Source organism: Shinella sp. GW821-FHT11G07 (genome assembly GCF_058808115.1).
In genome coordinates this window covers 682,796-740,466 of record NZ_JBXARJ010000001.1, presented here as the reverse complement: position 1 = coordinate 740,466, position 57,671 = coordinate 682,796, and the positions used below count along the sequence as shown (strand labels likewise).

Here is a 57,671-nt window from a genome sequence, read left to right as displayed (position 1 = left end):
CTTGTTCTGATGGCGGAAATCGGATCCGGATGGCTGCGGCGACGGATTTCCAGAATGCGATAGCGGCGGATGGGTGTTTGCTTCACGATCCGCCGCACAGACTCGCCTACCCGTCGCCACGAGCGTGTCCGGTAAAAGCCCCTCGTTGTCGGCCTCCGGTTCACCGGTATCGCCTCCAAGCGACCGCGGAGTGAAAGGCGGCGACGGGGACCATGATCCGACATCCAATCGGTATGGCCGAATTCCCGTCGCACACCCGGGGCGGAGTTAAAGTTACACCGCCCCGCTGTCTCCTATGCGGAATGCGTGGCCTGGGTTTCAACCGGCTGCGCGTCCTCGAACGTCGACTTCCCGTGCTGCACGAGCGGGCGGTTGCCGGCGAGCCGGCGTAGCAGCACGTAGAAGACCGGCGTCATGAAGATGCCGAAGAAGGTGACGCCGATCATGCCGGAGAACACGGCAAGACCCATGGCAGCGCGCATTTCGGCACCGGCACCCGTCGACAGAACCAGCGGCACGACGCCCATGATGAAGGCCATGGAGGTCATGAGGATCGGACGCAGGCGCAGACGGCTTGCCTCGATTGCCGCCTGGACCGGTGTCCGTCCCTCGAATTCGAGCTCGCGCGCGAATTCGACGATGAGGATGGCGTTCTTCGCCGATAGCCCCACCAGCACCACGAGGCCGATCTGGGTGAAGACGTTGTTGTCTCCGCCGGTGTACCAGACCCCGGCCAAGGCAGCGAGCACGCCCATCGGCACGATCATGATGATGGCGATCGGCAGTGTCAGGCTTTCATATTGGGCGGCCAGCACCAGATAGACCAGCAGCAGTGCGAGCGGGAAGACGAAGATGCTCGAATTGCCGGCAAGGATCTGCTGGTAGGTGAGGTCGGTCCACTCGAAGTCGATCCCGGCCGGCAGGGTTTCCGCAGCGATCTTTTCAACGGCCGCCTCCGCCTGCCCGGACGAGAAGCCCGGTGCCGGCCCGCCGTTGATGTCGGCGGCGAGGAAGCCGTTATAGCGCGTGGTGCGCTCCGGGCCCGTCGTCGCATCGACCTTCAGGAGGGCTGCAAGAGGGATCATCTCACCCGTCTGCGAGCGCACCTTGAGCTGACCGATGTCCTCCGGCTTGGCGCGGAAGGCGGAATCGGCCTGAACGCGCACGCTGTAAGTGCGGCCGAAGGCGTTGAAGTCGTTGACGTAGAGCGAACCGAGATAGATCTGCAACGTCTCGAAAACATCCGTCACACGCACGCCGAGCTGCTGGGCCTTGGAGCGGTCGAGGTCGGCATAGAGTTGCGGCACGTTGATCTGGAAGCTGGAGAACAGGCCCGCCAGTTCCGGCGTCTGGTATGCCTTCGCGAGGAACGCCTGGGTCGCCTCGTTGAGTGCGCCATAGCCGAGGCCGGCACGGTCTTCGATCTGCAGCTTGAAGCCGCCCGTCGTGCCGAGACCGTTGACCGGCGGCGGCGGGAACATGGCGATGAAGGCGTCCTGAATGCCGGCGAACTTCTGGTTCAGCTGCATGGCGATCGCCCCGCCGGAAAGCTCCGGTGTGGTGCGTTCCTCGAACGGGTCGAGTGCAGCGAAAACGATGCCCGAGTTGGAGCCGATCGTGAAACCGTTGATCGACAGGCCTGGGAAGGCGATGGCATGGGCAACGCCCGGCTGTTCGAGCGCAATCGCACTCATCTTCTTGATGACCTCTTCCGTGCGGTCGAGCGTGGCGCCGTCCGGAAGCTGGGCAAAGCCGATGAGATATTGCTTGTCCTGTGCCGGCACGAAACCGCCCGGTACGGCGTTGAACACCGCGTAGGTGGCACCGACGAGCGCGAGGTAGACGGCCATGACCAGCGACTTGCGCGAGACGAGACCGCCGACGCTGCGGCCGTAGCCATTGGATGCTGCACCGAAGAGCCGGTTGAAGCCGCGGAAGAACCAGCCGAACAGGCCGTCCATCACGCGTGTCAGCCAATCCTTGGGCGCATTGTGCTCCTTCAGCAGAAGGGCTGCCAGCGCCGGCGACAGGGTGAGCGAGTTGATGGCCGAGATGACGGTCGAAATGGCGATCGTCAGCGCGAACTGGCGGTAGAACTGGCCGGACAGGCCGCTGATGAAGGCGAGCGGCACGAAGACGGCGACAAGCACCAGCGCAATCGCGATGATCGGGCCGGACACTTCACGCATGGCCCGGTAGGTCGCTTCACGCGGGCTGAGGCCGTTCTCGATGTTGCGCTCGACGTTTTCGACGACGACGATCGCGTCGTCGACCACGATGCCGATCGCCAGCACGAGGCCGAAGAGAGTGAGCGCGTTGATCGAGAAGCCGAAGGCATACATCACCGCGAACGTGCCGATGATGGAGACCGGGACGGCGAGCAGCGGGATGATCGAGGCGCGCCAGGTCTGGAGGAAGATGATGACGACGAGAACGACGAGCGCGATGGCTTCAAGCAGCGTATCGACGACCTTCTCGATCGAGGCGCGCACGAATTCCGTCGTGTCGTAGACGATCTCGTACTTCACGCCCTCGGGCATGGCGATCTGGAGCTGGTCCATGGTCGCACGCACATTGTCGGCGATCTCGATGGCGTTCGAGCCGGGCGCCTGGAGCACGGCGACGGCAACGGCCGGTTCGCCGTCGAGCAGCGAGCGCAGCGAGTAGTCGGCCGCGCCCATTTCGATGCGTGCGACGTCCCGGAGGCGCGTGATCTCCCCTTCCGCACCGGCCTTGACGATGATGTTGCCGAATTCCTCCGGCGTGCGCAGGCGTCCCTGGGCGTTAACGTTGAGCTGGAGGTTCACATCGTTCGATACCGGCGAGGCGCCGATGATGCCAGCGGCGGCCTGGACGTTCTGCTCGCGGATCGCGTTGGAAATGTCGCTGGCGGCAAGGCCGTGTTCGGCCGCCTTCTGCGGGTCGATCCACACGCGCATCGCGTAGTCGCCGGCGCCGAAGACCTGTACCTGGCCGACACCTTCGATGCGGGCGAGGCGGTCCTTGATGTTCAGCGTCGCATAGTTGCGCAGATAGGTGATGTCATAGCGATCCGTCGTCGAGACGAGGTTCACCACCATGATGAAGTCCGGCGAACTCTTGACGGTGGTCACGCCGAGCGCGCGAACTTCCGCCGGCAGGCGGGGTTCGGCCTGCGACACGCGGTTCTGAACGAGCTGCTGTGCCTTGTCCGGGTCGGTGCCGAGCTTGAACGTCACGGTCAGCGTCAGCACGCCGTCGGATGTGGCCTGGCTGTTCATATAGAGCATGTCTTCCACACCGTTGATCTGCTCTTCGAGCGGTGTGGCGACGGTTTCGGAAATGACGACCGGGTTTGCACCTGGATAGGTGGCGCGCACGACGATCGACGGCGGCACGACCTCCGGATATTCGGAAATCGGCAGTGCGCGCATGCCGATCAAGCCTGCGACCACGATGAGGATCGATAGTACCCCGGCAAAGACCGGACGATCGATGAAGAAACGGGAGATGTTCATTTCGGTACCCTCTCCAAAGGGTGAAATACGGGACGAACGATCCTGTCCGGCGGGCTCAGGCACCGCCGGCAGATATCGAATTTCTGATGTTCGGGGCAGGGCGCGTCAGCGCCCTGCCAGCCCGCGCGTTACTTCGCGGAAGCGACGTTTTCCTGCGTCTGCGGGTCGACCACGACGCCCGGGCGGATGCGCTGCAGGCCGTTGACGACGATGCGATCGCCACCGGCAAGGCCGCTTTCGACGACGCGCTCGTTGCCGGACAGGCTGCCCAGAACGATCGGCCGGTAGGTGACCTTGTTGTCCTTGTCGACGACGAAGACGAACTTCTTGTCCTGGTCGGTGCCGATTGCCTTCTCGCTGACGAGAATCTTGCTTTCGGCCCGCGGCTCGCCCATGCGGATACGCACGAACTGGCCGGGGATCAGCTTGCCGCCCGGATTGTCGAAGACGGCGCGGACGGAAATCGTGCCGCTTGCCGCATCCACTTCGTTGCCGATGAGCTGCAGCTTGCCGTGTATCGGCGTGCCCTTATCGGCGAGCGTGCCGACCTCGACCGGGATCTGCTCGATCGGTGGAAGCGCGCCATCGGTAGCCGGCAGGGCAGCGAGTGCGGCGGCAACGATTTCTTCGGCCACGTTGAAGCCGGCATAGATCGGATCAACGGAGACGAGCGTGGTCAGCGCAGGCGAAGTCGAGCCGCCGGCGACGAGGTTGCCGGCAGTGATCTCCACCTTGCCGGCGCGGCCGGCGACCGGAGCGCGGACATTGGTGTAGCTCAGCTCGAGCTTTGCACCGTGCAGGGCGGCCTCGGCCGTCTTGAGCGCGGCGCGTGCTTCGGCAAGCGCGTTCTGGCGCGTGTCGACATCGCTTTGCGAGATGCTGTTGCTGCGGGCAAGCCGCTCGCCACGTTCAAGTTCGGTCGTGGCGAGCTTTACGCGGGCTTCCGCCGAGGCAAACTGGCCCTCGGCCTGTGTCACCGCGGTCTGGAAGGGCTCCGGATCGATGGTGAACAGCAGGTCGCCCGCCTTGACGAGCGCGCCTTCGCGGAAGTTTACCGAGAGGATGGCGCCGCTGACCCGCGAGCGGATCTGCACGCGGTCGATCGCCTCCAGCCGGCCGGAGAATTCCTGCCAGGTGACGACGTCACGGTTTTCGACGACCGCGACGGTGACCGGCACGGCAGGTACTTCGGCCGTCACAGTTGCTTCGGCCTGGGCGACATTGCCCGGCAGTTGAAAGATCAGGGCTGCGGCAGAAACAGACACAGCCAGTCCCAGGCCGGCGCCCGTCAGGGCCCAGCGTTTGCGCTTCGACATCATTTTCTCTTCTCCTTGTGGCCGTCTAGGCCACGCTCTATCCGCTTGTTCTCAATTTAAATCAGTGAATGCTTATGTCTTGAATGAAATCGGAAAACTGGCTTGAGAGGCTTTGTTTCCAGCTTCCGGTTACATCGGATTTCCCGCTGTAAATTGAAGACCAGCCTGTTCCGGCGGGAAGAACATGCTGTTGAACCTTGACACCCGCCGCCTTCAGGCGGTCGGCATAACCTTGCGCTTCGTCGAGCAGCGGATCGTCCGCAGCCGACAGCACGAGGGCAGGTGCGAGCCCCGAAAGGCGCGAACAGAGGCTCGGGGCGGCATAGGGGTGGCAGACGCCGCCGCTTAGGTAGTGGCTCCAGCCATCGGCCCAGCGCTCGCGCATGCCGATCGTTTCGGCATTGCGGAAGGACGCTGTGCCCATGAAGGGATCGAGCAGCGGCGAGATCAGCACCTGGCCGTCCAGCTCGTTTGCGAAGTGGTCACGGGCCTTGAGCGCTACGCCGGCTGCGATGTTGCCGCCGGCTTCCTCGCCGCCGATGAGCAGCGGCGATTTGCGGTCGCCAAGGCCGGCGCGCTTCTTGGCGAGATAGGAAAAGATCGAGAAGCCTACTTCCAGCGGTTTCGGGAAGACACCGCCGCCCGGCGCGTTGTAATCCGGCACGGCAACGATAGCGCCTGTAGCCGCCAGGGCTTCGGCGAGCGGGCAGGGGCTGAGACCCGTTTCAAGAAAAGCGCCGCCGTGGAAGTAGAGCAGGATCGGCGCGCCCTTGGCGAACTCCGCGCCCTGATAGACGCGCACCGACACGGGGCCGGTGGCCACCTTGTCGAACGTCATATCCTTGATTTCTACCGACATCGTTTTGTTCCTTGAGCCAACTGTATATAGGCTGGTCCCTCACCATTTATATCGTGAGTGGCCTCACTAAAATAAGTATGCCAAAACTGACTTCACTATCCGGATTTTCGAACAATAGCGCCTTCCAACGTGGGAATGTTCCATGGATCAGCTTTCCGCAATGCGTGCCTTCCTCCGCGTGGTGGAGACCGGCAATTTCACCCGGGCCTCTTCGGCGCTCGGCATGCCCAAGGCAACCGTGAGCAATCTCATCCAGAATCTCGAGACCCATCTCCAGACCAAGCTCCTGAACCGCACCACCCGCCGGGTGATGGTGACGACCGACGGTGCGCTCTATTACGAGCGGGCCATCCAGATCGTCACCGAGATCGACGAACTGGATGGCAGCCTGTCGCACTCGCGCACCAGCCCGAGCGGGCGCCTTCGCGTCGAGATGGCGGGCGCGTTTGCGGATCTGCTGGTGATTCCGGCGCTCGGCGATTTCCATGAAAAGTATCCCGACATCCATATCGACCTGGGCGTCGGCGACCGAACGGTGGATTATCTGGCCGAAAACGTCGACTGCGCCTTGCGTGGTGGGGCGCCGGGGGACCAGTCGCTGATCGCCCGCCGCGTCGCCGAGATTGATGTCGTCGCCTGCGCGGCACCCAGCTATATCGAGACGTTCGGCGTGCCGCAGCACCCGTCGGACCTCGAAACCAGCCATCACTGCGTGAACTATTTTCTCGCGCAGACCAACCGCACCATGCCCTTCGAATTCGAGAAGGACGGCGAAAAGATCGAAGTCAACAGCCGCTACCTCGTCTCGGTCAATGACGCGCGAAGCTATCTTGCCGCCGCCCTTTCCGGCCTCGGCGTGGCGCCGCTTCCCCATTTCATGGCAACGGAGGCGCTGGCCAGCGGCCAGCTTGTACCGGTGCTGCCCGGCTGGCGATCGGAGCCTATTCCGCTCTACATCGTCTACCCGCCGAACCGTCATCTCAGCAACAAGGTCCGCGTCTTCGTCGACTGGATCGTCCGCCTCCTGGCGCAGACGCGGCTCAGCGCGCCGTCTTAGGTGCGGAACATCCGACCGCGGTGAGGCGGCCGGATGCGCTTTGCTGAAGACGGTGCCTGACGATCAAATCAGCAGGAAGTCCGACGTCGAAAGCGAGGTCACCTTGTCGAGGGTGGTGACCAGGACGGCATCGCTTTCGTTGGCCGTGCCGTCGGCGTCATACCAGAGGCGGCCATTGTCCTTCTCGAAGAAGAACTGCGCCGCCGTCCCGGTCGCCTTCAGGTCATTGCCGGAATAGAGCACCAGCTTGGAGAAGCCGAAGACATAGTCGTCGATGACAAGCTTGTCCTGCCCGCGCGTGAAGTCGGTGATCCGGTCGCCGGAACCGACGGCCTCGTCGGAGGCATAGATGAACTGGTCCGCACCCGCGCCACCGGTCAGGAGGTCGCCGTGGCCGCCACCTTCGAGTTTGTCATTGCCGGCCCGTCCGTCGAGCCTGTCATCTCCCGAGCCGCCCTTGAGCACATTGCCCGCGCTGCTGCCGAAGATGGTATCGTCTTTGTAACTGCCGGTGACGTTTTCGATGCTCACCAGCGTCAGGCCGGATGCGACACCACCATTCTTGGCATTGTTCTCAAGGTCGACAATCACCGACTGGTCTGAAACGATGTTGAAGTTCAATGTATCCGTACCAGAACCACCATTGAAGTAATCCGTGCCAACTTCATCGAGATAGCGCGTGAAAATGTCGTTGCCCGCATCTCCGTAGAGCTTGTCATTGCCTCTTCCATCAACAAGGTAGTCGTCCGCGGCACCACCCTTCAATGTATCGTTCCCGGCTGCACCATCGAGATAGTCGATTTCGACCCCACCGGTAACGGCATCATTGCCAGAGCCGCCGAGAAAATCGATGGCTTCCATGCCGGTAAACGAGGTGTTCGCGTTCACCTTGACAAGGCTGTTGCTGAACACAAACGAAACGCCGAAGGTTTCCTCGGAAAAATCGACTACGACGCGATCAGCGCCGGAGCCACCGGAAGCGTAGTCGCTGACATTCATGGTGATGAGGTCGTCGCCGCCTTCCCCGTACAACTTGTCAGCATGGGTATCTTTGATACCGCCGCTTCCCCAGATCGTATCATCGCCCTCGCCGCCGAGGATCGTGTCTGCGCCGTACCAGCCGGTCAGCTTGTCATCGCCGCCGAGGCCCTTGAGCGTGTCGTTGCCGGCCATGCCGTTGAGGTCGTCGGCGAGGTTGCCGGCGGTGATCGTGTCGTTGCCCTGGCCGGCGGAGATGTGAACCCGCTCGAAATTCCTGGCCGTGACGTCTCCATTGACGAGGGTCGCATTGGCGGACAGTGTGAACGACAGGTTCTTCGTGCTGTCGTAGCGGTTGATCCAGAGCGTATCGATGCCGGAGCCGCCATCGGCGACGAAGCGCCCGGCCGTAGATCCAGTCGCATTGTTGATGGTGACGACATCGTCACCCACGCCTCCCGTCATGCTGGTCAGCGCCGTCCCGGTGCGTGTGTCGGCCGAGATGTAGTCGTTCCCGTTGCCGCCATCGAGGTTGTTCGTGCCGCCCCCGCCGTCGATGATCCGATCGTCGCCGTCGCCGCCTTTCACCGTATCGTTGCCCGTGGTGCTGTAGAACTGATCGCTCCCCTTGCCGCCGGTCATGGTGTTGTTGCCGCTGCCGGCGTCGAAATCGACATGCAGTGCGGTTCCGGCGGAAAGCACATCGTTGCCGCTGCCGGTTTCGATTGTGAAGCTTTCGCCATCCGTGATCACCGTGCCATCCGACAGCTTTGCGGTGACGCCTGAAACGCTGAAGGTCAGATTGGTCGTCAGATCGGCGCGGTCGACCCAAACGGAATCATAGCCTTTTCCGGCCTTGATCGTGTCCTTGCCGCCGCTGCCGACGATCAGCAGGTCATCGCCGTCACCGCCATCCAGGATATCGATGCCAAGGCCGCCATTGAGGTGGTCGTTGCCGCCGAGGCCGATGAGCGTGTCGTTGCCCGACATGCCGGAAAGCGTGTCGTTGCCGCTCCAGCCCGTGAACCGGTCGGCGTTTTCCGAGCCGCTGATGTCGTAGGTCTCGAAATTGACGATGGTCGTGCCGTTGGACAAGGTCTGCTTGATCGTGGATGTTTTGGCCGTGAACGTTCCCGAGACACCGCTCAGCGCGAGCGTATCTATGCCGGCGCCGCCATCCAGGATGTCCTTTCCGTCACCCGCCCAGCTTTCCATGCTGTGCGAGATATGATCATTGCCCTCGCCGCCGCGAACCGTATCATTGTCGCCGTCGCCCCTGAGGTAGTCGTCGCCGTAGCCGCCATCGATCACGTCCTGTCCGCGCCCGCCCTGAATCGTATCGTTGCCGGAGTCGCCGTTGATCGTGTCCTTGCCGTCGTGACCGTACATATAATCGCCGCCCGCACCGCCGAACAGCGTGTCGTTGCCATCGTCGGCGGAGAGCCAGTCGACGCCGTAGCCGCCACTCATGTAGTCGTCGCCGGCGCCGCCTAGGAGGGAATCGTTGCCGTTCCCGCCGTAAAGCTTGTCGTTGCCGTTCTCGCCCTCGAGCCAGTCCTTGCCGATGCCGCCATTCAGGGTGTCATTGCCGGCGCCGCCTTCGAACCAATCGTTCCAGCGCCCGCCTGTGAAGCTGTCGTTATAGGCGCTACCGGCCAGCCTGAAGCTCTCCACGCCGGTGATGGTGGCGCCGAAACGAACGCCTGACAGCACCGGGTCGAAGGCGGCGAAGGAAACCGCACTGGCGGAAGCGCTGAGATTGATTTCGAGTTCGTCGAAACCGAGGCCGCCATCGATCCGGTCGCCTGACAGTTCCGCGACGCTCATGGCACGGATCATGTCATCGCCGGTACCGGCATTGATCGTATCCGCGCCCAGGCCACCGGTGATCGTATCCACACCGGAACCGCCATTTAGGGCGTTCTTCCCGGCATCGCCATAAAGCGTCTGGTTGCCGACGCCCGGGATCGTGTAGCCGAGGGCCTCCAGACCGAGCGCATGCGTTAGCTGCAATGGCGTGATGAACTTCGAAGTATTGCTCATGCTTTCCTCGCAAACGGGTTTCCACGCCATCGGGCGTGTGCCGATTGCTAGTCGGCGCCGAAGCCGGGAGTTGTTCCCTTGGTAACAGGGGGAGGCGCAGCGGAAGAATAGTCATTTCCTGAAGATGGACGGGTGCGCGTACAGGAAGAAAACCAAGCACGCCGATCCGCAATCGACACGTCCGTGCAGCGACAGAGCCGTTAGCGAATGACGATCACCGGGCCAAGCCGGGTCACCTTGACGCCGAGGGCCTGTTTGATGAAGGCGAGGGCGGCGTCGGTATCGGCGACGGTGATGGTGCCGCTCACCCGACGGCGCGAAAGCGCATTGCCGGCAATGATGATCCGGCCGGAGAAGTGACGCCCCATCTCCTCGACGACATAGGACAGGGGCGCATTTTCTACCGCAATCTGCCCACGCTGCCAGGCGAGCGCCACGAGGCTGTCGACCGGTTTGATGGATGTCTTGCCGCTCTCCGGCTCATAGGTCGCCTGCTCTCCCTGCGTAACGCGCAGGAAGGACGGATTGGCGTCGTTCAGCTCGACGAGAACCGTATGTTCCGTAACGGTCACATCCGTGTCCGCCGCGCCGAAGCGCACGTCGAAGGCCGTGCCGAGTGCTGTGACGCGCGTCGTGCCGGCCTCGACCGTAAAGGGTCGTTCCGGGGCATGCGCCACCTGGAAGAAGGCCTGTCCGCGCAAAAGCCGGATGTTCCTTTGCTTTTCATCGAATTCGACAGCGATTGCCGAGGACGCGTTCAACTGTACGGTGGAACCATCTTCCAGCGTGAGAATCGGCATTTCGTCGGCGCCGGCAATGGCGTCGGCCTGCAGCCGCATCGGGCCGTCGAACAGGACAAAGGCAGTCGTCGCGCAGGCGAAGAGCAGAACGGACGCCGTGATCGGCTTGGCGTGGCTGCGGGGCTTCACCCGGATGTTGGCGAGGGCCGGATCGGACTGAATGGCTGTGCGCGCGTCCCCCATCAGCCGCTCGGCGGCGTTGTAGGTGCGACAGTTGTCCGGGTCGTTCAGCCAATCCTTGAAGCGCGCTTTTTCCTGTGCGGATTGCCCCGGATCGCCATTGCGCAGAAGCCAGTCTGCCGCTTCCCTGTTTCGTTTGCGCTGCGCATGCGTGGCTCGGTTGCCCGACATTTGCTTCTCCAGGAACATCCAGTCCTGATCAATAGACGATTGGCATCGCCAATTCAGGACTCTTACCTGATCTAAAGAAGTCGGTCGAGGCAGTGTGCAAGCGCGCGCCGCAGATGGCGATCGACCATGTTGCGGGATATATTGAGTTTTTCCGCGATTGCATCGGGTGAAAGATGGTGCAGCCGGTGCAGGATGAACACCACCCGACGGCGCTCCGGCAGGTCGGCGATCGCCGTGCGCAGGATCGTCACGCGCGCCTCGATTTCAAGCCCGCGATCGGGCGCCGGCCCGGAGCTCGCAATCGCCATGGCTTCCTGTTCGGTGCCGGAAAACAGCCGCGCTTCCATGTTTTCACGCCGCAGCCGGTCTATGCCCAGATTGATGGCGGAACGGCAGAGGAAGGCCTTGATCGAGCGTTTGTTGCGAAGAATGTCGGGCTGCGCGGCCAGCTTGACGTAGAGGTCATGCACGACATCCCTGGCGGTGGAGCGCGGATGCCCCCGACGCCGGACCGCCGAAGTGATATCGGCATAATGGGCTTCCATCGCCCGGTTCAGCAGGTCGTTGCTATCAAGGCCATCCCAGGTGAGCGGGGAGGAGGAGCTCGACATCAGCACATGGTTCCCGATCCAATTCAGTGGCTGCCAACGTCGGATGCGTCCGAGCGCGAAGGAGCCACCAATGCCTTTGCCCCGAACGTGATCTCCACGCAGGTGGCAACGTCAGAATGGCTACCCAATCTGCAAAATGCCTGCAAGCGCAATAGGTTAGAATGTTTCGAAGTTTGTGTCGGCCTGTGGGTTAAATCAAGACTAAAAAACTCATCTTTATATCTGATTTTGTTGCCCGAATCCCCCCGGCTGTCGCCCGGTCGTAAAATCCTGACCTCCGCCAAACGGGCACGAAAGGCTAGGCGTGTTGTATTTTCGCCACGTGCCAGTCGGCTAGGTCTGCAACTATAGGGGGATGCACAGGGGGGTTCCGGCAACCGGGTCGCGGATAATGACCGACCGCACACCGAACACGCTGGCGATGGCCTCCGCCGATATCACATCCTCCGGCCGGCCGGCGGCGGTGATCTTGCCGTCGTTCAGGATAACGATATGTTCGGCATAACGCGCCGCCTGATTGATGTCATGCAGCACCGCAACGACGGTCTTGCCGTGATCTCGCACCAGGATCGTGATCAGGTTCATCAGTTCGATCTGGTGGGCAAGGTCGAGATAGGTTGTCGGCTCATCGAGCAGCAGCACTTCGCCACGCTGCGCCAGTGTCATGGCAATCCAGGCGCGCTGCCGCTGACCGCCGGACAGACTGTCGAGCGGCGTGTCGGCGAGTGTCGTCGTGCCGGTCAGCATCAGCGCCTCTTCGCAGGCCGCCTGATCCTCATCCGACCAGCGCGCAAACAGCGAGCGATGCGGGTAGCGGCCCTGGCGGACGAGATCGCGCACTGTCAGCCCTTCGGGCGCCACCGGTCCCTGAAGAAGCACGCCGACGCGCTTTGCCATGTCTTTCGTGGAAAGCGTGTCGATGCTCCTGCCGTCCAGCAGAATGGTCCCGTTGGTGGGCGTCATGAGGCCGGCAAAGGTGCGCAGGATGGTGGATTTGCCGCTGCCGTTCGGTCCGATGAGGGCGGTGAACCGTCGCTCCGGCACGATGAGGTCGAGATCTTCGACGATGCGGTGCTCGCCGTAGGCGATGGACACATGCTGTCCGGCAAGCTTTTCCGGTGTGTTTCTGTCATCCGCGGACATGGCGGCGCCCCCATAGAAGATAGGCGAAGAAGGGTGCGCCGATCAGGCCCGTGACGATCCCGGCCGGAAGCTGGGTCGGCGCGATGATCACGCGGCCGACGAGATCGGCGGCTGCCACCAGGCTTGCCCCGACCAGGGCGGCGACCGGAAAGATCCTCGCGTGTGACGGGCCGACCAGGCGGCTGGCGATATGCGGTGCGACGAGGCCGACAAAACCGATCAGTCCGGCCGCCGCAACGGCTGCGCCGGAAATGAGCGTGCACAGCACGATCATCAGCGCGCGGACAAGGTCCACGGGCTGGCCGAGGCTGCGCGCCGAATTGTCGCCGAAACGGATGAGGTCCAATTCGCGGGCCGACATCCAGGCAAGCGCGAGCGGCAGGATCAGCCAGAAAAACAAAAGACGCACCTTCATGATGTTGGCGTCATAGACGCTTCCGGCCAGCCAGATCATCGCCCGCTGCACATCGCCGATCTCGCCGAAGGCCGAGAGGAAGGTCGTGGCCGCGCTGGCAAGCGAACTGAGGCCGATGCCGATGAGGATGATGCGCATCGACGACGTGCCGCCACGCCACGACAACAGGTAGACGGCCGCGGCCATCGCGGCGGCGCCGAAAAAACCGGCGGCGGGCAGCAGCAGGACCGGCGGCTCCTGAACAAGGACGATCACCGCCATCACCGCTGCGGCAGCACCGCTGTTGATGCCGAGAACGCCTGGCTCTGCGAGGGGGTTGCGCATGATGGCGAGCGTGATCGTGCCGGCCGTCGCCAGTGCGGCGCCGACGATGAGGGCGAGCAGAACACGCGGCAGGCGCAGGTCGAAGACGATCATGCTGTTCTGCGGGCTCGCCTCCGGAGACCCCATGATCGTGTCGAAAAGGTCGCGCCAGGACAGGGATATGTCCCCCAGCGCCAGACTGGCGGCGACCAGGCCGGCAAGAAGAACAACAAGAAGAATGAGAAGGCGCGTCATGTCGCGCCCCCCGCCCGTTTTCGCGCCAGCCAGAGGAAGAACGGCGCTCCGACCAGAGCGATCGTCACCCCGACGGGAAAGCTCTGACTGGCGAAGATCATGCGCCCGGCCGTATCGGCGACGACCACGAGCAGGGCGCCGCCGAGCGCGCTGAAGGGCAGGACCCAGCGATAGTCGACGCCGATCGTCAATCGCACGATATGCGGCACGACAAGACCCACGAATCCGATCGGACCAGCCAGCGAGACGGCGCTGCCGGCTAGCAGAATGATGATGGCGATGGCGATCGCCCGCCAGACCATAGGGTCCTGGCCGAGTGACCGTGCGGCATCGGCGCCCAGACTGAGCGTCACCAGATGCCGGCCGAGAAGAAGTGACGCCGCAAGCCCCGCGAGGATGTAGGGCGCTACGGCCGCCGCCTGCGCCATTGTGCGGCCGGATACCGATCCCGCGGTCCAGAGGCGAACGGCATCCAGCGTGCTTTGGTCGAAGATAAGCACGGAACTCGTCAGCGCCGTCAGAAAGGTCGCGACAATCGCACCGGCAAGAATGAGCCCGACGTTCGATTGTCCCGCCAGGCCGAAGGATCCGAGCGTGTAGACCAGGAGGGCTGCACCACCGGCGCCGGCAAAGGCGAACCACATATAGACGTCACCGGTGCTCGCGCCGAAAAGGGTCATGACCGATACGACGGCAAAGGAAGCGCCGGCATTGATGCCGAGCAATCCCGGCGAGGCGAGCGGATTGTTGGTCACCGCCTGCATGATCGCACCGGAGACCGCAAGCGCGCTGCCGGCCAGCAGGGCGGCAAGCACGCGCGGCAGGCGGATCGTCATCACCAGCAGATGCTCGCGCGACCCATCGAAGCCGACCAAGGCCTGCCATACCGATCGAAGCGGGATATGCGCGGTGCCGATCGTGACCGCCCACATCGAGATTGCAACGAGCAGACAGCAAACGAGGAGCAAGGCGAAAAGCCTGCTCCCGTCGCTCATGGCCGAGGGGCCGGGGGGCCGCGCAGCTGTCGCGTTGCCGTTGCTGCGGCTCATCGATCCGCCAGAACGTAGCGCTCGATATCGTCAAGAATCCGATTGGCGGAGGCGATGCCGTGGAAGCTTTGCCACGCCACCCGGTCGACGCGGTGGGCGCGCTTGTTCTGCACGGCGGGCAAGAGCTGCCAGAGCGGGTTTTCGGTGACCTCCTTCTCGAGCGCATCGTCCGGCCCGCTCTCGAAGCCGCTGGCGGAAACATAGAGGAGAATGTCACCGTCGAGATTGGCAAGCTCTTCCCAGTCCGGCCGCTTGACGATCGTGCCGTCCGTCACCGTCTCATAGGCCGTGCGCTTCACGCCGGCCTCGTGCAGCACTGCAAAAGGCGCATAGGCAGCAGGTCCATCGACGAAGACGACGAACCGGCCGGGCGCGAAGCGGACGGTCGAGACAGTCACGTCCTTGCCCTTCATGCGATCACGGATCGCGGCGACGCGCGTCTCGTAGGCGGCGAGCGCTTCGTTGGCCACGCCTTCGCTGCCGGTGACGACAGACAGCTGCTGGAGATATTTCTTCCAGTCCATGTGATTGAAAAAGACAGTCGGCGCGATCTTCGACGCCTGTTCGTAAATCGGTGCATGGCCTTCCGCACTGCCGATGATGAGATCCGGCTTCAGCGCCGCCACCCGCTCCAGGCTCGGTTCCCTCGGATTGCCGAGATCCACCATCTTCTCAGCCTTGACGACGTCGAGTATCCCGGTGTCCTGGATCGCCATATAGGGCGTTGCGACGACCGGCGCCTTGAGCTCGATCAGCAGGCCGAGCGTGATGAGCGGATCGAGCGTAACGATCCGCTTGACCCCCTTCGGCACGCAGAACGGCGCATTGTAGACGCCCTCGGTTATCTCTTTCCCCTCACAGGCGGCGTGCGCGACCGAGAGGGGGAAGAGGAGGAAGAGAAGGGCGATACAGAAGCGCAAGACGAATACCATTTCAGATTGATGCGTGGACGGTGACTTGCGGGGCCGAGGCCCCGCAAATCGTTTCTATTAAAACTTCGTGCGGACATTCAGGCCAAAAGTACGGCGTTTGCCGGCCTGGCCGAAGGGTAGATAGTAGTCTGAATCGACTACCGTGAAGTACTTCTCGTCAGTGAGGTTTTCCACGAAGGCCGTTACCTCCCAATTGTCCTTCTTAAAGCCAGTCTGGGTGTTTACGAGGAAGCGCGAGTCGATCTTGTACATGCCCTTAGAGCCGAAACGGGAATTGTAATCGGTGGTATACTTGGCGTCAGCACCAACAAAAACGCCGTTTTCAAACTCATAACGGCCACCAAAGCCGAACGTCCATTCCGGTGCTTCCGGGAAGGATTCTCCGGTAAAGTCGAGCGTATCTTCGCCATCGCCGAGATCGAAAGACAGGAATTTTGTGTTTAGATACCCGATGGAGGCGAATGCCGAGAACTGGTCGGTGACCTGGTAGGTAGGCTCGATTTCAAAACCCCATGCGCGCGAGGACGCCGCATTTTGAATGATGCGATAGCCTGGAATTGTTGAAACAGGTCGGAATTCGATCTGCTGATCGGTGTACTTCGTGTAGAAGAGATTTGCATTGAGGGTAAGCCGGTCTTCCAACAGGATTCCCTTGTAAGACAGCTCGTAGCTCTGAGAATATTCAGGATCATACGTTACGAGTGCAAGATTTGGATCCGTACGATTGACATAGGATCCACCGGAGCGAAAGCCTTGGGTATAGGTCAAGCCGACAGTGTGATTATCGCCGAATTCTTTTACAAGGCCGACTTTCGGAACAAAGTTCAACTCGCTGAGGGACGAAGGAGTGCCGTTGAGGACTGGTGTTGGGTTGATCCCGCCGAAGTAATTCTTCTGAAGGTCCTTGTCCTTGAGATAGTCCAGGCGGCCGCCCAGCGTTGCGAACCAAGTCGGGGCGAATTCATAGGTCGCTTCCCCGAATATGGCGATGTTCGAAGTCTTGCGGTCTTGGGAGTCGCTTTGCTGGTAAGCATCAAATGCGATGATATCGGTCGCGCCGTCCCAGACCTCATAGCTGCCATAGACGCCTGCAACCCACTTCCATTGATCGGCGTCGTAGTTCAGGCGGAACTCCTGGGTGAAGATCGAATTGTCATCCTCGCCGGTGATGCCGTTTTTGCCGGTGATGCCTCTTGGGATGTCGATTGTGCCTTCATCGATAGAGCGCCGATTGTTGATGCCGTACTGGAAGCCAGTTTGCGAGGTGAAACGGAGGGCATCCGAAAAATCGTGCGTGATCTCGAGCCCGAGATTATGAGCTTCTGTCCAACGATATTCCGTATAGGTGACAGGGTTGTTGTTGAAGTCGCCACGCCCACTTTCGAGGCCAACCAGGGCGTCGTTCGGGCGATCCTTCGAATAGGAATACGTCACAAGCGCGCGGGTATCCGGCATTTCCGATGGAGTGATGAGCAGCTTGGCGCGAATTGTCCCGCTGATGTCAGTCGTCAGATCATCGAAATTGTTGAAGTGCTTGAAGTCCGAGTAGCTAGGCTCCGCGTGAGACCGCTCGAAGGCGCCAGAAATGCGGAGCGCGATCTGATCCTCGACGAGCGGCGTGTTGACGACGAAGGCGCCCCCGACGAGATCATTGCTGCCGACGGTGCTGGAGAGTTCTACTTCCTTGTCGAAAGTCGGATCCTTCGACTTGATGTAGACTGCGCCCGTCATGGCGGAGCGGCCGGAGAGCGTCGATTGCGGGCCGCGGTAGACTTCGACCTGTTCGACATCCCAGAGGTTTCTCGCACCGAAACGCGCGTTATAGCGGGTCTGGAGAATGCCATCGACGTAGAGCGAGCCGGCCGGCCCGCCGGAGGGAACGAGACCTTCCGAACTCATGCCGCGAATGACGAAGCCGGAATTGACCGTCGCGCTGTCCATCACGTTCGCCAAACGCCGATAGGCGTCCTGTGTGTGCCTTATCTGGCCGTCTTCAATCGCCTTTGCATTGACGATGCCGACGCTCGCGGTCGTGTTGTTCAACGTCGTCGCGTCGCGCGCGCCGTAAATCCTGATCTCTTCTAGAAGAGTTGCGCCTTCCTCCGTCTGTCCGGTGGTGGCGCCTGTTGCCGCCGGGTCGATGCTGAGCGTCACCTGGTTGCTGCCGGCGAAGCGGGCGTCCACGCCCGTGCCGGCAAGCACGGTGTTCAGCGCCTGCTCGGGCGTCAGGTTGCCGCGTGTGCCGGACGTCGTCTTGCCTTCGGCGAGAGAGGCATCATAGAGGATCTGAAGGCCCGTCTGGGCGGCAAGGCTGTTCAGCGCCGGGGTCAGGGGACCTGCCGGCACCGTGATAGACCGCTCTGCCGATTGCGTCTGCGCCTGTGCGATGGCCGCCGTTACCGGACTGAACACAAAAGCAGCCGTACCGGCCAGCAGCGCCGCCCGCAGGCCCGCCCTGACGGAAACATTCTTCTTCATCAAAACCCCCAATTCATGCGGCGTTCAAGGCGCCGCAGTCCACCATTCGAAACGGATCACACTCCGCTCACAGGGTCTGACGATTGGGGGTCCCGGTTTGGGACTCCGGCCTAAAGAAAAATTTAACGCTTTTGAAAGTCAGGCTTCCTGCGGCACGGCGACGGTGCCGACGCGCAGCCATAGCCGCTCCAGCTTGGCCGGCAGGGCGTCGAATATGTTCCGATCGATCATATGCCGGCCCTCGAGCCTGTGCATCTCGATCTTGCCGGCAACGAAGCCGGACCAGGCGCAGGCCGCGTCCCATCCGATGAAGTCGTCACCATCAGCGACGAAGACGTGGGCGGAACAGGCGAGCCTTCCGCGCTCGGGGTCGTGCTCATAGGTTTCGCAGAGACGAAAATCGTTGCGCAGGACCGGCTCGAACAGCGCCATGGCTTCGGCATTGTTCAGGATCTCGTCGTGAATGCCGCCGAGATCGATCAGAGCCTGGCGAAAATCCTCTGAATTCATCGTGTGGAACGGCTTTCGGTCTAGCACCATGCGATCGGGCGCGTTGCAGCCGAGGGCAAAGAACATGTCCGGTGCACGCAATCCCCACCGCACCCAGCGACGGCCGAGTTCATAGCCCAGCAAGGCACCCATGGAATAGCCGAACACGGCATAGCGCCCCGAAATCTGCGGCTCCAGCTCTTCCGCCAGCCGGTCGGCCAATACATCCAGACTGGCGGGAACCGGATCGTTGAAGCGCGCCTCGCGGCCAGGAAGCGATACCGGATGAACCCGCATCGCGCCGGCTGCGGAAAACGTCCAGGGCCGGAACAGGCTGGGACCCACGCCTGCCGGGGGAAGGCACAGGAGGGTAGGGCGCGATTGCTGTAGTGTCATATCTCGATCTCGATATGGCCCTGCGACACGGCGGTTGGTGGCGCGAGCGTGTCGATATAGGCCGCAAGGTCGGCCAGAACGGGTCGCTCGAAGAGGCTCCGCACCGGGACATTGACGGAAAGCTCGCCCCGCAGCCGGCTGATGACGCGTGCGGCGAGCAGCGAGTGGCCGCCGAGCTCGAAAAAATTCGCCTGCGCGTCAAGCGGACCGCATCGAAGAACATCGGCCCAGGTTTTGGCCAGGAGCTGCTCCGTGGGCGTAGCGGCATGCGGCGTGCCCGTGCGAGGAGAGGATGCCAGGACTGTCGGTGGGGATTGGGCACTCGAGGCAAGGCCCGGAGCGCCACTGGCAGGGGCCATGCGTTCCAGTATTTTGCCGACCTGCTCGGAAGGGGACGCCACCATATCGGCAAGCACGTCCGCGAACGCCTGCACCATCGTTTCGATCACGGAGGACTCGACCGCGTCCCGGCTATAGCCGACGAGCAAGGTCAGGCTTTCCGGCTGTGGCGTGGCCCACAGGGTGAGCGGGAAATGCGTCCGTTCGTCGAAATCGATGCCCTCGGTCTTCAGGGATGCGTCCCTGCCACCGTTTGCCTCTGTACCGAAATTCTCCACGACGAGGAGCGTATCGAACAGGGATACGCCGCGTCCCTGGATTTCCGGCAGGGGCACATAATCATGATCCATCGTGCGAGCCTGCTGGCTTTGCAGGCGGGTCAGCCATGCTTGCACAGGCTGTTCCGGATCGATGACGATACGAACCGGCAGGGTGTTGATGAAGAGGCCGATCATCGACGTCGAGCCTGCGAGTGTGGCCGGTCGGCCGGAGGTCGTGGCGCCAAAGAACACGTCCTGACGCCCCGTCTGGCGGGCGATGAGCAGGCCGAGTGCCGCTTGCAGCAAAGTATTGAGCGTATGGCCCGACGTGGCACTGAATGTCTTCAGCGCCTGATGAAGCACTGGCGGGCACGTCCATCGATAGCGTTCGAAACTGGTCGTGTTATCACTGTTCAACAACCGTGTCGGTCCGGCAGAACCCTCCAGATAGTCGCGCCAGAACCGGATGGAGGCCTCAGGGTCGCGGCCCTTGAGCCAGCCGATATAGTCGCCGTAAGGCCGGGCAGCCGGCAAGGCGGAAGCCGTTGCGCCTGTTTCGCGGCGATAAAGGGAGAGCACCTCGTCGAGCAACTGCCGGATCGACCAGCCGTCGAGGATGATATGGTGATAACAGACCAGCTGGATGAAACGCTCGGGGCCGGTGCGGATCCATTGAACCCGAAGCAGCGGCGGGCGGCGGAGATCGAACGGCGTTGCCCGGTTCGACGCGAACAGGTCTTCGAGCCTGGCCCGCTGCCCTGCCTCGTCGGTGTCGCTCCAGTCGAGCATCGAGAAGGCGATTGGGATGTGCTTGAAGACCACCTGGAACGGCTGGTCGCGCTCCTCCCAATGGAAGCTGCTGCGCAGGATCGGGTGGCGGTCCATCGCCCCCTGCCAGGCGATCTTGAGGGCGACGCCAGCGACGGGACCTGATACGCGCATCGCCGTCTGCGGCATGTAGAGACCATCCTGCGGGGCCGATACGGTGTGGAACAGGATGCCCTCCTGCATCGGAGACAGCGGATAGATGTCGGCGACGTTGTTTCTTTGCCCGCTGGAAGGGCTTGCGGCTTGCTGCATGGGATGCCTCAAAGATTGCGAAGAATGGCTTCCAGGTCGTCCTGACCGAAATCCATGTGCGGGAAGTCGGCCGGCGTGTAGCCGCTATCCGTTGTGCTCAGGCAGACGTCGATGAACGCGACGAGATGCTGCCGGAAGCCATCGGAAAGGCTTTCGATCGTCTGGCGATCATGTTGTCTTGCGGAGTAGGCCCAGCGGACCCGCAGCCTCCCGCCCGTGACAATGCCGTTCACGTCGATAAGAACGCCGCGCGCATTGGTTGCTCCTCGCGCATCCCCGGTTGCTTCTGCTGCTCGGGTAAAGGCTGCATCGCCGGAGAACATCTGATCTGTCTGGCCGAGATAGTTGAAGCGGATCTGGGCGACGTCTTCCAACCGCGGCAGCGACTTGTGGCGAAGGTATTTGAGCACGCCGTAGCCGATGCCGTCATTCGGCACGCGTCGCAGGCTTTCCTTCACCGAAAGAAGTGTCGCGCGGGCATCTGCCTGCGGCTCGGCTTCAAGCAGCACGGGATAGAGCCCTGTGAACCAGCCCACCGTCCGGGTGAGGTCGACCGCTTCGAAGAGATCCGGCCGGCCGTGGCTTTCGAGAACGATGCGGAGGCGGTCGTGTTCGGTCCATTGCCGGACGGCGGCGAAGAGGGCCGCCAGCATGAGTTCGTCTGCCTTCACCGGGAAATGCGCCGGGACCTCCTGGAGCAGGCGGTTCGTCGTTTCGCGATCGATCAGAAGTTCGACCAGGCCCGTGTCGCCGGCAAGGTTGCTGCCCTCGGCACGGTCGACTGGAATAGAGGAGCTTTCATCGCTGATGATGCTTGTCCAATAGTCGAACTCCGTATCGAGACTGTCCGTCTCGGCAAGCTTGCGCACCCAGTCGCCGAAGGCACTTGAGCGCAGGTGTGCCGGAGGCTCTCCGTCTGATCCGGACGATAGGAGGCGACGGCCCAGATCCTCGAGAAGAATGCGCCAGGATACGCCGTCGATGACGAGATGATGCGCGGCGATGGCAAGCCGCTGCTCTCCGTCGGCCACGTTGACAAGAGCCGCACCCCAGATGGGGCCATGGCCGAGATCGAAGCTGCGCTGCAACGCGTTCGTTTCTGCCGACAGCACCTGCGCGAATTCACCCGCGCTGCAGGACACGACACGAAGCCGGGGGGCCGGTTCTATGCCGGCAACAATCTGCTTCCAGCCACTGGAACCCCGTTCGAACCGGCTGCGCAGGGTGTCATGTGCCGCATGGAGCTCGTCCATCGCCGCTTGCACGGTTGCGGCGTCCAGCCTGCGGGTTGGGTGGAGCAGAAGTGCCTGGTTCCAATGGTTCCTCTCGGGGTAGTCCTGTTCGAAGAACCACTGCTGTGCCGGGCCGAGGGGGACCTCGCCGATGACCGGCCCACGTTCGGAAAGATCGGTGGCGAGATCGGAAACCGACGCAGCCAGGGCGGAAAGCGTGGCATATTGGAACAGGTGGCGCGGGGAAATCGCGATACCCTGCTGGCGTGCCAGCGCAACGACCTGGATGGCAAGGATCGAATCGCCGCCGAGGGCGAAGAAGTTGTCGTTTCTGCCAACCGTGGCGCGACCGAGCAGTTTTGCCCAGAGGGCGGCAATGCGTTGCTCGAAACCCGATCGCGGTGCGTCGTCTTCCACGCCCACTTCATTCTCGACGGACGGATCGGGCAGGGCCTTGCGGTTGAGCTTGCCGTTCGGCAGGCGCGGAAGCTTGTCGAGCTGCGCGAAAAGCGTCGGCACGAGATGGCGGGGCAATTGCTCCGCGAGGTAGGAGGAGAGATCGGCCTTGGCGATGTGAGCCGCCGTTTCCACCCAGGCGGCGAGCCGGGTGTAGCCTGATGCGTCGCGCCAGGCGTCCACCGCTGCGCCGGTAATGCCTGGATAGCGCATGAGCACAACCTCGACCTCGCCCGGCTCGATACGGAAGCCGCTGATCTTCATCTGGCGGTCGCAGCGGCCGAGATAGTCGATATTGCCGTTCGTCAGCCGGCGGACCCGGTCGCCGGTCCGGTAGAGGAGCGGTGCAGCACCAGTCTCGCAGAATGGATTGGGCAGGAAACGCTCCGCGGTGAGATCGGGACGATCGCGGTAACCGCGCGCAATGCCCTGGCCGGCAAGGTAGAGCTCGCCCGGCATGCCGATCGGGACCTCGTGCATCGCCTCGTCGAGCACATGGGCTTGCGTGTTCGTGATGGGCTTGCCGATATGGATGGGGTCGCCCGATGCGAGGAGGCGGTAGCCCGTCGAATAGGTGGTATCCTCGGATGGGCCGTAGAGATTGTAGAGCCCATCGACCGTTCCGCTCTCCAGGATGGCGGCGGCAAGGCTGGGGGGCAGCGGTTCGCCGGCGAGGCACACCGTCCGTGCATTGCGGGGGAGCGGGCCGAAACGCATCAGTTCGGTCATCGGGGTCGGGACGGTGTTGATGAGCGTGATGTCATCGGCGAAGGGGGCGTCGGGAAGGTCGAAAAGGTCCTCCACGATGAAGATGCGGCCACCCGAGGCCAGGGTGACGAAAATCTCGAAGATCGAGAGGTCGAAGCACACGGAGGTGGAGGCCAGCATGCCGGCGAGCTGGTCGGCGGTGAAGGTCTCGAGCGCCCAGTGCGTGAAAGCAACCGCGTTTCGATGTTCGATCGCCACACCTTTCGGCGTGCCGGTCGAACCCGACGTGTAGATGAGATAGGCGAGATCGCGGCCATCGACACCGCCGATTGGCGCAGACACGGCCTCGAGGCCCGGCGTGCCGGGTCCCTCCAACGCGCCGCCCCACACCGTCGCCGGGTCGAGCATAGGCAGCCCGCTGAAGTGCTCGCGCTCCTCCCGCGTCAGGAGAAGGGCCAGTTTTGCATCGCGGGCGATGAAGGCGATGCGGTCCACCGGATATTTGGGATCGAGCGGGACATAGGTCGCGCCAGCCTTGAGAACGGCCAGCATGGCAGCCACGAGGTCGATATCGCGGTTCATGCAGATGCCGACGCACGCGCCGCGCCCGATGCCGAGCGATACCAGATGCGACGCCAGGATGTTGGCACGACGATCGAGGGCCGCATAGGACATGCTGCGATCGCGGTCCGTGAGCGCTATCGCATCGGGTGTGCGCGTGGCGCTGCGCTCGAAGAAGCCATGCAGGCTGTTCGGCTCTGCCGAATACGTCCTTGCCGTATCGTTCCACTGCGCGATCTGCTGTCGCTGTCTCTCGGGAAGGATCGAAATCCGTGCTTGTGGCGTGTCCGGCGCGGCGATGAGCGATTCGACAAGCTCTTGAAAGGCCTCGGCCATGTTGCCGATCGTATCCGGTCGGAAGAGATCCGTCCTGTAGATGAATGCGCAGGCCAGCCGCCCGTCACGCTGTCGCACATCGAGCGTGAGATCCACCTTCGAGGTGTCCTGCCGTAGAGGCATCGGGTGGCTCGCCAGACCATCGAGGCCGACGGTCGTCGGCTCCGTGCCCTGCCAGGTAAACATCGCTTGGAAAACCGGATTGTGGCTCCAGTTGCGCGGCACCGCCAGCGCGTCGACCACGGATTCGAACGGTGCATCCTGATGCCGGAAGCCGTCCAGCAGCACGTCCCTCACCTTGTCGACCTGACCAGAGAAGCTGGTGGAAGGGTCATGATCGAGTGTGAGGGCAAGCGTGTTCACGAACAGGCCGATGACATGCTCCAGCGCCGGATCGGGCCGCTGGGAGATCGGCGTGCCGATGACAACCTCGCTGGTGCCGGCATAGCGGGCCAGCAGGGTCGTGAACGCCGACAGAACCACGATGAACGGCGTCGCGTCATGATCGACGGCAAGCTCGGCCAGACGGCCCGTCAAATCCTCGTTCAGCTCGAAACGAAGACTGTCACCCCTGAAATCCTGCTGTGCGCCGCGCGGAAAATCGGTCGGCAGTTCCAGGAGCGGTGGTGCGTTTTCGAGCTTGCTGCGCCAATATTCGACATGTTCGTCGAGCGGTTGTTGGCGCTGCCAGGCCGCGAAGTCTCCGTAACGCAAGGGCAGCGGCGGCAGGTTCGGCGTTTCATCGCCGCGCGCGAGCGCATTATAAAAGCCTACCACGTCGCGCATCACCAGCTGCACGGATTGTGCATCGGAAACGATGTGATGGATGACGATCAGCACGACATGCTGCTGCGCGCCAAGGGAAAAAACCCGTGCCCGGAACAGCGGTCCGCTCGGAAGATCGAAAGGACGGGCGCATTCCGCAGCGATGTCCTCCGCCAACCGGTCGTCATTCGTCTCGCGCGCAGCGAAATCCAGGTCCAGCTGCGGCAGAACCTCGATCGTCGGCCGGCCGTTTTCCGAGACGATCCGGGTGCGCAGGGCGTCGTGCCGTTCGACGAGATGCTCTAAGGCCGCGCGCAGGCGGGTCTGGTCCAGAGGGCCGGTGAAGCGAATGGCGGCGGGTACGTTGTAGAACGGGCTGTCCGGTTCGAGCTGGGAAAGCGTCCAGAGGCGCTGCTGGGCGAAGGAAAGCGGGACCGGTATTCCCTCCGGCAGGGGCGTCACGGCATCGGCGGTTGCGTCAGGCATGCCGAGGGCTTCGGCGATAGCGGCAGCAAAATCCTTTAGGCGCGGGAATTCGAACAGCGTACGCAGCACGTCCTTTGTCGAAAGCGTGGATGAAAGGCGCGCGATCATGCGCATCGCCAGAAGCGAATGCCCGCCGAGCTTGAAGAAGTTGTCGGTGATGCCGACATCCTCGACCTGCAGGACCTCCGACCAGACATCGGCAATCCGACGTTCGAGATCGTTGGTCGGCGCCACTTTGCGCGCGGCCGAGAAATCGGCGAGTGCCGGAAGTGCGGCCCGGTCGACCTTGCCGTTCGGCTGTTGCGGAAGACGCGGAACGAAACACCAGAGGGTCGGCACCATATGAGCGGGCAGGACTTGGGCGATCGCCCGTCTGAGGCCGGTCTCGTCGGCAGCGACGCCTTCCCAGAGTTCGATGAACGCCGCAAGCTGCTTGTCGGCGCCACCCGTGACGGCAACCACGGCCTTGGCGACATCGCGATATTTTTCGAGGTGATGCTCGATTTCACCGGTTTCGATGCGAAGGCCGCGGATCTTCACCTGATGATCGAGGCGGCCGCGGAAATCCAATATGCCATCGGCGCGTCGGCTGATCCGGTCGCCGGTCCGGTAGAGGCGCGAACCCGGAACGTCGGAGAACGGATCGGGCAGGAATCGCTCGGCCGTCTGGTCGGGTCGGCCGAAGTAGCCGCGCGCAAGGCCGGTGCCTGCCAGATAGAGCTCACCGGAAAGACCCGGCGGGCGGATGCGTCCTGCACGGTCGAGGATGTAGGCCTTCGTGTTGGGAAGCGGCACGCCAATCGGCACGACGCCGCCGGAATAGCCGGCCCCGTGCAGCGGCACCTCCGTCGAGAATACGGTGTCTTCAGACGGACCGTAGAGATTGTGGATATGCAGGTCGGGATAGTCGGCCCGCAGTTTCTCGACGAGGGAGGCGGGGAGGGGCTCTCCGCAGAATGTCGCCGTGCGCACGGTGTCCGGCAGGCGATGCTCCTGCAGCAATTCCTGCAACAGGCTCGGAACGGTGTTGATGAAGGTGACGTCCACCTTGCCGGCAAGGCTTGGGAGCGTGAGGAAATGATCCGTGACGACCAGCGCACCGCCCATCACGAGCGGCGCATAGAGTTCGAAGACGGAAAGGTCGAAGCTGATCGATGTCGGGACGAGCGTATAAGCCAGTTCCGCACGGGTGAACCGCTCCCGCGCCCAGTGCATGAACGCGACGACAGAGCGATGCTCGATGGCAACGCCCTTCGGTCGGCCGGTCGAACCGGAGGTGTAGATCACATAGGCAAGATCGTTGGGCGAGGGGCGTGGCCGTGTTTCGAGCCGCGCGTCCGGCAGGGTATTGACGTCGAGCAACTGGAGCGTATCGCCGGAAACGAAGGCCGGCCGATGGTCCGATAGCAGGATGCCGACCCCGGCATCGGCCGCGATAAAGGCGAGGCGATCCGCCGGATAATCCGCATCGAGCGGTACATAGGCGCCGCCGGCCTGAAGAATGCCGTGCAGTCCCGCAATCATGAAGGGCGAGCGGCGCATGCAGATGCCGACGCGGTCGCCGGGCTTGACGCCAGCGTTGACGAGGGCCGCGGCGATGCGGGAGGATTGCGCTTCCAGCTCGCGATAAGACCAGACCGTTTCGCCGTCGGTCACGGCGGGTGCATCCGGTGTTGCGTCCGTCTGGGCGGCGATGAGGTCGTAGAGGCATTCCGCCGTCGGGAAATCCCGCTCGGGGCCGGAGCCTGCGGCGATCGCGGCGACGATTTCCTCCGGTGATAGCAGCGCGAGTGTGGAAAGCCGTCGCCGGGGATCGTCGGCAAGCGTTGCCAGCAACGTTTCGAAACGCCGCACCATGTCGGAGATGGTGCGCTCGTCGAAGATCTGGCTCGAATACTCGACCTTTCCCTTGATGTCGGGCTGGTCGTCTTCAAGATTGAAGCGAAGGTCGTATTTCGTCGCGACTTCCCGCAGAAGGTAGGGCTCGATGGAAACGCCGTGCAGACCCGGCGGCGGCGCGACATTGTGCTGGATATCGAACTTGACCTGGAACAGCGGGTTCAACTCGGCAAGCGACCTGTCAGGGTTCAGCGCTTCGACAAGCCGCTCGAATGGGACGTCCTGATGGGCGAGGCCGCGGCGAACGTTGCCGTTGACCGCTTGAAGCAGGGTTTCGAATGTCGGGTCCCCGGAAAGGTCGTTGCGCAACACCAGCGTGTTGACGAGCGGACCCATCATCGTCTGGGTTTCCGGGCGGTCGCGGTTTGCCACCTCGCTGCCGACGACGATGTCGTCGCTGTCGCCGTAGAGGTGCAGCAGGATGTTGAAGGCGGTGAGCAGCAGCGTGAAGAGGCTGACATTCTGCTGGACCGCAAGCCTGCGCAGGCGCAGGGCGAGATCGCGGTCGAACAGCACGGGGTGATGGGCGCCGCTGAAGCTCGCCGTCGTGCTGCGCGGCCGGTCGAGGGGAAGCTCGAGAACCGGGAGGTCGCCGGACAACCTGTCTGTCCAGTAGGCAAGCTGGTCGCGCAGCACCGGGCCTTCCAAAAGCTCCCGCTGCCACAGCGCCCAGTCGGCGAACTGCACCGGCAACGCTGCCAGGTCAGCCCTTTTCCCCGTCACTTCCGCTTCGTAGAGCTTTGACAGGTCGCGCGCAAAAACACCCATGGACCATCGGTCGCTGATGATGTGATGCATGCCGAGGGCCAGCACATACGCGCGCTCGGCGACCTGGAGCAACACGGCACGCACCGGCGGCCGGGTGAGGTCGTACGGTGTGCCGACCAGAGCATCGACCTGTCTTCTGGCCGAAGCGTCCGGATCCGCTTCATTGCGATAGTCATGATAGGCGAGGCCGTACGCAACGGTGGGTTCCACGATCTGTCGCGGCTGGCCGTCTGTGGCAAGGGTGAAGCGCGTGCGCAACGGCTCGTGGCGGGCGACGAGCACGGCGAAGGCGCGCGTGAGCGCTGCCTGGTCGACCGCGCCATCGAGGCGCAGGGCGAGGTTCATGTTGTAGGCGACGGTCTCCGGTTCGAGCTGCTGCATGAACCAGAGACGCTGCTGGGCGAAGGAGAGCGGCAAGGCGGCATCGCCATCGCTGCGCCGCGGGATGGCGGTGCTCGTCGGAACGACGATCCCTTGCGCCTGCAACTTCTTTTCGAGCAGTTGGCGCCGTTCGGGAGAGAGCGCCGCGAGCTTCTGAAAGATCTCGTTCATCGCATGTCGCTCCCGGCCAGCAAGCGGTTGACGTCGTCATCGGAGAGGTTGCCGACCTCGTCGAGAAGGTCGGCCATGGCGTCTAGGTCCGTTTTCTCCGCCATGCGGGCCGATATGGTTTCGCCAATCGCAGCCGCCGTCGGATTGTCGAAGAGCAGCTCGCGCATGGCGACATCGACCGGGAAAGCATCGCGCAGTTTTGCCACGGCGCGGATTGCCAGCAGCGAGTGTCCGCCCAGTTCGTAGAAGCCGTCGTTCACGCCGATGGGTTCGATGCCGAGAATCTCTTCGAAAATCCCGGTAATCGTTGCTTCGACCGGGTTGCGCGGCGCGGCAAATGCGACCGAGATGTCCGGCCGCCTGCGCCCGCCGTCGTGGGCGGCAGCACTTCCATCCTCGACCGGGGTGGCGCCGGCCGGCGAGATCGGGCCGCCTGAAACTATCGTCTGGCCGGCATAGCCGCCGTCGATGACGTGTCTCGTCAGCTCCCAGGCATCGGCGGGCGATACGGCGAACGGATTGGCCCGGCCGGTCGCCTGCACGGCCGTTCCCGGCACGTCCTCGATCAGCGGATAGCCTATGGCGAACCACGGCGTCGCGCCCGACCGGTTCTCGCGCGCAACGGTAAGGTCGGCGGCGTGATGCGTGGCCGCGTAGGCGGCAAGGCCGAGGCCGCCAATCATCGTGGAAAGCGACGATTGAATGCAGCAGAAGCCAACCTTCCGTGCGGCAGTTGCCGCCGCAAGGGCAAGAACGGGCGCGAGCGTCGCGTTGGAATTATGTGTCCAGAGGTCATCACGCAGGTCCGCAATGAGCGCGGCCGACCTGTTGTTCGACTGGGACACGCTCAGGAAAACACCGTCAATCCTGCCCCATTCTGAGGAAACGGCATCGAGCGCATGGCCAAGGGCAATCGCGTCCGTGCCATCGACATCGTATTCGCGGCATTGGGCGCCGTCGGGCAACGACCCCTTGCCCGGATGCAGAAGCGCGAGCCGGACGCCCGGCAGATCGGAGAGCCCCGCGACCCATGTCTTCCCGACGCCCTCGGCGGTATCTCCGATGACGACATAGACACCGTTTTGCCGCAAGGCCGGGCCTGCCGCCGGCCCGGTTTCATCGAACCGTTCCGTCTCGGGAAGCCAACGATGGGCACCGCGCAATGCGACCTGCGCGCCTTCGCCAAACAGTTCCTCGCGAAGGCGCTTGGCCAGCAGGCTTGGTTTTGCGCTCTGCGTTGCATCGACATCGATGTGGCGGCAGGAGAGTTGGGGGTATTCCTGGCCGACCACCTGCAAGGTTCCGCCGGTCAGGGCCTGTGCGACGTCGAGATCTTCCATGCCCGTCGCATCGATCCCGCCCTGCGTGATCACGGTCAGGCCGATGTTCCGGCCGCTCTTTGCAAGTGTTTGGACCAGCAGCAGCAAGGCGCGGGCGCGAGCATCGGACGGGGAGGCTTCGTTGCCTGCAAGCAGCGGCCAGACGAACAGGACGTGGTCGAGTTCCGCGCCGCGTTCATCGAGTGCCGAGAGAAGGCTGTCATAGTCTTCGGCAGCCTGCGGCCGCAGGCTGAAGCAGCGATAGTCCGGTTCATCGAAACGCTCCCCCACAATGACGCGGTAGGGTTCGGCGCCGGCGCGCTCCAGTTCGGCCGCCAGCGTCGTCCCGATCCGACCATCGTCGAACACCAGGAAACGGCCTTTCGCCTTTGCGACCGGGACGGCCCGCTGCGGCGTACGGCGCCACGCCGTACGATAGAGCCCAGGCCCGGCAACGACCGCCCCTTCCGGCGCTCGCCCCTGTCCCTTGTTGTCCGGCTCGACCCAGTAGCGCTCGCCCTGGAACGTATAGGCAGGCAGCGCCACGCGCCGCCGCCCGGCGGAAGCGGGCATGTCCAGTTTGCCGTTGAGCTGCCAATAGCGTCCGATGGCTGCAAGCGCCTGTTCCGCCTCGCTGGTTCTGTCGCCATCACCGAGCGTTGCGACGATACGCGCACCGTCTCCTGCCGTTTCGGCCGTCAAGGTAACAAGCGTCCTGCCGGGTCCAATTTCGATGAAGAGCGGAGCCGGCAGCGACAAAAGGGTTTTTGTGCCGTCCTCGAAACGCACCGGCTGCAGGAGATGCTGCACCCAGTAGTCCGGATCGACGGCCTGCGCATCCGTCATCCACGTGCCCGTCATGTTCGAGATGAGCGGGATTCGGGGACGCTCGAAACGGGCGCCGACCAGAACCGCGCGGAACTGCGTGGCGGCATCCTGCATCATTGGCGAATGGAACGCGTGCGAGGTTTTCAGAAGGCGGCTGGCAATACCGTCCTCCTTGAGGCGTTTCTGCAACCCGGCAATGACTTCTGTCGTTCCGGACACGACGCTGAGGCCGGGCGCATTGGCGGCCGCCAGCGCGATGTCCGCCGAAAGCCATGGCGCGATCGACCGGTCGGGGTGGATGACGGCCAGCATGGCCCCCGGCGCCGCATTCTGCATGAGCCGGCCGCGCTCGACGACAAGCGAAAGCGCCGTTTCCAGATCGAAGATGCCGGCAAGGCAGGCAGCGACATACTCGCCGATGCTGTGGCCATGCAGGGCGCGTGGCGTGACGCCGAACGACATCCACGCGCGGGCCAGCGCATATTCGAGCGCAAACAGTGCCGGCTGTGCGAGATCGGTGCGGTGAATGTCCTCCCCACCGGCAAACAGCCAAGCCCGGATGTCACGCTTCATGAGACGGTCGAGATGAACGGCGCAATCGTCGAAATGGGCGCGGAAGACGGGAAGGTCCGCATAAAGCGCCTTGCCCATCGCCGGATACTGGCTGCCCTGTCCCGAAAAGAGGAAGACGGCATCCGGCGAGGCGCCCGAAGCCGTCGTGCCGAAATCGGCAAGATTCCGCAGGCGCTCGGCGGCCGTCTTGGCATCTCGCGCGACGACCCATTGGCGATGGCTGAAATCACGACGACCTGTGCGCAGGGTGAAGGCGATGTCGGCGAGCGACGGGGCGGCCGATGCCTCCAGCCGGACTGCCAGATCCGCAGCACTCTTCGAAAGCGCTTTTGCATTGCGCGCGGAAAGAACAAGCAGCTGTGGGCGGTCATCTGTGGTCGAGGCGGACCGGACAGGCGGCTCTTCCAATACCACATGGGCGTTCGTTCCGCCGATGCCGAAGGAGCTGACGCCGGCGCGGCGAACGCCCTTGTCACGGCTCCATTCGCTCAGGCGCGCATTGACGAAGAACGGGCTGGCATCGAAATCGATCTGCGGATTGGGTTTTGCATAGTGAAGGCTCGGCGGGATCCGCCCATGCTTCAGCGACAGAACCGCCTTGATGAAGCCCGAAATGCCGGCGGCCGTGTCGAGATGCCCGATGTTGCTCTTGACCGAACCAAGTGCGCAGAAACCACGACGGTCCGTGTCCCGGCGGAAGGCCTGCGTCAGGGCGGCCACTTCGATCGGATCGCCAAGCGCCGTGCCGGTACCATGCGCCTCGATATAGCCGATGCTGTCGGCCCTGACCCCGGCCACCGCCTGGGCATCGGCGATCACCGCAGCCTGGCTGTCGACCTGGGGGGCGGTGAAGCTCGCCTTCAGGGCGCCGTCGTTGTTGATGGCGGAGCCGAGCACGACGGCGTCGATCGTATCGCCATCGGCGATGGCATCCTCAAGCCGCTTCAGCACGACGATCCCGACGCCGCTGCCGGGCACCGTGCCCGTCGAGCTTGCGTCAAACGCCCGGCAATGGCCATCGCCGGAGAGGATGCCGCCTTCGCGGGCGCGATAGCCGGACGACTGCGCGAGCGCGATGCCGCCGGCAAGCGCCATGTCACATTCCCCGGCAAGCAGGCTCTGCACAGCCATGTGCACGGCGACCAGCGACGATGAGCAGGCGGTCTGCACGGTGACGGCAGGGCCACGCAGATTGAGCTTGAAGGCGGTGCGCGTCGCAAGGAAATCCTTGTCGTTGGAGACGAACAGCTCATAGGGGCTGACGGTGCTGCGGATGCGGCCATTGTCATGCAGGTTCAACAGGTAGGTGTTGATGCCGGCGGCGGCATAGATGCCGATGGCGCCCTTGTGGCGGTCGCCTGCATAGCCCGCCGTTTCGAGCGCATGCCAAGCACACTCGAGAAAGACACGCTGCTGCGGGTCGAGGATTTCCGCTTCGGCCGGGCTGAAGCCGAAAAACTCCGCATCGAAGCGGTCGGCTCCTTCCAGCGGGCCTGCGGCCAGCACGAAATCCGGGCGGTCGATCTGCTCTGCAGGAACGCCCCGTGCCAGCAGTTCGTCTCGCGTCCAGCGCTGAATGGTTTCCTGGCCTTCGACGAGATTCTGCCAGAACCGCTCGACATCCGGCGCGCCGGGAAAACGGCCGGCCATGCCGATGACGGCGATGTGGTGCCCCTTGTCACCGGCCGAAAAAGCTGCGGACATATCATGCATGGGCGAAGTCCCTTGAATGGCTGAGGCAAACGCCTCGTCTGATCACGAATGGAAAGGGCATCCCTTGCCCGCGGGGTCGATAAGGGTGAGCCGGCCGCGCTCGAAGCGGCGCAGCGTTTCCACGGCACTGCGGTCACCCAACCGCAGGCTGCCGGCATCGCTGTCGACGAAGCGCGAGCAGACGCCGACATGGCTCTCGGCGAGGTGCCGATAGGCGGCGACGAAGGCCGAGTGGGCGACGGCCAGCTCCTCCGGAAGCTGTTCGAAGACCGGCCGCAGATCCCGCCAGACACCGACGAGCACGGCGTGTTCCCACGACATCAGGCCGCTGAAATCATCAGATTCCACGGTCGGCTGCGTCATGGAGACACGGATGGTGCTTTCATAGACATCCTTGGTGAAGCTCGCCGCGAGCTCCATGGAGGCCGCCGAGGAGGTCAACAGCGTCGCCGCCGTCATCAGCTCCTCTTCGGCCGACGCCAAAAGCCCGCGCTCCAGCTGCAGCCGGAAACGCCGGAGGGCAACGACGAGCCCCTGGACGTTCAGGAAGAACGCCCAATGGAACTCCCGCCAGATGGCGAAGGGAGAGGGAGGGCTGGCATTCATCGCAGCGGCTCCACCCCGAAGGTTCTGGCCAGCAGGTGGGTGTGGCTGACAAAACCCTCGATCTGGCGGCGGATGTGGATTACGGGCAGGTCCTTGCCTCTGTCGAAAAGCGCGGTGACGGCGTGCACGGTCTGTATCAGGCTGCGCGCCATCGCGACGGCCGGCTCGCCGGTCGTCAACCGGTTGACGCGGAAGTAACGATCGTAGTCGCTCGCCTGGAACGGCGTCAGCGGCAGGCCTGTCGTATCGACCTCGGCCGGACGGCTTTCGGGCTTGCCAAGCGCGACGAGAAGCTCCTCCAGCTTTTTGACGCTTGCCGCATGATCAAGCTCCAGAGCCTCCAGCAACGTGCCGAGCAGGGCATGCATCCTGCTGCGCTCCGCCGTGGTGAGGGCGGTTTCGGCAGGAAGCTGGTCCGGCAGCAGAAGATCGAGCCAGGCATTCGTCTCCTGCGACGAAGGCTTGCCATCACTCAGCGCCACCGCTTCGCGCAAGGGCTGATCGATGGGGCTTGCAGCCGGCGCATCGCCCGGCGTCGGGTCCAACAAACGCTGATGCTGGGTCAAGGATGCTACTCCTGCCGGGACTGTGCGGCGGCGTTGCCGTCCATGAGGCGACGAAGGGCCAGCGGGCGCATATCGGTCCACACCTCGCTGATATGGTCGAGGCAAGCCTGCTTCGGTCCCGCAAAGCCGCCGTCGCGCCAACCGAAGGGAATGTCCTTGTAGGTCGGCCAGATCGAATAGCGTTCCTCGTCGCTGATCACGACGCGATACTGGAATTCGGTGACTTGATCCTGGTTGCTCATGGCGCGTTGGTTCCATCAGTGAGGGGAAGAAGGCCGAAGCCTGCAAGGGACTGAAAACCTTGCAGGAAGGCGTCGTGGATGACGTCGATATCGGCATCGGTGTGGGCGGTGGAAAGGAAACCGCCCTTGTCGCCGCCGCGCAGGTGAATGCCCGCCGTCAACAGCAGAAGCGAAAGCAGATTGAGCGCGAGTGGCGGAACGCCGCTGCGGCCGGCCGCAACGGAAAAGAACGAACCGAACGAGGTGAAGACGACAGGCAGCCGGGATGCCGCCAGGGACGCGTTGAGACGGGTCACGAGGGCGCTGGTTCGCGCGTTCAGCCCTTCCTGAAGCGCCGGCCCCGCGTCGAGCATGTGCCGAGCGGCGGCGCGGGCAGCCGCGAGCGCCAGCGGATGCCGGCAATAGGTACCGGCAAAGAATGTCGGCTGTACCACCGGGCCCGAGGCGTCACCATAGGACCAGGCGCCGCCATCGACATAGTTCATGAAGCGGTTGCTGCCGGCGATCAGCGACAGCGCCAATCCTCCGCCTGCGATCTTGCCATAGGTCGCGATATCGGCCTCAACGCCGAAATGTGCCTGGGCGCCACCCTGCGCGACCCGGAAACCACTGATCATCTCATCGAAGATCAGGACTGTGCCTGTCTGTTCGGTAATCGCGCGAAGCTCGTGCAGGAAGGCGCGCGGCTGCACATCGATGTTGCGGCTCTGCACCGGCTCGACCAGCACGGCGGCGAGATGTCGGCCTCGCTTGCGCAGGATGTCGAGCGATTGCGGATTGGCGTAGTCGAGCAGGATGACATCCCGCGCCGTCGTGTCCGTGACGCCGGGAAAGGCCGGAACCGCCCGCAGGTCCGCCGGGCCGGCAGGCTTGTTCAGCACTTGGTCGGAATGCCCATGATACGAGCCTGCAAAGATCGCGATCTTCCGGCGACCGGTCGCAGCGCGCGCAATGCGGATCGCGGTCATCACTGCCTCGGTGCCGGTATTGCTGAACGTCACGCGGTCCTTGCCGGTGAGGCGGCAAAAGAGCTCCGCCGTTTCGCCGGCAAGCTCCGATTGCGGACCAACCGCAAAGCCCTTGGCGAGCTGCTCTTCGATGGCGTTTCGGATGAACGACGGGTTGTGGCCGAACAGGTTGATGCCCATGCCCATCAGGATATCGACATAGCGATTGCCATCGACGTCCCAGAGATTCGCCCCTTCCGCCCTCGTCGCCACGATCGGATACAGCGCTTCTTTGGCGATGGGTGAGAACGGCACGCCGATCGCGCTCTTGTCAGCAAGAAAATGCCTGTTCGCGGCGCTCGCATCCTTCGAGCCCTGGCTGCGCTGGTTGAACGCCGCGATAATGGCCGCCGTGGCCGAGGCGGGCGTGTGTGTGCCGGCAAACGCGTTCATCGGGATGCCTCCGTCGCGGCGGACTTCCGGCAGAAGAAGTAGGCGGCGTTTTTCTCGTCGATCGGCCCGCCCTTCGTGCTGCGCAGGTCCGCATCGAAGCCGCATTCGCGCAGGAGGGCGGTGACGGCCTCGAGGTCGTGGCCCCAGACCACATTGACGACCGAGCGGTGTTCCCAGTCCGGACGGAACGTCTTGTAGCGGGAGAGCAGAGCCAGCCGCCAGCTGCGCAGGCTGTCCGTCCTTGTCACGCGGCCCGCGAGGTTCTTCAGCGAGAAACGCCGGCGTTCATCGGGCCGGCGATAGATATCGACGGTGAAGGCGCCGCGTCCGGCCGAGGGATCATATTTGGGCGTGATCAGCCAGGCAAAGTCCGGGTGGATTTCCCCCTCCGTCGGTCGCCCATGCCAGTAGCGGGACATCTGTGCCGGATGGTTGACGTCGAAGACGAAAATGCCACCCTCTTTCAAAGATCGGTTGACGCTGGTGAAGACGCCTCGCAGGTCATCGAGGCTTGCCATGTGGTTGAGCGATGCGCTGGTGCACAGCACGGCGTCGAACGGTGCTTCAAAGGTAAAGTCGCGTGCATCGCCCTGCGTGAAGGCGGCGGACGGCGCGTTTTCCTGCGCGTGGCGCAGCATATCCGCCGAGCCGTCGAAACCGGTGACGGAATAACCCCGGTCGACGAGCTGTGCTACGAGTTGCCCGGTGCCGCAGCACAGGTCGAGGATGGTGCCGCCCGTGGGAACATGCGGAAGCACGACACGCTCGATCGGACCAATCTTGTGCTCGCCGTAGCGCGGGCCCAGCGTCTGGTTGTAGAGCCACGCCCAGTGATCGTAATTGCTGGCTTGTTCAAGCATCTGTTTTTCCGTCGACGGTGGAGGAGTTGAGGGCGCCGGCCCGGAGGAAAGCCTGCAGGTATTTGCGGAACAGCGCGGTATCGAGCACGGGCTCGGCAAACGATGCGCCGGCAAGTGCCGCGCGCGCCTGCTGGTGGTCGAAGGTCCGGCCGCCGGCTCCGGCGGCTTTCGCGCCGTCAGACGGTCCTTGTTCGAACAGTCCCATCAGCGGATAGAGCGGATGATCCGTTTCCTCGCGCGCGATCCGGTCCAGAACCTCACGCCAGGCGAGACGCGGGATGCGCCGCATCGCGAGCCCTTCGAGCGCGCAGGCGTCAAAGAGAAGGGCGGATGAGACGGGTGCGGAATGCACGAGATGAAAAATCTGCCCGGACGATTCCGACCTGTCGGAGAGCGCGACGATTGCCCGCGCCACATAGTCGACCGGGAGCATTTCCAGAGGGGTATCCCCCTCCGGTGCCATGCCGGACCGCAAATAGCCCTGCATCAGCCGGCACAGGATATCGGCACCGTTGAAGGCACCGGTTTCGCTGTCGCCGGATATGGCGCCGGGGCGATAAATGGTGACCGGCACGCCACGGCGCCGGCCTTCCTCGGCCAGATGTTCGGCGACCCACTTGCTGCGATTGTAGCCGCCCGCCGGGGGCGGGAACGCCTCGATCCGGTCCGTTTCCAGTATGGGTGTGCGAACACCATTGCGGGGCAGGGCGCTGAGCGATGAGACGAGGTGCAGCGATCGGCCGCGTCCTGCGCAGGCGAACCGCAGGATTTCCGTCGTGCCTTCGACATTGGCGGCACGCAGTCGCTCGTAGGGGTGAAGATGGTGGACTTCGGCCCCGTTGTGGATGATCGAATCGATCCTTGCGACGAGACGTTCATAATCGGGAGGGGCAAGGCCGAGGCCGGGTTTGGCGAGGTCGCCCGCCACGGCGTGCAGCCGTCCGGCCATGGAACTGCGCCACAGACCGTATTGACCGAGGGACGCCTTCAGGCGGCCGATACCGGCCTCTCCGCGCAACAGGCACCAGACCTGGCGTCCTTCATCTCGCAACAGTTCGTGCAGAAGGTAGGCGCCGAGGAAGCCTGTCCCACCGGTCAGCAGCACATTGCGCGGTCGATCGGATATCGGGATGATGGCGGGGGGGCGGATCGTCTCGTCGAGACGGATGTCGCTCCGCAGCAGCGAATCGAGCGCAGGCGTGCCTGCCGAACGGTTTTCAATGCGTGCCGCGAGGCCTTCGACGGTCGGCGCATTGAAGATATCGAGAATGCCGATCTCCAGCCCGTAGCGCTCCTTGGCAAGAGCCGACAGCCGGGTGGCCAGCAGTGAATGGCCGCCAAGGTTGAAAAAATCATCGCCGGCCGAAACCGACGCGATGCCGAGCACATCCTTGAAGGCTGCTGCGATCGCCTCTTCGGTCGGTCCCTGAGGCAGACGCCCGTCGCTGTCGTGCGAAAAATCCGGCAAGGGAAGTGCGCTCATGTCGACCTTGCCGTTGACCGTCAGCGGCAGTCGGTCGAGCCAGGCGAACGCATCGGGCACGAGAAAACGGGGAAGGCGCTCTGCCAGCCAGCTGCGCATCGTCGCGGCGGCGGCAGGGCCTGCGGCCTTGGCTACCCCATAGGCGACGATGCGTTTTTCGCCATCGACGTCCCGGATTGCGACGGTTGCGGCGGCGATGTCGGGATGGGTCTGAAGCATGGCTTCGATTTCGCCCGGCTCGATGCGGTAGCCACGAATCTTGACCTGGTCATCGAGCCGCCCGAGGACGCGAATGCGTCCGTCCGGCAACTGGCAGGCCCGGTCTCCCGTGCGGTAGAGCACGCCGGGCCGGTCCTTTGATGCGAACGGGTCCGGCACGAAGCGCTCGGCGGTCAGCGCCGGCCGACCGTGATAGCCGCGCGCGATGCCCAGACCACCGATGTGGAGTTCTCCTGGAATGCCGATCGGCAAAGGCTGCATATTGGCGTCGAGAACGTAGAGCTGCTTGTTTGCCGCCGGCCATAGCGTGGCGTCGACGGGATTGCCGTTTCCGCATGCCACCATGCTGGCATTGACCGTGGTTTCGGTCGGCCCGTAGGCGTTGATGAACAGGCGCCCGCTGCTCCAGCGCTCGATCAGTTCGGGCGTCGGTGCTTCGCCGCCGACCAGCACCATGCGGAGCGCAGGGTAATTCCCCGCCGGAAGGGTCAGCAGGGCGGAGGGGGTCATGGTGATATGGGTGACGCCATGCTTGCGCATGTGCTCGGCGAGACCGGGGCCGGGCAGGGCCTCCATTGCCGGGAGAAGCAGCAGCTTCGCACCGGCGCCGAGGCTCATGACCAGTTCGGGGATCGAGGCATCGAAGCTGAAGCTGAAGAATTGCAGCACGCAATCGCCGGATCGTACGTCGCCGCAGCGGATCTTGTCTTCCGTCAGGTTGACCAGGCCGGCATGCTCGACGAGCACGCCTTTCGGCCGGCCGGTCGAGCCAGACGTGTAGATGACGTAGGCGAGATGGTCGGCCCGGCTGATGTTGTCGGGATTATCCTCCGGCGCGTCCTGCGGCCAGTCGGTATCGAGATCGATCCGCGGCACCCCGTCCGGTAGCGCCATCGCCTGGTGCGTCAAGACCAGCGGTGCTTGCGAATCCGCAAGCATGTAGGCGAGACGTTCGGCCGGATAGGCCGGATCGAGCGGAAGATAGGCGCCGCCGGCCTTGAGCACGCCGAGCCAGGCCGCGATCATGTCGAAGCCACGATCAAGCGCGATACCGACCACGGTCTCCGGCCCCACGACCTTCGCGCGCAGCATGTGGGCGAGTTGATTGGCGCGGCGGTTCAGCGCGTCGTAGCTCTGGACCTGCATATCCCCGCCGGAAGCGTAGACCAGCGCGACGGCATCGGGCGTTCTGGCCGCATGTGCCTCGAAAAGCGTCTGGAAGCGCGCTGCCGTGTCATAGGGGCGCTGCGTCTCGTTCCATTCGACGAGCTGTCTTTGGCGGTCCTCGACAGGCAGGAGCGGGAGGCCCGCTATCGGCAGATCGGGGTTCTCAGCGATGGCCTGGAGCAGGGCGAGGAAGTGTTTTGCAAGTGCGCGGACCGTCTCCGGCTTGAAAAGCGCAGTGTCGAATTCGAAGGCACCTTTGACGGCATCGCCCGCCTCGTAGAGGTTCAGGCTGAGATCGAGCTTGGCCACGACGTCGCGGCTGTGAATCCGCCGTAGTTCGAGGCCGGGCAATCCGATCTTCTGCTTCGGCTCCGCGTCGAGCTGGAATTTCAGTTGGAACAGCGGATGGAGGCTCGGATCACGCTCGGGCCGCAGCTCTTCGACCAGCCGCTCGAAGGGCAGGTCCTGATGATCGAGGACACCCCACAGGGTCTCCTGGACATGCTTGAGATTGTCCCGGAAACCGGCCGTCGGCCGCAGGCGCGCACGAACCGGCAGCGGATTGACGAACAGCCCGACGAGGTCTTCGGATTCCCGGTGGCTGCGGTTGGCGACCGGCGTGCCGATCACAAGATCGGCCTGGTCCGTGTAACGGCAGACCAGGATGTTGAACGCCGTGAAAAGGGCCGCGAAGAGTGTCGCCCCTGCCGTGCCGGCAAGGCCACGAAGCCGCGCGACGGTGTCGGCATCGATCGCGACCTCATGCAAGCGACCTTCGTTGTTTTGCACCGGCGGCCGCTGAAAATCGGCGGGCAAGCGGGTTACGGGCAACGGTCCTTCGAGATGCTCCCGCCAGAACGCCAGGGATTGCTCAAGCTTCGGGCCTTGCAGGAAATCCCGCTGCCAGGCGGCGAAATCGCCATACTGGATCGGCAGCGCGCGGATTTTTCCAGTCCCCCCCGACACGGCGCTTTCATAGAAGAACGCGAGGTCCTTCAAAAGCACGTCCATCGACCAGCCATCGGCGCAGATGTGATGCAGCGTGAGCAGAAGGATGTTGCGGTCCGGGCCGAGCGAAATCACGCTCAGGCGAAGCGGTGGCTCGCTTGCAAGATCGAACCGCCGCTGGGCTTCCGCCCTGATCACGACCTCCAAGTCCTGCGCATCGAGGCCGTCGGCACGGCGATCGATCAGCGTGACGGGAATGCGCGCGTCCTCGACGGTTTGCTGGACCGGTTCGCCTTCCCGGATGTCGATGCGGGTGCGCAGAACAGCGTGCCGCGCGGCGACTTTTTCCAGCGCGGCTTCGAGCGCATTGATGTCGAGCGCACCCTGTGCCTCGACGGCAAACGGCATGTGATAGAGCCCGGCTTCCGGCAACATCTGCTCGATGAACCAGAGCCTTTGCTGGGCAAACGAGAGCGGTGGCGAGGGATTGCTGCGCGCAATGATCGAGCGGCCGCCACCGGCCAGCTGACCAGTCGTCAGGAAGGACAGGATCTCGGCCTTGCGATCGCGCACGAGCGCCGTGACGTCCTGCGTCAGGGCTTGCGGAGGGCCGGAGCAGCGAAGCGTCCCGGCATCGCTCCACACGCGAATCTCTTGCCGGGCAAGGCCTTCCAGAAACGTCTCGATCGTCTCGCGAACGTTCATCGCGTGGCCTCCGTCGCTACGCAAACATGCTGGCCGACGCGCCTCGAAAGAGCATCAAGACGGCCAGTATCGATGATGACCGGAGAGGTTCGCACAGGAACCGGCGCCAAAATCATTGCAACCTCTGATTACGTCGAAAAACCACTCTGTCGAGGCAATCAATTGCCGTCTGTATTGTTGACTACGGCATTCAAGAATTATATGCAAGAGGCAATTCGTCATCGGGGCCTGGCTCCCGCGACACCGAATTGAAGTGAATGATTCTCGTTTCAGGGGAGCGGGAAAGGCGTCTTGCGACGGCCTTTCAAAGGTCCGCCCTCCGTTCCACGAAGGAGCAACAGGCAGTGCAAAACACGTCATGGACGACGCAGGCCGAAAAAGGAAACGGAGAATTTTATTCAATAATTCATGCGCTTGAGAAGCGTTCACGGGAAATGCCCGCCGATATGGCGATGCGGTTTTTCTATGATGACGCCACCGCCGTCGCAGAAGGGCGCTTCGATGCATGGAGCTGGAAGGAGCTTCGTGACAGGGCGCGCAACGTAGGTCGGGAGCTTGCCGCAACGGGCCTCGTCATCCCCGGCGTGCGCATTCTCGTCGTCTATCCGCCTGGGCTCGGCTTCATCGCGACGTTCCTCGGATGCCTCTATGCGGGGGCTGTTCCGGTTCCCGTGCCGGCGCCACGGCGTGCCGACGGAATCCATCGTTGGTTGCATATAGCGCGCGACGCCGGCATAACCGGAATCCTGTGCGACAAGGATCTCATCGAAACGCTCACGCCTTTGCAGCAGGCCGTCGGCCACGGCTTTTGCGTCGCGCCGATGGGCGCCGATCCTGCCATCGCCTGCCAACAGAACGATGACAATCAGCCGTTCTTTTCGCCCGGCCCGAAACACGTCGCGTTCCTGCAATACACATCGGGTTCTACGAGCGATCCGAAGGGCGTGATGGTCACGCACGGCAACCTGATGGCCAATCTGCGGCAGATCAGCGTGGCCTTCGAATATGGCCCATCCGACCGCTCCGCCTGCTGGTTGCCGCACTATCACGACATGGGCCTGATCGACGGCATTCTGTCGCCGGTTTTCAACGGCTTCTCGGTATCCCTGATGGCGCCGGCCTCGTTCCTGCGCAGGCCCTTGCGTTTCCTGGAGCTCGCCAGCCATGTCCGCGCGACGGTGATCGGCGGCCCGAATTTTTCCTACGAGCACTGTGTGGAGAAGTACACGCCGGGCGCCGTGGCTGGGCTCGATCTCTCGACAATTCGCATCGCCTACAACGGCGCCGAGCCGATCCGGCCGCAGACGCTCCGACGCTTCGCCGCGACTTTCGAGCCATGCGGCTTCCGCTGGAAGGCCCTGTATTGCTGCTACGGCCAGGCCGAGGCGACGCTCTTCCAGACCGGCAACGGCCCGGACGATCCGCCGCATATTCTCTCGATACGACGCGACGAGTTGACGGCGCGTGGCGCGGCGATTGAGATCGGGCAAGAGGAGAGCACGCAGGAAACGCTGGAACTTGCTGCCTGCGGCCGTGCCGCAGACGGTCTCGATCTCGCACTGGTGGACCCCGACCGGCGCGCCCGCGTTGCCGATGGTGCCGTCGGCGAAATCTGGATCAAAGGGCCGAATGTCACGCCGGGCTACTGGGGTCGCGCCAAGCTGAACGCGGAAACCTTCGACCAGGTGCTTGACGGTACCAGTGGCTGGCGGCGCACCGGCGATCTCGGCTTCCGCCTCGCCGGCCAGATCTACATCACCGGCCGCCTCAAGGACCTCATCATCATCCGCGGACAGAATCACCATCCGGAGGACATCGAGCAGTCGGTGTTCTCCTGCCATCCGGCGCTCGCGCAGGGTCGGGCAGGCGCCTTCTCCCTGGAGCTGGATAGCGAGGAGCAGGTGGGTGTCGTGTGCGAACTGACGCGCGAGGGTTTGCGGGACATCGATGCCGAGGACGTGTTCCGGGCCATTCGCGGCGCTGTATCGCGCAACCACAACCTGAAGGCCGCGATCATCGCGCTCATCCGTCCGAGCAGCCTGCCGCGCACGCCGAGCGGCAAGGTCCGCCGTTTTGCCTGCCGCCAGGGTGTCGTCAGCGGTGACCTGCGCATCGTGGCGCGCTGGGATGCGCGCCCGGATGCCAGGATCGACCTGCCTGACGTGGTCGAGCAACCGAGCTGGCAGGAGCAATTGCACCGCCAACCGAAAGCGCTGCGCAAGGACGCGCTGCGGCGTCTTATCCGGCAGGAAGTGGGTCTTCTCGCGCGCCTCGGTCCTGGTGAACTGCCGGATGCCGCCGCCGGCTTCTTTGATCTCGGGCTCGATTCCGTCGCTCTGGTCAATATCGGCGCGACGATCGAGCGCGAACTCGCCGTCCAGGTCGGGCCGACGCTCATCTTCGAGCATCCGACGATCGATGCCCTGACGGAGCATCTCTGGGGCACCGTTCGCACCGATATGCACGACACCGAAATCCGGCACGAGGCGCCCGCGAACGATGCGAAGACGGTGGCGACGCCAACTGGCCTGCAGCCGTCGCTCGCCGCCGAATTCGCGGCCCTGAAGGCCTTGCTCGGTTCCGAAACGGCAGGCTGACCGGTTTATCCGCAACCTTTTGATCAACGAACGAAAGCACCAGCGATGACCTCTGCCGACAAGCCGGCTTCTGCCTCAGAAGGCGTTGATCAGGAAGCAATGTTCGCCATCCTGCGGGATGCGCGCCAGCGTCTCGAGAAATTCCAGGCGGAGCGCGATGAGCGGGTCGCCATCGTCGGCCTTGCCGGCCGATTTCCGGGCGCGGACAATGTGGATGCGTTTTGGCGCTTGCTCCGTTCCGGCGAAAGCGGGCTTCGTCCGGTCGACGACGCGGAGCTGGAACAGGCCGGCGTCGACGCCGAGGTTTCCTCGCGGCCGGACTACGTGCGCGTCTGGGGTGGCTTCGATGACCCGACCGGTTTCGATGCGGGCTTCTTCGGCTATTCGCCGCGCGATGCCGAACTTCTCGATCCACAGCAGCGCGTCTTTCTCGAATGCGCCTGGGGGGCGCTGGAACATGCCGGTTATGACAGCCGGACCTATCAAGGCCGGATCGGCGTCTATGCCGGCGGCGCGCTCACCTACAATTTCAGCAACATCCAGGCGAACCGGACGCTGCGCGAGACCGTCGATCCGATCCATGCCGGGCTCAGCAATGTCATCGGCCTGATCGCCTCGCGCGTCGCCTACCACCTTGATCTCAAAGGCCCCAGCGTCGGCGTGCAGGCAACCTGCGCATCGTCCCTGATCTCCCTGCATCTTGCCGCACGCGCCCTGCTGGCACGTGAAACCGACATGGCGCTGGCCGGTGCAGTGGCGATCGGCCAGCCGCGGCCGGAAGGCTATGTCTACAAGAGCGAGGGGGTCAGTTCCCCGGACGGGCTTTGCCGGCCGTTCGATGCCGCCGCGCAAGGCACCGTCTTTACCAACGGCGTCGGTGTCGTGGTGCTCAAGCGCCTGAGCGATGCATTGGCCGATGGCGACACGATCTATGCCGTGGTCCGTGGCTCGGCGATCGGCAATGACGGGGCCGCGAAGGTCGGCCTGACGGCGCCCAGCATCGCGGGACAGCAGGCTGTTCTGGAGGCCGCCCTTGCCGATGCCCGCATCGCGCCCGCAAGCATCGACTATGTCGAAGCGCACGGCACCGCCACGGCGCTCGGCGATCCCATCGAACTGGCGTCGCTGAACCGGGTCTACGGCCCTGCTTTCAAGGCGGAGGGGCGTGAATGCGCGATCGGTTCGGTGAAGGGCAATATCGGCCACATGGACGTCGCCGCCGGCATGGGCGGCCTCATCAAGACGGTGCTTGCGCTCCGGCATGGCAGCCTGCCCGCCAGCATCAACTTCAACGCGCCCAATCCGGGCTTCGATCTTGCGGCGAGCCCGTTCCGCGTCGTCACGGAAAACCGGGATTGGAAGGGCACGCCAGAGCGGCCGCGGCGTGCTGCGATCAGCGCCTTCGGCATGGGGGGCATGAATGCCCATGTCATCCTGGAGGAGGCACCGGCGCGGCCAGCGGAAGCCGTCGTTGACGGCCCACAGCTGCTGCCGCTCTCCGCCCGTTCGCCCGAAGCGCTGGAGGGTATGCGCAATGCACTTGCCATGGCCCTCGGTGACACGGCCCCGGCGAACCTCGCCGAGATCGCTTTCACCTTGCAGACCGGCCGCCGGCCGATGGCCCATCGTTTCGTAGGCCTCGCCCATGACAAAGCGTCTGCCTCCGCGCTGATTGCGGCCGGTGAAGGACCGGGCTGCGTTGCCGGCGACCTATTGCCCGGGGATCCCAGCCTCGTTTTCCTCTTCCCGGGGCAGGGAGCTCAGCATGTCGGAATGGCGCGCGAACTCTACGATCGCGACCCCACCTTCAAGGCGGCCTTCGATGCTTGTGTCGCAGGCCTGCCGGACGATCTAGATCTGAAAGCGCTGCTTTACGCCGACGGTGCCGATGCGGAGGCGCTCAGCCGTACGGAAGTGACGCAGCCGGCGCTCTTCGTCATCGAATATGCGCTGGCACAGATGTGGCTCGCAAGGGGCCTCAAACCGCGCGCGCTGCTGGGACACAGCATCGGCGAATATGTGGCGGCCTGCCTCGCTGGCGTCTTCTCGCTGGAAGATGCGCTCCGCATCGTCTGCGCACGCGGTCGCCTGATGCAGGCCTGCGCACCCGGCGCCATGCTGTCGGTCATGCTGTCGGAGGCGGAAGCCCGTTCCGTGCTGTCAGCCGAGGTCGAGCTTGCCGCCGTCAACGGTCCGCGCAGCTGCGTGCTCGCGGGAACCGCGGACGCGATTGCGGCGCTCGCCGAGCAGTTCGACCGAAGCGGCCTCGGCAGCCGGCCGTTGCGCACCTCCCATGCCTTCCACAGCTTCATGATGGAACCGGCGCTCCAAGAGTTTTCCGAGATTCTTGACACCGTCAAACGCAATCCGCCGACGCTCGATATCCTGTCGAACCTCACCGGCGACTGGTTGACGGCTGAGCAGGCGACGGACCCGGCCTATTGGGTCGCCCACCTGCGCCGAACCGTGCTTTTCGGACCCAGCCTCGCCCGCGTTCTGGAACTTTCCAATCCGCTCCTGCTGGAGGTCGGCCCCGGCTCGTCGCTGACCCGGCTAGCCCGCCAGCAGGCGCGGCCGGACATGCGCGCGGTCGCGTCATTGCCCGATGCGGGTTCGGCGCGCGATGCCGCCGACCACGCCTTGCTCGCCTTCGGCGAACTTTGGACGGCCGGAACCGATGTTGACTGGGGAGCACTCCAACAGGGCGCCCGGCGCCGCGTCGGCCTGCCCACCTATCCGTTCCAGCACACGTCCTATTGGATCCCGCCCGTTTCACCGGTTGCGGTGGAAGGCGTTCAATTGGAACGGCTCGATAATCTCTCCGACTGGTTCCACCAGCCGACATGGACGCGCGACACGACGCTTTCCGTGAAGGACGATCGTCGTGGGGAAAAGCAGCGCTGGTTGCTGCTGAACGGCCGTGCTGCCGCAACGGCGATCGGTGCGCTGCCGGAGGACGTTGAAACAATCCAGGTCGAGGCAGGAGACACATTTACTTTTGACGGCGAGACCTATCACCTCGATCCAGTCGATGCCGATCACTATCGCGCGCTCCTGGCCGATCTCGCAGCGAAGGGCCGTGTGCCCGACCAGATCATCAATGGTTTCGCTCTTGGCGGAGAAGCCGGTTCCAACGTCGGTTTTGCGAGCGCGCTGGCGCTCGGGCGCGCCCTGGCCGACGTCGCCGACAGACCTGCATTGCTGACGGTGCTGGCAAGCGGCATGCATCAGGTCACCGGTTCGGAAACGCTTGATCCGCACGCTGCCATGGTGCTGGGAAGCCTGCGGGTCCTGCCGCAGGAGTTGCCGGGGTTGAACTGCCGCAGCATCGATCTGCCGGGAGCTAATCCTTCTGCGATGGTTGCGGGTCTTTCCGGCGCCCTGCTCAGGCCGTGGCGGGAGGATGCGACGGTCTCAGCCCTGCGCGGCGGATTTGCCTGGCTGGAGGGGCATGCGGCGAGCCCGGTCGCCGAGCCCGTTGAGGTTGCGGCCTTGCAGGATGGAGCAACCTATCTCGTCGCCGGCGATCTGATCGATGGTCTCGGCCTGATTTATGCACGCACGCTCATCCAGTCGCACGGCGCCCGAGTGATCCTTGCCGGTCGCGCCGGCTTGCCGCCCCCGGCCGAATGGGAGCATTGGCTCGCCTCGCACAGCCCGCAGCATCCCGTCAGCCGGTTCGTTCGAACGCTGCGCGACATCGGTACGCCGGGAGAACATTATATTCTCTTCAGCGGCGACCTGTCCGATCCGGAATGGCTGGCCTCCGTTCTGGAAGACGGCCAACGGCGGTTCAGCCCGATCCGGGGTGTCTTCCACACCGCCGGCATGGGTGAGCTCTATCATTGCCCGCTTGCCGAGACCACGATGGACGGCTCCAGCGGCCTGTTTGCCACCAAGGTTGCCGGGCTTTCCGCGCTTGCCACCGCGCTCTCCACGGCGCAGCCCGACTTCGTGCTCGTCCAGTCGTCGCTCTCCTCGATCGTCGGCGGCGGCGGCCTTGCTGCCTATGCGGCAGCCAACAGCTTCCTTGACGCCTTCGTCGAGGCACGGCGCGGCAAGATGCAACCGGCCTGGCAGGCGATCAACTGGGATACGTGCCTGCCCTATGGGCAAAACCGCGGAGAAGGCGGAAGCCTCTATGCCAAAGCCATCGATGCGGACGAGGTGTGGCAGGTCACGCGCGCCGTCCTCGCCCGTCCGGAACTCACCCGCGTCGTCGTGACGCCCGAACATCTTCACCACCGCATGGCTGCAGCGATGCGGGCAACGGTGGAGTCCGTTGCGAACGCTCCTGAAGCCGCGACCGGTCGCCAGGGCATCCGCACGGCCTATGTCGCACCACGTGATCCGGTGGAGGCGACCGTGGCTTCCGTCATGGGCGAACTCCTCGGCATCGAGCGCATCGGCGCCATGGACAACTTCTTCGAACTCGGCGGGCATTCGCTGCTTGCGGTGCAGGTGGTCACGCGCCTGCGCAAGCAGTTCGCCACCGACCTGCCGATGCGCGCCTTGCTGTTCGAGGCGCCGACCGTGGCGGGAATTGCCGCCGTCATTCGCGATTCGCTTGATGCCGCCCGGCGCGAGCAGGAAACCCTCGCAGCGCTTCTCGATGACATCGAGGCCGTCGGTGCGCGCCGGGAAGCATAGATCCAGACAACGACCAGTCCTCACGGAGCATGAACACCATGAAATTCAGCCTTTTCTACTTCGACGGCGACGGTGCGAGCCCCAGCAAGGATCGCTATCGCCAGCTCACGGAAAGTGCGCGTTTTGCCGATGACAACGGCCTCGCGGCCCTTTGGGTGCCGGAACGGCATTTCCACGCTTTCGGCGGTCTCTACCCCAACCCGTCCACCATCCATGCGGCATTGGCGATGATCACCAAGCGGGTGCAGTTGCGGTCCGGCAGCATCGTCCTGCCGTTGCATCACCCCGTGCGCGTGGCCGAGGAAATCGCCGTCGTCGACAATCTCTCCGGCGGCCGCGCCGGTGTCGCGATCGCGTCGGGCTGGACGCGCAACGAGTTCGTCCTGTCGCGCGAACCGCATGGCAGCCGGCGCAGCCTGATGTGGCGCAGCTACGACCAGCTTTCCAAGCTGCTGGCGGGCGAGACCGTGCCGTTCGAGGATGCGGACGGCAGTATCGTCGAGGCCAAGACCCTGCCGCGTCCGGTTCAACCGCGCGTTCCCTTCTGGGTCGCCTGCCAGTCGACCGAAACCTTCGTCGAGGCGGGCCGCCGCGGCATCAACGTGCTGACCGCCCTGCTGGGCGAAACCCTGGAAACCCTCACGCCCAAAATCCAGGCCTATCGCCGGTCGCTGGAAAAACACGGTCACGATCCGTCCTCCGGCACCGTCACGATCATGGTGCACACCTTCCTTGGCGCGGATGCGGACGAGGTCAGGGCGAATGTGAAGGGGCCGTTCAGTGAATATCTGCGGACCCACTACCACCTTCTCGAAGGGCTGGCTCGCAGCATGGGTCTCGATATCGCGTTGGAGAATTTCAGCAAGGACGACCTCGACAGCCTCATCGAGTTCGGCGTCGAGGGGTTCATCAAGGGACGCTCGCTGATTGGCACGCCGGAGGGATGCGCGGAAACCGTCGAAGCGCTGGGCGCTGCCGGCATCAACGAGATCGCCTGCCTGATCGATTTCGTCCAGGACTACGATCTGGTCATGGGTGGCCTGCCGCATCTTGCGCGGCTGGCAAAGATCCATGCCGGCCGGGTGCCACTCGCCGAAGCCGTTTGAAAGGGCCAGCCGTGAATAGTGCAGATCCGATCGACCTGCTTCGCGCGCGTGTGGCGGCGCTCGGCCCAGAACAAAGGGCCGATTTCCGCCGCCAGCTGGAGGCGAGGGGAATCGCCTGGGACCGTGTTGCCCCGCAGGAAGCGGTGCGTTTGCGCCCGGCACGGCTGCCGCTTTCGCCGGGTCAGATGCACTTCTGGCTGCAGCAGAGCCTGTATCCCGAAAACTCGGCCTACCACGTCGCCTATCGCTGGCGGTTCCAGGGGCCAATCGATCGCCATACGCTAGAACGCAGCTTGCAGACGATCGTGGACCGGCATGAGCCCCTGCGCACCGCTTTCCCCGTCGCCGATGGCGAGCCGTGGCAGGATGTCCTGCCGCACTGCGCATTCCGGCTGGACTATACCGATGTCGCGGGGTCGATCGACCAGCTCGAAGCGGTGGCGCGAGCCGTCGCCATAGAACCGTTCGATCTCGCCACGGCACCCCTGTTGCGCGCGCATCTCGTTCGCGTGGATGAACAGGATCACCTACTGGCTATCACCCTGCACCACATCGTCTCCGACGGGTGGTCGCGCGGTGTGCTTATGCGGGAGCTCACGACAAGCTACCGCGCCTATTCGAAGGGCGTCGAACCGGAGCTTCAACCGCTTCCGCGCAGCTTCGCCGATCTCGTGCTCGACCAGCAGGCCTGGCTTCAGGGCTCGCAGTGCGCGCGTCAGGAGGACTACTGGAAGAAACATCTCGCCGATCTCAAGCAGCTTGAACTGCCGGCCGACCGGTCGCGCCACACCAGCATAGACATGGCGTCGGCCACCGTTTCGCGGACCGTCTCCGGCGAGATTTCAGCGAGCGTGAGCGCACTCGCAAGCCAGCTTGGCACGACGCCGTTCATCGTGCTTGCGGCCGCCTTCAAGCTGTTGCTCCACCGGTATTGCGGCCAGCAGGACCTGACCATCTGCACGCCCGTTGCCGGTCGCGCGGATTCCGAAGCGGCGCAGCTGATCGGCCTGTTCACCAACACGCTCGTGCTGCGCAACCGGCTCGATCCCGGTTTGACTTTCGCCGAGTGGGTCGCCCGTGTGCAGGAAAACTTTTCCGACGCCCTCGAACATCAGGACTTCCCGTTCCCCATGCTTGCCGACGCGCTCGGCATGAACCGCGATGCGCGCCAGAACCCGCTCTCGCAGGTCATGTTCCAGCTGCAATCGGGCGGATACCGGCAACAGAACGCCGAAACGGTCGACTTCGGCATCGATGGCCTCTCCGTCCGCCAGCAGCCGGCGCCGCTCAGCGAAACCAAGGTCGATCTCAGCTGGTACATGATGGAGCGGGAATCCGGTTATCTCCTGACGATCGAATACCGCGCCGCGCTCTTCGATTCCTGGCGCATCGAGCGTATGGCGCAGCATTTCGAACAGCTTCTCCTCTCGATCATTCAAGCGCCGGATGCGCGTCTGCCGGCATTGCCCTACATGTCGCCGGATGAACGGCAGGCGGTCATCGGTCTTGGCACGCCGATAGCGACGCCTCTCCCCGCAACGACCGTGCACGAAGCGATTTCGGATGTTGCCCGACACCATCCGGATGCCATCGCGCTGGAAAACGAGGGCCGCATCTGGACCTACCGAGACCTGGAGCGCGAAACGGATCTGCTCGCCTTCGCGCTGCTGTCCTTGCCGGATCCCGTCCGGCCGGGGGACCGGGTGGCGGTGTCGCTGCCGGGCAAGGGATATTCGATCCTCGCCTTTCTCGCCATCCTCAAGGCTGGTGCCATCTATGTGCCGCTCGATCCCGACCATCCGGCGGACCGCGTCGCCTACGTCCTGCAGGACGCCGGCGTTGGCCTGATCCTGACGGATCGGCCGCAAGCCTATCCCGATCACCGGTGCATCGATCCGGCGGAGATGGTGGCACAGGCCGTTGAACCGGTGGTGCTGCCTCCAGCGGACCAGGCGCGGATCGCCTATCTGCTTTACACAAGCGGCAGCACCGGACGGCCCAACGGCGTGCCGATCGGTCATGCCAGCCTGCTGAACCACCTGCGTTCCATGGCAGAGGTGCCGGGTCTGGAGCCGGGCGACCGGATGCTGGCCATCACGACGCCGACATTCGACATCTCCATTCTCGAAATGCTGCTGCCGCTCAGCGTTGGCGCAACCGTTATTCTGTACGGTCAGGACCTGCTGCTCGCACCGGTCCGGCTGGGGCAGGTGCTGGCCGACGACCGGATATCCCATATGCAGGCGACGCCCGCCTATTGGCGCATGCTGCTCGACAGCGGCTGGCAGGGATGCACGACGTTGACGGCGCTGTGCGGCGGCGAGGCGCTGGATGCGCCGCTGGCCCGCCGGCTGCTGGAGCGCACGAAAATCCTCTGGAACGTCTACGGTCCGACCGAAGCGACGATCTGGGCCAGCGCCTTGCAGGTGACGGTGCGCCACGCGGAAAGCGGCAAGGTTCCGATCGGCGGCCTCCTCGACAACACGCATCTGCATGTTCTGGATCCCTATCTGGAGCCATTGCCGCGTGGCATTCCCGGCGAACTCTATATCGGTGGCGTGTGCCTCAGCCCGGGCTACTGGAACCGCCCGGCGCTTTCCGCCGCGCGTTTCGTGCCCAACCCCTTCTATGACGAAAATAGCCCCGCGCCACGCCTCTACAAGACCGGCGATGCCGTCGTCCGGCAGGACAACCGGGAAATCGAGTTCGTCGGGCGGACGGATTTTCAGGTCAAGCTCCGCGGCTACCGCATCGAGATCGGCGAGATCGAGGATCGGCTGCTGCAGGACAAGGTCGTCGATCAGGCGATCGTCATGCTCGACGAGGCGAATGAGCGGCTCGTCGCCTATGTGCTTGTCCAGGATCCGTCCACAGCGATCGAGGACGGGCAGATGGAGCGGGCGCTTCGCCAGTCGCTCGTGGCACAGCTGCCGCGTTACATGGTGCCGACGGCTTTCGTCGTGCTGCGGGCGTTTCCGCTCAATCCGAGCGGCAAGGTCGATCGCAAGCGGCTGCCTGTGCCGCAGGTATCGCTTGCTAGCTCAGTCACGGTCGCGCCGCGCAACGGGGCGGAAGACGCTTTGTTGGCCATCTGGAAGGACGTGCTGAAGCGGGACGACATCGGCGTCGAAGACAACTTCTTCGATCTTGGCGGTGACTCCATCATCGGCGTGCGCATCGTCGCCCGCGCACAGGCGGCAGGCTTCAGCCTCGTTCCAACCCAGATCTTCGAACTCCAGACGGTTGCCGCCCAGGCTGCGGCCGTCATGACGAAGGACGATAAAGTATCGCGATTGAGCATCTGGCAGCGCCACAGCCGCAACGCTGTGCTTGACCCCTGGCTCGTCATCATGCCGTGGCCGGATTCCGCCGACGGTGCGAGACAGGCGGCTGAGATCGTCGCCAACCATCACCCGGCCCTGCGGGGGCGTCTGTACGATGCTACGCCGGAAACAGCGGCGGACGATGATGCAGCGCTTCTACAATGGGCGCGAACCGTGGCATCCCACGGGGAGGCGATGGGGTTCGGCGTGCGGATCCTCCAGCGGGGCGACAACCAGGTCTGCGCGATCGCAGCGCATTCGCTGCTGCTTGATGCCCGGGCGTTGACCTGGATTGCCAGTGACATGACGGAAACGTCCGCGCGCCTAGCTGCAGGCGGCACCGCCGCGCTGCATGCGGTGGGGGACTATGATGGATGGCTGGCCAACGATGAGCCGGTCGTTCGGTCTGAAGCAAAGCAAGTGCAGAGCGGCAAATCGGCCTCCACTGCACCGGGCACCGAGGTTTTCGCTGCTCTCGACGTGGAGACCATGCTCCGGCTGGAAACCACGGCACGCCATCTTGCCGTGTCGGTCGAAACGATGGCGCTGGCAGCGCTTGAGCAAGTGCTGGCGCAGACGACGGGTTGTGAAACGGCAAGCGTCGATGCGTTGACGTCCTCGCGCCCCACCGCGGCGCAGCAACGCACGATCGGCAACTTCACACGGCTCCTGCCCATTCCGCGGCAAGAGCCTGGCGCCAAGATTGCCGGTCGCGGCGCCTTTCTCGCCGACGACGGCCAAGGGCTTGATCCGGCCGCAGGCCCTGGTGATGCTCTGTTCTGGTGGCAGGAAACCGATGGTGCGCAGCTGGAATGGCTCTCGGTTCCGACCCCTATTCTCCCGGACGGTTACACCCTCGTATTGCGGGCAACGCGGCGCGCGGGCGCTCTCGATCTGCGGTGGCACTATGATCCCGCCCGGCTCGGGCAGGAGACGGTTGAGCGGATCGCGGCCCAGCATCTTACCGCCCTGACGGCCATCAAGGCCGATGACGGCACGGCGGCCGCGAAGGTCGACCGCCTGCTCGACAAACTCAGACAACGAAAGGGATAGGCCTTGGCAGAGGTTGTCGACGTCTTTGAAATGACGCCAGTGCAGAGCGGCATGCTCTTCCACTCCCTGAAAGCGCCGGAGTCCGGAACCTATTTCGAGCAATGCTGGTGCGTGCTGGAAGGACCACTCGACATCGAGGCTTTCAAAGCCGCTTGGCAGCGCGTGATCGAACGGCACGACGTCTTGCGCAGCGAGTGCCACTGGGTCGATCTCGATCGCCCGGTGCAGGTCGTCTATGACGATGCCGAACCGGAATGGCATATCGACGACTGGACGCATCTCGACGCGCCAGAACAGGGCAAGACCTTTGCCGAATGGCTGCAAGCCGACCGTCGCCGCGGCTTCCAGCTCGACAAGGCGCCGCTTCTTCGCTTCTCCCTGATCCGGCTCGGCAAGGATCAACACCGCTTTCTCTGGAGTTTTCACCATTTGCTGATGGACGGCTGGTGCAGTTCGCTGCTCGTCGGCGAGATGCTGAAAGCCTATGCCGGCCACGACCTGCCGCCGGCGCCTCCGTCGTATCGCCGCTATATCGACTGGCGGGCCGGCCAGGATATCGACGCGGCAAGGGCGTATTGGAGCCAAGCGCTGGCGGACGCACCCGACGATGCCTCCTTCGGTCTGGAGCGTGGTGTGGGTGAACAGGAACACGCGGTATTCGAGATCCGCGAAGTCCTGGACGTCGGGACGGCCTCACGGCTTGCGACGATCGCGCGGCGGGAACGCCTGACGCTCGCCACGGTCCTGCAAGGTGCCTGGGCGCTGCTGCTATCACGCTACAGCGGCAAGGACGACGTCATCTTTGGAACCGTTCTCGCCGGCCGGCCGGCGGAGCTGCCGGGATCGGAATCCATGGTGGGACTGTTCCTCAACACCGTCCCGCTGCGGGTCGATACGGCGCCAACACGGAAGCTTCTCGATTGGTTGCGCGACTTGCAAGCTGGGCATCGTGAGCGCGAGCAGCATGGCCATGCCGCCCTTTCCAACATCCAGCGCTGGAGCGGGGCGGGGGCGAACCGGCCACTTTTCGAAACGCTGTTCATAGTCGAAAACCTGCCGCTGTCCATGCAGGGTGCCTTTGCCAGGGAGAACAGTGCGCTTTCGCTCAGCGATCCCGGAAGTTACGAGCGAACGAACTATCCGATTGCGCTGAGGATCTTTCCCGGTGAACAGACGGTGCTGGCGTTGACCGTCGATCAGGGACGCGTTTCCCCGGCAGATGCCCGGCGGGTGCTCCAGCACTATGGGGCGTTGCTGTCCGCCCTCGCCGACCGTCCGGACGCTCGATTGGGCGACCTCGACATTCTCCTTCCGCAGGAGCGGACGCGCTTGCTGGAAATCGGGCGTGGGCGGGCTGCGCGATCGGCGCCTCCGGTTCATGAACAGGTGTTTGCCCGGGCGGCCGACACGCCGCAGAAGACGGCTGTCATCTATACCGGCGCGGCCGGAGACGTCGCCCTCAGCTATCACGATCTTGTCGAACGCGTCGGCATGCTGGCCGCGCGGCTCCGTGCCCACGGCGTGGGGCGTGACTCTGTCGTGGCCGTATGCCTCGACCGCAGCCCCGACCTGCTGTGCGCACTCCTCGCGACGATGCAGGCGGGCGCCGCCTACCTGCCTATCGATCCGGATTATCCGGCCGAGCGGATCGCTTACATGCTGGAGGATTCGGGCACGGCGCTGGTGCTGGCGGATCGCGCATCCGCCGGGCGGGTGCGCTTTCCCAGCGGCATCCCGATCATGAGCCTGGACGAGCCGGGCATCGTCGCGCCGGGTAACGGCCAGGCCCCGACGTCCCTCGATGCCGACGATCTCGCCTATATCCTCTACACCAGCGGCAGCACAGGCCTGCCGAAAGGTGTGGCGATCCCGCACGGCGCGCTCAGCAACTTCATCCAGGCGATGGCCAACCAGCCCGGGATAACCGCAGACGATCGCCTGCTCGCCCTCACGACGATCGGTTTCGACATTGCCGGGCTGGAACTTTTCGGGCCGCTGGCGCAAGGCGGCACGGTCATTCTCACCGATGGCAGCGCCAGTCGTGACGGTGCGTTCCTCGCCCGCCTCATCGGGCGCATGCGCCCATCGCTCATGCAGGCGACGCCGGCCGGCTGGCGCATGCTCGTCGAAGCGGGTTGGAAGGGAGACCCGGACCTGCGCATCCTGTGCGGAGGCGAAGCGCTTGACAGCCGCCTTGCTGCACAACTGCTGGACCGCGGCCGCGAACTCTGGAACCTCTACGGCCCGACGGAGACGACCATCTGGTCGGCAGCCGTCAGGGTCGAGCCCGGCATGCTTGCCGGCGCGGGCGTGTCCGTCGCCGGGCCGATCGACAGGACGGAGCTTTATGTGCTCGATACCCGCGGCGCGCTCGTTCCGGTTGGCGTTGCCGGCGAACTGCATATCGCGGGAGCCGGGCTGAGCCCCGGCTACTGGGGCAAACCGGGCCTGACGGCCGAAAGGTTCGTGCCCAACCCTTACCGCATGACTGCAGACGATGGCCTCTACCTCTACCGTACCGGCGACCTTGCCCGCTGGCGCGAGGATGGGGCGCTGGATTTTCTCGGCCGCATCGACAATCAGATCAAGCTCAGGGGCTACCGTATCGAGCCTGGCGAAATCGAGGCGCGGCTTTGCGCCCACCCCGAGATCGCGGAGGCGGCGGTCCTCGTCGAGGAGCGCGGGGCAAGCCAGCAGCTTGTCGCCTACTTGCGCTGGCGCGCTCCGGTATCCGGTGATCCCGCGAGCCTGCTGCGCGCCCATATGGCGTCGACCTTGCCGTCCTACATGGTCCCGGCCGTCTATGTGCCGCTCGACCGCTTCCCACTTACGCCGAACGGCAAGGTTGACCGCAAGGCCCTGCAAGGCTTGCGTCCGTCAGCGGTGGAAAGGGGAGCGGCTCCGCCGGTCTTCGGCGAGCCGGCCGCGACGCTGGCTGCGATCTGGCGGGAGGTTCTGCAAACAGATCATGTCGGCCTGAGCGACAATTTCTTCGACCTCGGCGGCCATTCGCTGCTCGTCATCACCCTCCAGAGCGCCGTGCGCGAGCGGTTGGGCCTCTTGCTGGATATCACGGATGTCTTCCGGTTTCCCACGCTGGAGACAATGGCCGCCCGCATCGCCGCCCTCACCGGGAATGGGACGGACTCGCCCAATGAAAATGACCGTGTTACGCCACGGCTCGCCGGCCGCGAACGCCTTGCGCAGCGGCGAACCCTGCGCACCGTCGCATAGAGACTGGAACCCGGACAGATGGATGCAGCACAGGCCTATGGCGATACCGTCGCGGAACCGGAGCGTGATCCGGCTTCCCGGTCGCGCAAGACGCTGCTCCACCTGAGTTTTCCGATGTTCGTACAGTCGCTGCTGACATTTGCAGTGATGCTTGTCGACATGATGATCATCAGCGCCCATTCGCCGGGTGCTGCTGCTGCGGTCGCCGTCGCAAGACAGGTTCTTCAGATCGCCTTCGAGATGTCGAGCATGGTGGGCATCGGCGCCGTTATCCTGATCTCGCACAGTCTCGGCAGGGGCGATGAGGAACAGGCACGCCGCATCGCATCGCTCGCCGTCGGCGCCAATGCGGTGTTCGGCTGCTTCATCGGCATCCTGCTCCTGATGGCGGCGCCGGTCGTACTGTGGTTTCTCGACGTGCCGCAGGATCTGACTGGAGAAACACAGCTCTACCTCTCCATCGTTGCGGTGGCGATGCTGTTCAACGGCTTTGCCACCGCCGCCATGTCCTGCCTGCGCGCCTTCGGCAACGGCCGTATCATTGTGCTGGTCGGGCTTGTGCTTTCGATACTCTATATGGGGGCGGAATATGTCCTGGTTCTGGGAGCCGGCCCGATTCCGGCGCTAGGTGTACAAGGCGCCGCACTCGCCGCGCTCTTTTTCAG

27 protein-coding genes and 1 pseudogene (2 of these 28 running past the window's edge) are annotated in these 57,671 nt (G+C 63.9%); 8 read left to right on the top strand and 20 right to left on the bottom strand.

Translation table 11 applies throughout. The annotated features are described in order from the left end of the window. Positions 1–63 carry the final stretch of a phosphonate ABC transporter, permease protein PhnE gene (gene phnE, locus AC1RT2_RS03195; protein ID WP_493099409.1) on the top strand. The gene continues 777 nt to the left of window position 1, outside the view, so only the last 63 of its 840 coding nucleotides appear in the window; its start codon lies off the left edge, out of view; its stop codon occupies positions 61–63. Between the two features lie 230 nt (positions 64–293). On the opposite strand, the gene AC1RT2_RS03190 is transcribed toward phnE, so the two are convergent. The 3 genes from AC1RT2_RS03190 to AC1RT2_RS03180 all read right to left on the bottom strand — a co-directional run bounded on the left by AC1RT2_RS03190 (position 294) and on the right by AC1RT2_RS03180 (position 5,672). Beyond that, positions 294–3,497 (bottom strand): efflux RND transporter permease subunit, encoded by a 3,204-nt coding sequence (locus AC1RT2_RS03190; protein ID WP_493099407.1) that lies wholly within the window; start codon positions 3,495–3,497, stop codon positions 294–296. Positions 3,498–3,625: 128 nt separating this feature from the next. After that, the gene (locus tag AC1RT2_RS03185; protein ID WP_493099405.1) at positions 3,626–4,816 is read right to left on the bottom strand and encodes an efflux RND transporter periplasmic adaptor subunit; all 1,191 of its coding nucleotides are present in this window, start codon (positions 4,814–4,816) and stop codon (positions 3,626–3,628) included. 58 nt (positions 4,817–4,874) lie between these two features. Beyond that, on the bottom strand, positions 4,875–5,672 hold the full coding sequence (locus tag AC1RT2_RS03180) for an alpha/beta hydrolase fold domain-containing protein (protein ID WP_493099403.1): 798 nt from the start codon (positions 5,670–5,672) through the stop codon (positions 4,875–4,877). 142 nt (positions 5,673–5,814) lie between these two features. On the opposite strand from AC1RT2_RS03180, the gene AC1RT2_RS03175 reads away from it, so the two are divergent. Continuing rightward, the gene (locus tag AC1RT2_RS03175; RefSeq protein ID WP_493099401.1) at positions 5,815–6,729 is read left to right on the top strand and encodes a LysR family transcriptional regulator; all 915 of its coding nucleotides are present in this window, start codon (positions 5,815–5,817) and stop codon (positions 6,727–6,729) included. Positions 6,730–6,792: 63 nt separating this feature from the next. Here AC1RT2_RS03175 and AC1RT2_RS03170 read toward each other — a convergent pair whose 3' ends face one another. The 17 genes and pseudogenes from AC1RT2_RS03170 to AC1RT2_RS03090 form a co-directional block, all read right to left on the bottom strand. Next, positions 6,793–9,750: a calcium-binding protein gene (locus AC1RT2_RS03170; RefSeq protein ID WP_493099399.1), complete on the bottom strand. Its 2,958-nt coding sequence runs from the start codon at positions 9,748–9,750 to the stop codon at positions 6,793–6,795. A gap of 200 nt (positions 9,751–9,950) precedes the next feature. Continuing rightward, positions 9,951–10,901, bottom strand: a complete 951-nt coding sequence (locus AC1RT2_RS03165; protein ID WP_493099397.1) for a FecR family protein — start codon at positions 10,899–10,901, stop codon at positions 9,951–9,953. Between the two features lie 71 nt (positions 10,902–10,972). Next, positions 10,973–11,512 (bottom strand): RNA polymerase sigma factor, encoded by a 540-nt coding sequence (locus AC1RT2_RS03160; RefSeq protein ID WP_493099395.1) that lies wholly within the window; start codon positions 11,510–11,512, stop codon positions 10,973–10,975. 345 nt (positions 11,513–11,857) lie between these two features. After that, positions 11,858–12,655 (bottom strand): ABC transporter ATP-binding protein, encoded by a 798-nt coding sequence (locus AC1RT2_RS03155; protein WP_493099393.1) that lies wholly within the window; start codon positions 12,653–12,655, stop codon positions 11,858–11,860. Further along, positions 12,642–13,628 carry a FecCD family ABC transporter permease gene (locus AC1RT2_RS03150; RefSeq protein ID WP_493099391.1) on the bottom strand — a complete coding sequence of 329 codons (987 nt, stop codon included), beginning with the start codon at positions 13,626–13,628 and terminating at the stop codon, positions 12,642–12,644. Before AC1RT2_RS03150 ends, AC1RT2_RS03155 begins: the two co-directional genes overlap by 14 nt. Continuing rightward, the gene (locus AC1RT2_RS03145; protein WP_493099389.1) at positions 13,625–14,677 is read right to left on the bottom strand and encodes a FecCD family ABC transporter permease; all 1,053 of its coding nucleotides are present in this window, start codon (positions 14,675–14,677) and stop codon (positions 13,625–13,627) included. Before AC1RT2_RS03145 ends, AC1RT2_RS03150 begins: the two co-directional genes overlap by 4 nt. Further along, positions 14,674–15,609 carry an iron-siderophore ABC transporter substrate-binding protein gene (locus AC1RT2_RS03140; RefSeq protein ID WP_493099387.1) on the bottom strand — a complete coding sequence of 312 codons (936 nt, stop codon included), beginning with the start codon at positions 15,607–15,609 and terminating at the stop codon, positions 14,674–14,676. Before AC1RT2_RS03140 ends, AC1RT2_RS03145 begins: the two co-directional genes overlap by 4 nt. 57 nt (positions 15,610–15,666) lie before the next feature. Further along, a complete protein-coding gene (locus AC1RT2_RS03135) occupies positions 15,667–18,087 on the bottom strand; it encodes a TonB-dependent receptor (protein WP_493099385.1) in 2,421 nt (806 codons plus the stop codon). Positions 18,088–18,225: 138 nt separating this feature from the next. After that, a complete protein-coding gene (locus AC1RT2_RS03130) occupies positions 18,226–18,972 on the bottom strand; it encodes a thioesterase II family protein (protein ID WP_493099383.1) in 747 nt (248 codons plus the stop codon). Further along, the gene (locus AC1RT2_RS03125; protein ID WP_493099381.1) at positions 18,969–20,651 is read right to left on the bottom strand and encodes a condensation domain-containing protein; all 1,683 of its coding nucleotides are present in this window, start codon (positions 20,649–20,651) and stop codon (positions 18,969–18,971) included. The genes AC1RT2_RS03130 and AC1RT2_RS03125 overlap by 4 nt, the downstream gene beginning before the upstream one ends. An 8-nt stretch (positions 20,652–20,659) precedes the next feature. After that, positions 20,660–28,414 (bottom strand): amino acid adenylation domain-containing protein, encoded by a 7,755-nt coding sequence (locus tag AC1RT2_RS03120; RefSeq protein ID WP_493099379.1) that lies wholly within the window; start codon positions 28,412–28,414, stop codon positions 20,660–20,662. Next, complete coding sequence (locus AC1RT2_RS03115) at positions 28,411–32,847, bottom strand: type I polyketide synthase (protein ID WP_493099377.1); 4,437 nt, start codon at positions 32,845–32,847, stop codon at positions 28,411–28,413. The genes AC1RT2_RS03120 and AC1RT2_RS03115 overlap by 4 nt, the downstream gene beginning before the upstream one ends. A 42-nt stretch (positions 32,848–32,889) precedes the next feature. After that, a pseudogene (locus AC1RT2_RS03110) lies at positions 32,890–33,821 on the bottom strand (3-methyl-L-tyrosine peroxygenase-related protein). A 203-nt stretch (positions 33,822–34,024) separates the two neighbouring features. Further along, a complete protein-coding gene (locus AC1RT2_RS03105; protein WP_493099375.1) occupies positions 34,025–34,261 on the bottom strand; it encodes an MbtH family protein in 237 nt (78 codons plus the stop codon). Continuing rightward, entirely contained in the window at positions 34,258–35,661 is a 1,404-nt protein-coding gene (locus AC1RT2_RS03100) for an aspartate aminotransferase family protein (protein ID WP_493099373.1), read from the bottom strand. The genes AC1RT2_RS03105 and AC1RT2_RS03100 overlap by 4 nt, the downstream gene beginning before the upstream one ends. Continuing rightward, the gene (locus AC1RT2_RS03095; RefSeq protein ID WP_493099371.1) at positions 35,658–36,521 is read right to left on the bottom strand and encodes a class I SAM-dependent DNA methyltransferase; all 864 of its coding nucleotides are present in this window, start codon (positions 36,519–36,521) and stop codon (positions 35,658–35,660) included. The genes AC1RT2_RS03100 and AC1RT2_RS03095 overlap by 4 nt, the downstream gene beginning before the upstream one ends. Next, positions 36,514–41,043 (bottom strand): amino acid adenylation domain-containing protein, encoded by a 4,530-nt coding sequence (locus tag AC1RT2_RS03090; RefSeq protein WP_493099369.1) that lies wholly within the window; start codon positions 41,041–41,043, stop codon positions 36,514–36,516. The genes AC1RT2_RS03095 and AC1RT2_RS03090 overlap by 8 nt, the downstream gene beginning before the upstream one ends. Positions 41,044–41,489: 446 nt before the next feature. On the opposite strand from AC1RT2_RS03090, the gene AC1RT2_RS03085 reads away from it, so the two are divergent. The 6 genes in view from AC1RT2_RS03085 to AC1RT2_RS03060 are tightly spaced (at most 45 nt apart) and all read left to right on the top strand, a layout consistent with a single transcriptional unit that may run on beyond the window. After that, entirely contained in the window at positions 41,490–43,640 is a 2,151-nt protein-coding gene (locus tag AC1RT2_RS03085) for an AMP-binding protein (protein ID WP_493099367.1), read from the top strand. 45 nt (positions 43,641–43,685) lie between these two features. Beyond that, positions 43,686–48,290, top strand: a complete 4,605-nt coding sequence (locus tag AC1RT2_RS03080) for a type I polyketide synthase (RefSeq protein WP_493099365.1) — start codon at positions 43,686–43,688, stop codon at positions 48,288–48,290. 38 nt (positions 48,291–48,328) lie between these two features. Continuing rightward, a complete protein-coding gene (locus AC1RT2_RS03075; RefSeq protein WP_493099363.1) occupies positions 48,329–49,396 on the top strand; it encodes an LLM class flavin-dependent oxidoreductase in 1,068 nt (355 codons plus the stop codon). Between the two features lie 11 nt (positions 49,397–49,407). Then, positions 49,408–53,772 carry a non-ribosomal peptide synthetase gene (locus tag AC1RT2_RS03070; protein WP_493099361.1) on the top strand — a complete coding sequence of 1,455 codons (4,365 nt, stop codon included), beginning with the start codon at positions 49,408–49,410 and terminating at the stop codon, positions 53,770–53,772. A 3-nt stretch (positions 53,773–53,775) separates the two neighbouring features. Next, complete coding sequence (locus AC1RT2_RS03065; protein ID WP_493099359.1) at positions 53,776–57,006, top strand: amino acid adenylation domain-containing protein; 3,231 nt, start codon at positions 53,776–53,778, stop codon at positions 57,004–57,006. A gap of 18 nt (positions 57,007–57,024) precedes the next feature. Then, positions 57,025–57,671, top strand: partial view of an MATE family efflux transporter gene (locus AC1RT2_RS03060; protein WP_493099355.1) — the start only. 736 nt of this gene lie beyond the right edge of the window; 647 of the gene's 1,383 nt are visible here — the first part of the coding sequence; it begins with the start codon at positions 57,025–57,027; the stop codon falls past the right edge of the window.

What these genes read in the sequence shown, in the direction of transcription:
- AC1RT2_RS03190 (WP_493099407.1), bottom strand. Translation starts at nt 3,497, where the DNA reads ATGAACATCTCCCGTTTCTTCATCGATCGTCCGGTCTTTGCCGGGGTA.
- AC1RT2_RS03185 (WP_493099405.1), bottom strand. Translation starts at nt 4,816, where the DNA reads ATGATGTCGAAGCGCAAACGCTGGGCCCTGACGGGCGCCGGCCTGGGA.
- AC1RT2_RS03180 (WP_493099403.1), bottom strand. Translation starts at nt 5,672, where the DNA reads ATGTCGGTAGAAATCAAGGATATGACGTTCGACAAGGTGGCCACCGGC.
- AC1RT2_RS03175 (WP_493099401.1), top strand. Translation starts at nt 5,815, where the DNA reads ATGGATCAGCTTTCCGCAATGCGTGCCTTCCTCCGCGTGGTGGAGACC.
- AC1RT2_RS03170 (WP_493099399.1), bottom strand. Translation starts at nt 9,750, where the DNA reads ATGAGCAATACTTCGAAGTTCATCACGCCATTGCAGCTAACGCATGCG.
- AC1RT2_RS03165 (WP_493099397.1), bottom strand. Translation starts at nt 10,901, where the DNA reads ATGTCGGGCAACCGAGCCACGCATGCGCAGCGCAAACGAAACAGGGAA.
- AC1RT2_RS03160 (WP_493099395.1), bottom strand. Translation starts at nt 11,512, where the DNA reads ATGTCGAGCTCCTCCTCCCCGCTCACCTGGGATGGCCTTGATAGCAAC.
- AC1RT2_RS03155 (WP_493099393.1), bottom strand. Translation starts at nt 12,655, where the DNA reads ATGTCCGCGGATGACAGAAACACACCGGAAAAGCTTGCCGGACAGCAT.
- AC1RT2_RS03150 (WP_493099391.1), bottom strand. Translation starts at nt 13,628, where the DNA reads ATGACGCGCCTTCTCATTCTTCTTGTTGTTCTTCTTGCCGGCCTGGTC.
- AC1RT2_RS03145 (WP_493099389.1), bottom strand. Translation starts at nt 14,677, where the DNA reads ATGAGCCGCAGCAACGGCAACGCGACAGCTGCGCGGCCCCCCGGCCCC.
- AC1RT2_RS03140 (WP_493099387.1), bottom strand. Translation starts at nt 15,609, where the DNA reads ATGGTATTCGTCTTGCGCTTCTGTATCGCCCTTCTCTTCCTCCTCTTC.
- AC1RT2_RS03135 (WP_493099385.1), bottom strand. Translation starts at nt 18,087, where the DNA reads ATGAAGAAGAATGTTTCCGTCAGGGCGGGCCTGCGGGCGGCGCTGCTG.
- AC1RT2_RS03130 (WP_493099383.1), bottom strand. Translation starts at nt 18,972, where the DNA reads ATGACACTACAGCAATCGCGCCCTACCCTCCTGTGCCTTCCCCCGGCA.
- AC1RT2_RS03125 (WP_493099381.1), bottom strand. Translation starts at nt 20,651, where the DNA reads ATGCAGCAAGCCGCAAGCCCTTCCAGCGGGCAAAGAAACAACGTCGCC.
- AC1RT2_RS03120 (WP_493099379.1), bottom strand. Translation starts at nt 28,414, where the DNA reads ATGAACGAGATCTTTCAGAAGCTCGCGGCGCTCTCTCCCGAACGGCGC.
- AC1RT2_RS03115 (WP_493099377.1), bottom strand. Translation starts at nt 32,847, where the DNA reads ATGCATGATATGTCCGCAGCTTTTTCGGCCGGTGACAAGGGGCACCAC.
- AC1RT2_RS03105 (WP_493099375.1), bottom strand. Translation starts at nt 34,261, where the DNA reads ATGAGCAACCAGGATCAAGTCACCGAATTCCAGTATCGCGTCGTGATC.
- AC1RT2_RS03100 (WP_493099373.1), bottom strand. Translation starts at nt 35,661, where the DNA reads ATGAACGCGTTTGCCGGCACACACACGCCCGCCTCGGCCACGGCGGCC.
- AC1RT2_RS03095 (WP_493099371.1), bottom strand. Translation starts at nt 36,521, where the DNA reads ATGCTTGAACAAGCCAGCAATTACGATCACTGGGCGTGGCTCTACAAC.
- AC1RT2_RS03090 (WP_493099369.1), bottom strand. Translation starts at nt 41,043, where the DNA reads ATGAACGTTCGCGAGACGATCGAGACGTTTCTGGAAGGCCTTGCCCGG.
- AC1RT2_RS03085 (WP_493099367.1), top strand. Translation starts at nt 41,490, where the DNA reads ATGGCGATGCGGTTTTTCTATGATGACGCCACCGCCGTCGCAGAAGGG.
- AC1RT2_RS03080 (WP_493099365.1), top strand. Translation starts at nt 43,686, where the DNA reads ATGACCTCTGCCGACAAGCCGGCTTCTGCCTCAGAAGGCGTTGATCAG.
- AC1RT2_RS03075 (WP_493099363.1), top strand. Translation starts at nt 48,329, where the DNA reads ATGAAATTCAGCCTTTTCTACTTCGACGGCGACGGTGCGAGCCCCAGC.